This is a genomic window from Aliiglaciecola sp. LCG003, from assembly GCF_030316135.1.
Lineage (GTDB): Bacteria > Pseudomonadota > Gammaproteobacteria > Enterobacterales > Alteromonadaceae > Aliiglaciecola.
This window is the reverse complement of the sequence record NZ_CP128185.1, coordinates 980,418-1,038,088: the sequence shown is the minus strand read 5'-3', so window position 1 is coordinate 1,038,088 and position 57,671 is coordinate 980,418. Positions and strand designations below refer to the sequence as shown.

General features: G+C 40.9%; 44 protein-coding genes (2 of these 44 cut by a window edge). 9 read left to right on the top strand and 35 right to left on the bottom strand.

Translation table 11 applies throughout. From position 1 onward, the window contains the following. Nucleotides 1-639 carry the 3' portion of a PEP-CTERM sorting domain-containing protein gene (locus QR722_RS04335; protein WP_286285609.1) on the top strand. It extends 39 nt beyond the left edge of the window, so only the last 639 of its 678 coding nucleotides appear in the window; the start codon falls outside the window, past its left edge; the stop codon is at nucleotides 637-639. 267 nt (nucleotides 640-906) lie between these two features. Continuing rightward, nucleotides 907-1,173 carry a DksA/TraR family C4-type zinc finger protein gene (locus tag QR722_RS04330; RefSeq protein WP_286285607.1) on the top strand — a complete coding sequence of 89 codons (267 nt, stop codon included), beginning with the start codon at nucleotides 907-909 and terminating at the stop codon, nucleotides 1,171-1,173. A 167-nt stretch (nucleotides 1,174-1,340) separates the two neighbouring features. Here QR722_RS04330 and QR722_RS04325 read toward each other — a convergent pair whose 3' ends face one another. The 4 genes from QR722_RS04325 to QR722_RS04310 form a co-directional block, all read right to left on the bottom strand. Continuing rightward, nucleotides 1,341-1,727 carry a hypothetical protein gene (locus QR722_RS04325; protein ID WP_286285605.1) on the bottom strand — a complete coding sequence of 129 codons (387 nt, stop codon included), beginning with the start codon at nucleotides 1,725-1,727 and terminating at the stop codon, nucleotides 1,341-1,343. A gap of 79 nt (nucleotides 1,728-1,806) precedes the next feature. Beyond that, complete coding sequence (locus QR722_RS04320; RefSeq protein WP_286285603.1) at nucleotides 1,807-3,075, bottom strand: DEAD/DEAH box helicase; 1,269 nt, start codon at nucleotides 3,073-3,075, stop codon at nucleotides 1,807-1,809. A 287-nt stretch (nucleotides 3,076-3,362) separates the two neighbouring features. After that, nucleotides 3,363-4,181, bottom strand: a complete 819-nt coding sequence (locus QR722_RS04315) for a substrate-binding periplasmic protein (RefSeq protein WP_286285600.1) — start codon at nucleotides 4,179-4,181, stop codon at nucleotides 3,363-3,365. Between the two features lie 390 nt (nucleotides 4,182-4,571). After that, nucleotides 4,572-5,096: a DUF421 domain-containing protein gene (locus QR722_RS04310; protein WP_286285598.1), complete on the bottom strand. Its 525-nt coding sequence runs from the start codon at nucleotides 5,094-5,096 to the stop codon at nucleotides 4,572-4,574. Between the two features lie 258 nt (nucleotides 5,097-5,354). Between QR722_RS04310 and QR722_RS04305 the strand changes: the two genes are divergently transcribed. Further along, the gene (locus tag QR722_RS04305; RefSeq protein ID WP_286285596.1) at nucleotides 5,355-7,007 is read left to right on the top strand and encodes an FAD/NAD(P)-binding protein; all 1,653 of its coding nucleotides are present in this window, start codon (nucleotides 5,355-5,357) and stop codon (nucleotides 7,005-7,007) included. A gap of 186 nt (nucleotides 7,008-7,193) precedes the next feature. Here QR722_RS04305 and QR722_RS04300 read toward each other — a convergent pair whose 3' ends face one another. From QR722_RS04300 to QR722_RS04260, 9 genes are all read right to left on the bottom strand, one after another. Next, entirely contained in the window at nucleotides 7,194-7,316 is a 123-nt protein-coding gene (locus QR722_RS04300; RefSeq protein ID WP_286285594.1) for a hypothetical protein, read from the bottom strand. 9 nt (nucleotides 7,317-7,325) lie between these two features. After that, on the bottom strand, nucleotides 7,326-7,679 hold the full coding sequence (locus QR722_RS04295; RefSeq protein WP_286285592.1) for a cupredoxin domain-containing protein: 354 nt from the start codon (nucleotides 7,677-7,679) through the stop codon (nucleotides 7,326-7,328). 11 nt (nucleotides 7,680-7,690) lie between these two features. After that, on the bottom strand, nucleotides 7,691-9,934 hold the full coding sequence (locus tag QR722_RS04290; protein ID WP_286285591.1) for a heavy metal translocating P-type ATPase: 2,244 nt from the start codon (nucleotides 9,932-9,934) through the stop codon (nucleotides 7,691-7,693). Between the two features lie 407 nt (nucleotides 9,935-10,341). Further along, nucleotides 10,342-11,781 carry a TnsD family Tn7-like transposition protein gene (locus tag QR722_RS04285; protein ID WP_286285589.1) on the bottom strand — a complete coding sequence of 480 codons (1,440 nt, stop codon included), beginning with the start codon at nucleotides 11,779-11,781 and terminating at the stop codon, nucleotides 10,342-10,344. Nucleotides 11,782-11,796: 15 nt separating this feature from the next. Further along, nucleotides 11,797-12,246 carry a hypothetical protein gene (locus QR722_RS04280; protein WP_286285587.1) on the bottom strand — a complete coding sequence of 150 codons (450 nt, stop codon included), beginning with the start codon at nucleotides 12,244-12,246 and terminating at the stop codon, nucleotides 11,797-11,799. 108 nt (nucleotides 12,247-12,354) lie between these two features. After that, on the bottom strand, nucleotides 12,355-12,696 hold the full coding sequence (locus QR722_RS04275; RefSeq protein ID WP_286285585.1) for a hypothetical protein: 342 nt from the start codon (nucleotides 12,694-12,696) through the stop codon (nucleotides 12,355-12,357). Next, nucleotides 12,693-14,099: an ATP-binding protein gene (locus QR722_RS04270; RefSeq protein WP_286285583.1), complete on the bottom strand. Its 1,407-nt coding sequence runs from the start codon at nucleotides 14,097-14,099 to the stop codon at nucleotides 12,693-12,695. Before QR722_RS04270 ends, QR722_RS04275 begins: the two co-directional genes overlap by 4 nt. Before the next feature lie 4 nt (nucleotides 14,100-14,103). Next, nucleotides 14,104-16,341 (bottom strand): TnsB C-terminal domain-containing protein, encoded by a 2,238-nt coding sequence (locus tag QR722_RS04265; protein WP_286285581.1) that lies wholly within the window; start codon nucleotides 16,339-16,341, stop codon nucleotides 14,104-14,106. Then, nucleotides 16,334-17,227: a TnsA endonuclease N-terminal domain-containing protein gene (locus QR722_RS04260; RefSeq protein WP_286285578.1), complete on the bottom strand. Its 894-nt coding sequence runs from the start codon at nucleotides 17,225-17,227 to the stop codon at nucleotides 16,334-16,336. Before QR722_RS04260 ends, QR722_RS04265 begins: the two co-directional genes overlap by 8 nt. Nucleotides 17,228-17,352: 125 nt before the next feature. On the opposite strand from QR722_RS04260, the gene QR722_RS04255 reads away from it, so the two are divergent. Further along, nucleotides 17,353-17,940: a restriction endonuclease subunit S gene (locus QR722_RS04255; protein WP_286285576.1), complete on the top strand. Its 588-nt coding sequence runs from the start codon at nucleotides 17,353-17,355 to the stop codon at nucleotides 17,938-17,940. Next, on the top strand, nucleotides 17,937-19,310 hold the full coding sequence (locus QR722_RS04250) for an N-6 DNA methylase (RefSeq protein ID WP_286285574.1): 1,374 nt from the start codon (nucleotides 17,937-17,939) through the stop codon (nucleotides 19,308-19,310). The genes QR722_RS04255 and QR722_RS04250 overlap by 4 nt, the downstream gene beginning before the upstream one ends. Here the strand turns inward: QR722_RS04250 and QR722_RS04245 are convergent. The 13 genes from QR722_RS04245 to QR722_RS04185 form a co-directional block, all read right to left on the bottom strand. After that, nucleotides 19,299-20,201, bottom strand: coding sequence for a hypothetical protein (locus QR722_RS04245; protein ID WP_286285572.1), 903 nt, complete (start codon nucleotides 20,199-20,201; stop codon nucleotides 19,299-19,301). The two genes, QR722_RS04250 and QR722_RS04245, sit on opposite strands and share 12 nt — an antisense overlap. Nucleotides 20,202-20,228: 27 nt before the next feature. Next, the gene (locus tag QR722_RS04240; protein WP_286285570.1) at nucleotides 20,229-23,504 is read right to left on the bottom strand and encodes a DEAD/DEAH box helicase; all 3,276 of its coding nucleotides are present in this window, start codon (nucleotides 23,502-23,504) and stop codon (nucleotides 20,229-20,231) included. A 171-nt stretch (nucleotides 23,505-23,675) separates the two neighbouring features. Continuing rightward, the gene (locus QR722_RS04235) at nucleotides 23,676-24,563 is read right to left on the bottom strand and encodes a hypothetical protein (RefSeq protein WP_199525142.1); all 888 of its coding nucleotides are present in this window, start codon (nucleotides 24,561-24,563) and stop codon (nucleotides 23,676-23,678) included. Next, a complete protein-coding gene (locus QR722_RS04230) occupies nucleotides 24,563-26,029 on the bottom strand; it encodes an AAA family ATPase (protein ID WP_286285567.1) in 1,467 nt (488 codons plus the stop codon). Before QR722_RS04230 ends, QR722_RS04235 begins: the two co-directional genes overlap by 1 nt. 37 nt (nucleotides 26,030-26,066) lie before the next feature. Beyond that, complete coding sequence (locus QR722_RS04225; RefSeq protein ID WP_286285565.1) at nucleotides 26,067-27,413, bottom strand: McrC family protein; 1,347 nt, start codon at nucleotides 27,411-27,413, stop codon at nucleotides 26,067-26,069. A gap of 10 nt (nucleotides 27,414-27,423) precedes the next feature. Further along, complete coding sequence (locus QR722_RS04220; protein WP_286285564.1) at nucleotides 27,424-29,664, bottom strand: McrB family protein; 2,241 nt, start codon at nucleotides 29,662-29,664, stop codon at nucleotides 27,424-27,426. A 10-nt stretch (nucleotides 29,665-29,674) separates the two neighbouring features. After that, nucleotides 29,675-30,907, bottom strand: a complete 1,233-nt coding sequence (locus tag QR722_RS04215; protein ID WP_286285562.1) for a DUF6161 domain-containing protein — start codon at nucleotides 30,905-30,907, stop codon at nucleotides 29,675-29,677. 36 nt (nucleotides 30,908-30,943) lie between these two features. After that, entirely contained in the window at nucleotides 30,944-32,113 is a 1,170-nt protein-coding gene (locus QR722_RS04210) for a restriction endonuclease subunit S (protein WP_286285558.1), read from the bottom strand. Beyond that, complete coding sequence (locus QR722_RS04205) at nucleotides 32,110-33,690, bottom strand: type I restriction-modification system subunit M (protein ID WP_199525148.1); 1,581 nt, start codon at nucleotides 33,688-33,690, stop codon at nucleotides 32,110-32,112. Before QR722_RS04205 ends, QR722_RS04210 begins: the two co-directional genes overlap by 4 nt. Nucleotides 33,691-33,733: 43 nt before the next feature. Then, complete coding sequence (locus tag QR722_RS04200) at nucleotides 33,734-37,189, bottom strand: DEAD/DEAH box helicase family protein (protein ID WP_286285551.1); 3,456 nt, start codon at nucleotides 37,187-37,189, stop codon at nucleotides 33,734-33,736. A 51-nt stretch (nucleotides 37,190-37,240) separates the two neighbouring features. Then, nucleotides 37,241-38,749, bottom strand: coding sequence for a sigma-54 interaction domain-containing protein (locus QR722_RS04195; RefSeq protein ID WP_286285549.1), 1,509 nt, complete (start codon nucleotides 38,747-38,749; stop codon nucleotides 37,241-37,243). Nucleotides 38,750-38,839: 90 nt separating this feature from the next. After that, on the bottom strand, nucleotides 38,840-39,142 hold the full coding sequence (locus QR722_RS04190) for a hypothetical protein (protein WP_286285547.1): 303 nt from the start codon (nucleotides 39,140-39,142) through the stop codon (nucleotides 38,840-38,842). A 66-nt stretch (nucleotides 39,143-39,208) separates the two neighbouring features. Beyond that, a complete protein-coding gene (locus tag QR722_RS04185) occupies nucleotides 39,209-39,547 on the bottom strand; it encodes a hypothetical protein (RefSeq protein ID WP_237114934.1) in 339 nt (112 codons plus the stop codon). A 648-nt stretch (nucleotides 39,548-40,195) separates the two neighbouring features. Here QR722_RS04185 and QR722_RS04180 point away from each other — a divergent pair. After that, entirely contained in the window at nucleotides 40,196-40,504 is a 309-nt protein-coding gene (locus tag QR722_RS04180; protein WP_211868103.1) for a hypothetical protein, read from the top strand. A 133-nt stretch (nucleotides 40,505-40,637) separates the two neighbouring features. On the opposite strand, the gene gcvP is transcribed toward QR722_RS04180, so the two are convergent. The 3 genes from gcvP to gcvT form a co-directional block, all read right to left on the bottom strand. After that, nucleotides 40,638-43,535, bottom strand: coding sequence for an aminomethyl-transferring glycine dehydrogenase (gcvP, locus tag QR722_RS04175; protein WP_286285537.1), 2,898 nt, complete (start codon nucleotides 43,533-43,535; stop codon nucleotides 40,638-40,640). Between the two features lie 137 nt (nucleotides 43,536-43,672). Then, on the bottom strand, nucleotides 43,673-44,062 hold the full coding sequence (gene gcvH / locus QR722_RS04170) for a glycine cleavage system protein GcvH (RefSeq protein WP_286285535.1): 390 nt from the start codon (nucleotides 44,060-44,062) through the stop codon (nucleotides 43,673-43,675). Between the two features lie 39 nt (nucleotides 44,063-44,101). Beyond that, nucleotides 44,102-45,181, bottom strand: a complete 1,080-nt coding sequence (gene gcvT, locus QR722_RS04165) for a glycine cleavage system aminomethyltransferase GcvT (RefSeq protein WP_286285533.1) — start codon at nucleotides 45,179-45,181, stop codon at nucleotides 44,102-44,104. 148 nt (nucleotides 45,182-45,329) lie between these two features. On the opposite strand from gcvT, the gene QR722_RS04160 reads away from it, so the two are divergent. The 3 genes from QR722_RS04160 to QR722_RS04150 all read left to right on the top strand — a co-directional run bounded on the left by QR722_RS04160 (nucleotide 45,330) and on the right by QR722_RS04150 (nucleotide 49,056). Further along, complete coding sequence (locus tag QR722_RS04160; protein WP_286285531.1) at nucleotides 45,330-46,178, top strand: LysR family transcriptional regulator; 849 nt, start codon at nucleotides 45,330-45,332, stop codon at nucleotides 46,176-46,178. Nucleotides 46,179-46,273: 95 nt separating this feature from the next. Next, complete coding sequence (locus tag QR722_RS04155; protein ID WP_286285528.1) at nucleotides 46,274-47,839, top strand: amidohydrolase family protein; 1,566 nt, start codon at nucleotides 46,274-46,276, stop codon at nucleotides 47,837-47,839. An 11-nt stretch (nucleotides 47,840-47,850) separates the two neighbouring features. Then, nucleotides 47,851-49,056 (top strand): tetratricopeptide repeat protein, encoded by a 1,206-nt coding sequence (locus QR722_RS04150; RefSeq protein ID WP_286285526.1) that lies wholly within the window; start codon nucleotides 47,851-47,853, stop codon nucleotides 49,054-49,056. Between the two features lie 522 nt (nucleotides 49,057-49,578). Here QR722_RS04150 and QR722_RS04145 read toward each other — a convergent pair. The 6 genes from QR722_RS04145 to pepP all read right to left on the bottom strand — a co-directional run. Next, the gene (locus QR722_RS04145) at nucleotides 49,579-50,604 is read right to left on the bottom strand and encodes an IS110 family RNA-guided transposase (protein WP_286283064.1); all 1,026 of its coding nucleotides are present in this window, start codon (nucleotides 50,602-50,604) and stop codon (nucleotides 49,579-49,581) included. A gap of 666 nt (nucleotides 50,605-51,270) precedes the next feature. After that, a complete protein-coding gene (locus tag QR722_RS04140) occupies nucleotides 51,271-52,296 on the bottom strand; it encodes an IS110 family RNA-guided transposase (protein ID WP_286283064.1) in 1,026 nt (341 codons plus the stop codon). Between the two features lie 666 nt (nucleotides 52,297-52,962). Then, nucleotides 52,963-53,988: an IS110 family RNA-guided transposase gene (locus QR722_RS04135; protein WP_286283064.1), complete on the bottom strand. Its 1,026-nt coding sequence runs from the start codon at nucleotides 53,986-53,988 to the stop codon at nucleotides 52,963-52,965. Between the two features lie 829 nt (nucleotides 53,989-54,817). Then, entirely contained in the window at nucleotides 54,818-56,020 is a 1,203-nt protein-coding gene (locus tag QR722_RS04130; protein ID WP_286285524.1) for an FAD-dependent oxidoreductase, read from the bottom strand. Then, nucleotides 56,007-57,263, bottom strand: coding sequence for a 2-octaprenyl-6-methoxyphenyl hydroxylase (gene ubiH / locus QR722_RS04125; protein WP_286285522.1), 1,257 nt, complete (start codon nucleotides 57,261-57,263; stop codon nucleotides 56,007-56,009). Before ubiH ends, QR722_RS04130 begins: the two co-directional genes overlap by 14 nt. Nucleotides 57,264-57,266: 3 nt before the next feature. After that, on the bottom strand, nucleotides 57,267-57,671 hold the final stretch of the coding sequence (gene pepP / locus QR722_RS04120; RefSeq protein WP_286285518.1) for a Xaa-Pro aminopeptidase. 915 nt of this gene lie beyond the right edge of the window; 405 of the gene's 1,320 nt are visible here — the last part of the coding sequence; its start codon lies off the right edge, out of view; it ends in the stop codon at nucleotides 57,267-57,269.

Here is a 57,671-nt window from a genome sequence, read left to right as displayed (position 1 = left end):
AATGCAATATCGATGTTTGATATAGATGCCGATGGTGAATTTTATTGGGGGAATGATGGTACCTCACAACTATATTACACCATAGGTGGCAATTGGAATTCTATAAGCACACCCGAGGTAATATCTTCAGGATCTGACATTGATATGGTCAACAACCAACTGCTCATACGTACATATGGACAAGCTGGATTTTTTACCTATGATATAGATGCGCAGTCTTTTGGGACTGTATGTAGCTCTGCAACAAGTGTCGGCGAAAATGGCCGTGTTGGCGGGTATTATGATGGCAATTTTTATGCGAGTGTGTTTACAGGCGGTAATCTGCTTGCCACCAATACAAGCACATGCCAACAAGTAGACACAGGCGCAGCCATGTCCGTTACCCATGCATCTATGGACGTTAGCAGTGACGGCCTAATTTATGTAAATGGTTATAGCGGTACTCAAACTATATTTGAGGTTTATGATATTGCTTCAAATACCTTCACAAGACTTGCTGATTCTCCACTATGTGCACCAGGCGATCACTGTTCGTTGGCTATCGTTGAAGGCAATAGTATTGATGTACCTGAGCCTGCCACATTAATGGTATTTTTAGCCGGTTTGCTTGGTTTAAGATCACGCAAAACCCGAGCTTAATTATCCTGCAATACACTTTTAGTCAAACAGGACTCTAAGTAAGAGTCCAAGTTAATTTGATTTGGGTCCTTTTAAGGGCCCATATCTTGATTTTTATAGCTCTCACCTCCTCAGTATCCTGTTTAATGCTATTTCACTTCACCTTTTCCAATAATTTCTTTTTACCTTTAGCCCTGTCAAATTTGTCCGCGTCTGGTCGTATAGAAATGATCTAAAGTGCGCTACCAAGCGTTTAAACAACTTACTATTAAATTGCTGGAGGCAAATATGGCTGGAGGATGGGCAAAAGATGGAGCCGTACAAGACCAAATTGACGCGAGTGTAGAAGATGCGGTTGCCATGGCAAAAAGTAACTTACCACAAGGCGAAAGTGCCGAGTTTTGCGAACTATGCGACAAACCTATACCACAGGCTCGCAGAGACGCGGTGCCGGGTGTACAGCTATGTATTCAATGTCAGAGCATGAAAGAGAAAAAAGCCGTGTTCACCTCTTCTATCAATCGACGAGGCAGTAAAGACAGCCAGCTTCGCTAAGCAAGGACGCTGATAGTGTTTCAGATACTTGAGTCAAGCTCTGGCTTGTCGTTATCGCCGTTCATATCAAGTTATCCCTGCAAGTCGGTATTTGCAATGCGCCACTAGATTAACCTAAGTATATAAACAAATTACCACCCTTTTATTGGACGGCGAAGCAAATGAATTCATTTTGAATTTAAATAGGCAATTGCCTGACGAATGACCATGCGGGCGCATTGAACGCTAGCAACCATATTAAAATCAAACATCTGTCGATAATAACGCCATGTTGAAGCACTCATAATATAACGCAGATTAGCCGCTGTCTGGGTGATCAATGTCTCGTCACAGTGGGGATAATGTTTTTTTAATAAAACTATTAGTGCTTCATAGCGCATTTTCGACGCCGTATTCACTATCCGTGGTAACAACTGAGCATCCAACAGTAAGTGGACTAACCTAGGCTGCGCCTCAAAACTTTGATAAAGCTGTTCAACAAAATCTTCGAGTTTCTCGATAACTAACGGCATAGCGGGTAGCTGTAGTTCACTATGCAATTGAGCAGAATTCAAGAGGGTCAGAGTACTTGAAAAGATATTCATCAATATATAACTAGGCTCAGGTTAAGTTTACAGCCCCAATCAGCAGATTCTACCTTTTACGCTTTTTATTGGTCGACTTTCTGCCATGGCCTGCCCACCCCTGAGGTTGGTCTCGACGTCTAGGTTTAGGATCTGGCTCAAAATTACCATATAGGTCATCATCTGATGAGTCTACTGGCGCTTTTTGGCTAGGCGCAAAACCTGGGATGATTTGACGCTCTAACTTACGGCCAATCACTCGTTCAATTGTCTGTAACTGTTTGGATTCATCCTCACTGAATAAGGATATCGCTAAGCCTGTGCTGCCAACACGACCGGTACGACCTATGCGATGTACATAATCTTCAGGTACATAGGGCAGATCAAAGTTAATCACACAAGGCAGTTGGTCTACATCAATGCCCCGAGAGGCAATATCAGTGGCGACCAAAACCTTAATACTACCGTTTCTAAACCCATCTAAAGCAAGTGTGCGCGCATGCTGGGTTCTGTTTGCATGGATTGAGTCGGCGCTGATAGCGGCGTTTTTCAGCTGGGTTACCAAATTATCTGCGCCACGCTTGGTGCGACTAAACACCAGAATTTGATGCCAATCATTGTTCTTAATCAGCTGGATCAGCGCCTCACTTTTGCGAGCTTTGTCTACAGAATATATAAGCTGTTTAACCGTATCGACCGTACTGTTGGCGGCGGTCACTTCAAGCAAAAGTGGATTATCTAACATGCCTGTGGCAAGAGATTTTATCTGTTTAGAAAATGTCGCTGAAAACATTAAAGTTTGACGGTTGCTAGGCAACAGACTTTGGATATGACGGATGTCGTCGACAAAGCCCATATCCAACATGCGATCAGCCTCATCCAAGACCAATATCTCAAGCTGATCAAAGTTAAAAGCCTGCTGATTATACAGATCAATCAAACGACCGGGCGTAGCGACCAGCATATCTAAACCCTCTTGCAGTAAGGATATCTGCGGCTCAATCCTCACACCACCAAACACGACCGCTGAGCGAATATTCATATGACGGCTGTAGCGTTCAAGGCTTGCGGATACCTGAGCAGCAAGCTCTCGGGTCGGCGTAATGATTAACCCACGGACTTTTTTCGCTTGTGGACTTGAGCCTTCAGACAGTAGCTGCATCACCGGCAAACAAAAAGCGGCCGTTTTACCTGTGCCGGTGTGAGCCACCGCCATAAGATCACGACCACTAAGCACCGCCGGAATAGCTTCAACCTGTATCGGTGATGGCGTTGCATAACCTTGTTCTGCAACCGCTTTCAATAGCGCATTACACAAGCCTAACGATCGAAAAGACATAGATAAGCATTCCTTGGATTGATTAATATTCATTCTTTGGGCTTGTTGCGGCCAAAGTTAGAGCTATTCATTGCTGAGGAGCAGCCCCTAGATCTAACAACACGTTAAATATGAGGGCTATAAGCACGTAACATAAAGCTTACGGGCTTAGATTGCCTAAAGAATGACAGCTACAGGGATTATAAATTAAAGGGAATACAAACAGGAAAATTTAACAGTTGTGTATGCCATACGTTTTCAACCTGTTCTGATGCTCTTGATTGAAGCTATTATCTAAAGCATTTCCATTACGGCTTATTATAGCTTTTAATAATTTGTCGGTACTGGGGGGATTTTTTAACCTGTAAAATAGCTTTATTTAGTCGCTCAATAATTTCATCAGGGACAGCGTTACTGCACATGTAATATCGAAAATTTCCTATAGGAGTCGGTTTCAATTTTATTTTAGTTATATTTAATGTTTCTCCACTGTTATGCATATTCCAATCGTATTCGGTTTCATTGATCAAATAATAGTCAACTCGTCCTTTATCAATCAGTGAAAAAATATTACGGGTTTCAAAATTATCTTCCTGCATATTGGTAAGGTAATGCAAATTAATTTTGGGGTTACTCGATGTACGCATCTTTGAATCAATAGCCTCACCGTAGGAAAAATTTTCATAGAAACCCATGAGGAAGTTTGAATCAAATAAATCCTCAATCAACACTTCTTCATTGAATCTATCTTTGAGTGCTGAATTGGCGGCAACTATGTATGGCTGCTCTTGATAAATTGGTTGAGAAAATTTATACAGTTTGGCTCTTTCTGCCGTTTTATAACTTCCTAAAAAACACCCATTGACCTCCGCTTTTAGATACCTGGTGGCATCCACCCATGTAGTAATCGCTTTGTAGTTTGACGTGAGCTTAGCGCTGGACATGATTTCTTCACTTAAATCGAGCAAAATTCCGCTTTTTTGATGACTAATATCACCACTAAAAGGTAAGCGCTGCAGGTAAATAATCTCTAAACTGTTTTCAGCTTGAACTTGATTACTAAACATAAAAACGAAGGCAAGCCCGACAATGTTTAACTTTACTAAGAGTGACAATTTGTAGGACATATACACACTCATTCTAGACTTATAATTATTATTAGTATTTCTATGATAGTCAGAATGCTATACAAATCAAAAAATATAATACTCCCTGCTTGGTGACCACTATCAAAAATCTTTTGGAACTTTAGCCAATATATAAATTATGCTGCGGAAAGTTAATAATTTTAAAGCGCCAGCTTTAGCGTAATAGAAACCGAGAACCCCATCTGGTAACACAACAGTTACGGCGAAAGGAATAGTAAAAATTCACTCTACTTATGCTCATTGTAACAAGCATGCAGTCGACCATTATATGGGCCCATGTCACGTTCCCAATAGTCTAAGCAAGGATTAAAATTCAATTCCGGCACACTATTTTTAATTTACACCACAGAGCTTGCCACTATAGCTGACTCAGCTACCCTGCAACTTCCGCGTCCCTTCTAACAATTCCTCGGCGCACTTATCACCATGCAATACTGAGATATCTCCTGTGGTTTCTAAAACCACCGCCCGAACTTGCGAGAAGTCTAAAGCATTCGCTTCGCGAAGCTTGGCGATTAAGTCATCTTTCGCCACACGCGTAGACTTTAAGGCGTCATATAATATGATGCCGTTGTGCATTAGCAACACGGGTTTGTTTTGTATCAAGGTATCGATACTATCTGAGGCTCTACGAAGGCGAGCCGCAGTGTATTGCACTATAAATAACGCTGCCATTGCCATTAGAATCTGTACAAAAGCAGGCCACGTAGATGATTGGCTTGCACCGGCCAGTGACGAACCAATTGCTACTGTCATCACAAAATCGAAATTGGTCATTTTTGAGAATGACCGCAAGCCATTTATACGCACCAGCACAATTACCCAAAGCATTGCGATAACAGTTAAAATTGAACCTCTTAGTAGGGCGTCGAGCATAGCATCTGATACAAACATTGTTGGTTATCCTGTATTAACACGGGGCTAAATTCAATTTATTAAAATGGTTAAAGCTATAGGAATGATATTGTTTTAATTGATAAATACGCAATATGGGTATAATAATTCACTTCATGAATACCTCAAGCTTAAACTGCACCGTTGGAAATAAGGAAATCTTTAGATATGAATAAATGCCTAGCTATTATTGGTAGTGGTGCAACTGGTCTTTACTTACTTAAACACATGTAAAATAACCAAGATAGCATCAAACGATTGCTGAAACGTATTAGTATCTTCGACAAAAGTAAGGTGCTTGGTTGCGGAATGCCTTACGATGTTTACGCCACTGATATATACAGTATGGCTAATATTGCTTCAGAGGAAATTCCAGCCCTACAAATATCCTTTGCGGACTGGTTGCGTGAACAAGATCAAGCAACATTACAGGATCTTAATCTTGATGATAAAGAAATCTCAGATTCAGAAGTTTATAATAGGCGTGCTCTTGGGCAATACCTTTGTGCTCAATATAAATTACTTACCAACAATTTGCGCGCTGCGGGCTTTATTATCAATGAGTATAGTGCGACGGAAATAGTTGATATAGCGCAGCAAGGCGATAGCGTTAAACTAAAAGATGTTGAGGGTAATGATTACAGCACGGATTATTTATTCATTGCCACTGGTCACGCTTTTCCCAACGATGATAAACCCGAGTTTGGCTATTACGGTTCCCCCTGGCCTATTCGTAAAATTTTGCCGAGCAGTGGAAAGTACTTCGACTTTAACATGGGGACATTGGGCGCGTCGCTAAGTGCTTTTGACGTGATATCTTCTTTGTTTCATCGCCATGGAACCTTTACCGAACAAGGGGATAAGCTAGTTTACACCGCCCACAATGGCGCCGAAAACTTCAAAATTACACTACATGATGCTAATGGCTGGCTGCCCCATTTACAGTACGAACAAAAGGAGCCGATGCGCGCGCTGTATCGACATGTAGATAGGCAAACCTTATTGTCATTATTAGATAAGCAGGGGCATTTAAGATTAGCCGTGTATTTTGACAAGGTATGTCGCCCTGCTTTAGGCCAGGCATTTCGAGAAGACTTTAAACCCGACATGATAGCGAAACTGCAAGATCCTACGTTCACGCTGATGGATTTTGTTGAAGCGATGTCTGTTCGCCATAGTTATGATGATCCTTTTTCAGGCATGCAGCAAGAACTTCCGGCGGCAAAAAATAGTGTTGAAAACGACCGACCTATTCACTGGAAAGAGGTCACCGATGACTTAATGTATACCCTGAACTACCACGCAGAACTAATGCCAGCCGAGGACCATATTACCTTCAACGACATAGTGATGCCTTTTTTAATGAACGTTATTGCGGCCCTGCCCTTATCCTCAGCTAAAATAATGCTAGCCCTGCACGCGGCAGGCAAGCTTGACTTAAAGGCCGGGAATATTGACGATATTTCCTTTGAAAACAACAAGACGATTGTTCGCTTCACAGATCCTAGTGGCAATAAAAAAGAGTGCCACTACCCTGTATTTGTAAGTTGTGGAGGACAAAGCGCCTTAGAAATTGACGACTATCCCTTTACTAGCTTAGTTAAAGACGGCTCCGTGCAGGCCGCTCGTGTCAAGTTCTCAAAACCTGTAGATGAAAAGCAACCATTCTATTTTCTGAAGGGAATTGATGTGGACCCTGGATACCGTGTTTATGCTAAAGACGGTCAAGCAAACAACCACATTCGCGATGTCTCGTCGCTGGGAAAATCAGAAAGCAAACCAGAAGCCGCAAACAACCACATTCGCGATGTCTCGTTTACTCACACCTTAGGACTGCGCCCTTATTCATACGGGTTACAGGCATGTAACCAAACAGCGAAATTAGGCGTAGAAAGTTTGGTTATGTCATAACCTTGATGGGTAGGCGGACAAGTTGAGATATATCAGATTTCCTCTGTGTTAAATTGCATCTTGTTTTAATCCACCATTTGCATAAATAGTTGATCCAGTAATTACTGTGCAAGGCTTTGAAATACAATTTAAAGCTATCTTTCAATATGGGTTAATTGTCTGTGCAAATATGCAATCCTAAATGGATTACTTTTGGAGGAAAATTAACACCCCATGCTCAAAAACTAAGAAGTCAGTTGCTGAGGCAATGAGAGCAAGTGCTGCCCAACCTGTCGGTGTAGACCAAAATTTAGGGTGCCCATTTTTCATAACACTCTCCTAAACAACCTTTAAGACACCACGATACATTTGCATTTGACAATGGAATTCATGTTCTCCCGGTGATAAATTCGCTAAGGTAATTTGTGTGATTTCATTTAATTTAAGCTGTTCACTAATGTCTAACGACGGAATAAGCATTGTTTCCGCACATGGCGTTTGATCCGAGCGTTTAAACTTAAGAATGACGGGATGGCTTGCTGACACTTGAATAAATGATGGAGAATACACACCATCTTTCACTTCAATCAGCACTTCATCACTTTCAATGATAGTTTTTTGAGGTTTATATAGCCAAAACCACCAAACAATCAGTGCTATCAGCCCAACACCAAGTAAGTTGATAGTCATCATAGTGATTCTCCTTAATGCTCTTTTGCTTTAAATAAGCGAAGTCGGTTTGCATTTGACACCACTGTCAATGACGAAAACGCCATTGCCGCACCCGCTATTACAGGACTAAGTAAGATTCCAAAGAAGGGATAAAGAATCCCTGCTGCAAATGGGATTCCTGCCACGTTATAGACGAACGCACCAAACAAGTTTTGTTTAATATTTCGTAACGTTGCTTTGCTCACAGCGATGGCATCAGCAAGGCCATGAAGAGAACCACGCATGAGCGTTATGTCAGCACTTTCAATGGCTACGTCTGTTCCTGTACCGATAGCAAAACCGACATCGGCTAGCGCGAGCGCTGGAGCATCGTTAATACCATCGCCTGTCATACCAACAATTTCGCCACTGCCTTGTAGCTCTTTAACTTTGTTAGCTTTGTCTTCAGGAAGAACTTCAGCAAGAAATTCGCTAATACCTGCTTTTTTAGCTACGGCGGCAGCAGTTTCCTTGTTGTCGCCAGTTAACATGATGACACGTATACCATTAGCTTGAAGCCTTTTAATAGCAGAGATTGAATCGGATTTAATCGGATCAGCTACTGCAATAATTGCTGCTAAATCACCATCTACAGCAAAGTACATAGGTGTTTTGGCTTCTTTTGCTAAAGACTGGGCTTGTTCAACAAAGCCTGAAAGGTTGATACCTTTTGTTTTCATTAACTTATCGTTACCGAAAAGCAAAGCTTTATTGTTGCAGTTTGCTTCCACACCAAAGCCAGTAATAGCGTTAAAGGATTCTATTTTTAGTAACTCAATATCTTGCGCTAACGCACTTTCTACAATCGCTTGCGCCAAAGGATGCTCGGAGCCACTTTCTAAACTTGCAGCAAGCTGTAACACTTCTTTTTCGTCAGTCGCTTTTGCTAAAACAATATCTGTTACCTTAGGCGAACCTTCTGTAATTGTGCCCGTTTTATCTAAAATCATGGCAGTGATTTTAGAGGCGGTTTGTAGTGCTTCACCGTTACGAATCAGCACTCCAGCTTCTGCTGCTTTTCCTACTCCGACCATGACAGACATTGGTGTTGCTAAGCCCAGCGCGCATGGACACGCTATGATCAGTACTGTCGTTGCAGATACAATGGCAAATGCAACAGTAGGCTCAGGACCCAAATTAAGCCATACAAGGGCGCTCAATACCGAGATGATCATGACAACTGGAACAAAATAAGCTGAAATCACATCCGCTAAACGGCCAATAGGTGGTTTAGAGTTTTGTGCTCGTTTTACCATATTGATGATTTGCGCAAGTGCGGTGTCTTTACCGACACGTGTCGCTTTAAATAAAATCATGCCGGATTTATTTAACGTACCTGCGACAACCTCATCTTCCTCAGCTTTTTCAACAGGCATGGGTTCGCCTGTTAGCATTGATTCGTCAATAGAAGTGTGTCCTTCAATAACAACGCCATCGACAGGGATTTTTTCGCCCGGTTTTACTTTCACTACATCATTAAGTAAAACCTGTTCAATACCTATTTGAACCTCTTTGTTGTCTCGAACGACTGTTGCAGTCTTGGCTTGCAGTCCGATAAGTCGCTTGATAGCTTCAGAAGTTTTACCTCTGGCTTTAAGCTCCAAAGCCAAGCCTAGATCGATTAAGCCTATGATCATTGCAGTGGCTTCAAAGTAAACATGCCGCGCCATTAAAGGAACGGCATCGGGTACAAAAACCACCACCATCGAATAAAGCCACGCTGTGCCTGTTCCTAACGCAATCAGAGTGTCCATATTGGCAGAGTGATTTTTAAAACTTTTCCAAGCCCCCACATAAAAATGCTTACCTGAAAAGTACATAACGCCTAAGGTTAAAATACCCACAATCAGCCAAGATATTCGCTTAAGGTTTGTTTCAACCGTCATTTCTCCAACAACAATACTGTAGATCATCAGAGGAACACCTAACGAAAGAGCGATCAATGTGTCGCGCATTAGCTTTTTGTAATAGGCCCAATCAGCCGCCTCTTTCTCGTCAAGTGCATCTATTGTCGCGTTATCTTTAACTGGTTTAGCATTGTATCCGACCGATTCCACGGCTTTAATTAACTCATCTGTTTTAGCTATTCCTGTTACTAACACCGTCCTATCGGCAAAATTCATTTCTGCATTGTCTACGCCAAGCGTTGATTTTAAAGCGCCTTCAATTTTGCCAACACAACTGGCACATCCAGCACCTTCAATGATGAGTTGTTGGCTTTGTGATGTTTTTTCCAACGTGTTCTCCTTACTTTTGCACGAAGAGGATTGGCTTTTTGACTGACAGCAACAGCCTGATTCAGTCTCTATATTTGAGTTAGTAGTCACCCTTTGTCCTCCTATGCTGTTAATGTAAATAATCTTACATGTTCTATTATTTATTTACATAAAAAAAGGTGAGCAAATTTGCTCACCTTTTTATACACCTTCGACAACCTAGTTAGTTTCCATATACATTTACGGTTTCCAAGTACATTGGGTTAGTTTCCATTCAGATCTGTCGTGATCAAAAACTGTGATTAAGTATTTTAAAAATAGACATTTAAAAAATTAACCAACTGATTTTTATATATTTTTTAAAAACCTATTCTAAGCGAGATAGTATTTAAAATTTAGACATTTTAACTAATTGAAAAATAAGAAAATTATTTCTTGGATTTTCTAGGCCAATAAATGGCTTTTACTCGTTCAGGAAGTAGCTGGTACAACAACTCTTTTTCATGCTTATACAGCCAATAATAGCTCGATTTGACTTTTTTTCTAATATCATTACGAGTAGCGTCTGGGTGTTCATCTATAAAATCCGAGATTCGTTTCGCATGAAACTTTTGCTTTTCAAAATACCAGATGCGCTTTCTTAGCTCTGGAAGCCAAACATGTTTAGTTAAAACTTTCTCAACTGCTCCTACTGACACATTGAACTCATCGGCTATATCCTGTGTTTTTACACCAACAACTAACTTGCGCCAAATGGCTCTCTCAATGAGTTCAGTGATTTTTGATGGCCTTAAATCAATGGCTAAGTTATTCTGCTGAGCTTTTATCTTTATGGTGCTTACTGTTGTTCCTAGAAAAAGGGCAGTAGTTCTTAAACTTTTTCCTTCTGAAATCATTTTTAGCCCTTCGTACCAATTAACACTTTGTAGATGGTGTTGTTGTTCGGTAACTGGAGAGTCTTCTTTAATTTCTTCAATATTTGCACTTTGCTTAAAGTCATCCCATGAATCAAAAAGTGCAGAGATAAAAACAAAGTGTTTTATTGGTTGATGGTTGCAAGCTGCTCTGTAGAACATACTTTCAGACAGTTTTCCATCCAATGCAGCATCGAAAACCTGAGGGTATGGATAGTCAAATTCAGACATACCATCCAAGTGTTGTATTAAATATTCCTTCAGTTGCTTTTGCTTTATTCTCCCTGATTGAGTTAATAATTCCATCTCACCGAGTCTATTAAAATAAGCTTGGTAAGTATCAACTTTGGACCACTGTGCATCATTATCAAATATCTCGCTTTTTATTAACTTGCATAGCCTTATTTCAAGCAAGGAGGATGGATGAATGCATCCAGATAAAGGCGGCAATTGTGGTGTTTTAGTATTACGTTTAACACTTAGTAAATGTATACCGTGTGTTTCACATGCGGTAACACCCACAAGCTGATGACTTCTGTGCCAGTATGAAGTCCCAAACTGTTGAGCATCCTTTTCGGCACAAAGTGGACAATATTTTAGTAATTGACCGGGAGTTATTCTGTTGGCAACAGCGCCAATGCGGCTCTGTAAACTTGAAGTATCGCCTCTCTTAAGCTTTTCACAAATCTCACCGTACATGATTTGATCCATGAATGGTTGAAAGTAATGAGCGTTAGTGAAACAAAAAATAAGTTGATCCAAATTCACCCCAGATAGCTCGGATAACTTTTTTAAGTAAGGGGGAAATTCGTTAGCGGGGCGATTGTCCCTGATACCTAATTTTCTTAATGTATCTCTTTTAAAGTCAGCATGGGCTGCAAAAAAATGGAAGCGACAAACCCAGCTATAAACAGTCTCATCTGGAAATGGAGCAGGAAATAGCTGGTTCGTCATTTGAGGTTACGCCTGTTAAGTTGTTAGTTCATCAGGAAAAAGCCAATAACCAAGCAATATCCAGTGTATCGGAGATCTAATTTTGTATGGATTGTTGATCCCTCTATACAAGTTTCCTATTACCTTGGGAGTGCCTTTGTTTGAAGCTCTCGTATAATCGGTGTACAAATAGGCCAGCAATTCCATATTTAACTCACGTTCAAACTTAAGAGTTAATTCATCAGTGTGTTTACTACATTGATGATTCGAAATGCTATCCATGCCCAAAGCAGTCGTAATTCGATTTTTAATTTCAATAAAAGGTAACGAGTTTTCCATCAATTTTTCTTGAACGGAATATAAAAAGTTTTGCCATTTACCTAGCTCTGGTGTTTCCGCCTCTAGCAACTTACACCACTTTTTCACTTGGTGCGGCAGAACCCCTGTTTTCAAATCTACAACTGGATACTTTGCCTTTTCTAACATTGTGTTGTGCTTGTAACACGAATACACGCTTGGGATTTGATGCTGTGTATGCCAATAGCTAGTACCAAAACTATCTATATCCTCCTTTCTACATGTCGGACAACTATGTCAACTTCGGTCAAACTGAAATAACGTTTTTTCTCCATTACTGTTGTGTAAATCAAGAAAACTATTTTTTAGTAGCACTTTATGATCAAGCTCATGAGCTACAGATATTTGCCATAAAGGAAATAAAGTATGCTCTCTTAACAGGCTATCGCTTTGACCAAAACACTGTAAAAAATGCTTAACCGAAGGATGGATAACTTCATATGCTTTAAATGTTTCAGAGTTTATCTGATTGCTAGTTAAGTAATGCTTAAATTCAGGGTAAGCACGAAATTGTGAATTCCTTACAAACCATGACATATAGTGTTCATTTGGTAAGATATTTAACGAGGCCAAACTCACATTGGCACCCTCAAGTATCCATCCTCTTCGATTAAATCAGTTGCTTCTAACTCAGCTTTCTTGAATAGCTTATCCAGAATTTTTTCTTCTGCCTTGGTAGGTTTATATTCTGGCAAGTACTTTTCTACGTGTTCATAAAGAGACTTTGCTTCAGCCTTACTTAAATTTATGTTGTCGCCAATTTTAATAAGCTTTTTAACCAGTTTTTCTACTTCTTTATCAATATATTGACCTGCACTCATCAAATCATCGAATGCGGCAACATTCCCATGCCTCAACGCTATTATTCCTGTTTTCATAATTGAAAAGCGCTTTTCAAACACGATATCTAAAAGGTCCAAAGAAAATTTAGCTTCACCACTTCTCAACCCTAAAACATTAGCCTGTTCTATGAGGAAAAATAAGCAATGCGGTATTCCTCTCGTCAATTCATAAATTTTCTTTTTATATCGAACTGTTAAAGGTTCGAACTCTGGCAAAAGTTGATAACTCCATGCATATTCCACCAATGTAGTCCAATCAGTATCATTTATTGTATAATTCTTCCAATCGTAAGGAATGCCTAAACGTCTAGCGTTTGAAAACTCGCTGTCAGTAAGTTTATTTGCTTTTGAAGTACCAATTTTTAACGTAGGAACTTTGGCTTCGTTAGTCAGTTTGTCGAAAAACTTAAAAATTAGGTTTTTCTCATTTGCAACGGCGGTACATATATTTTGCATTTCATCAAAAATGATCATCCCAACCAAAAGAGTTGTGCAAATTTTAACCAACCCTTTGATGCAATCAGAGCGGCTTTTGTCACAATACATGGAGTGGTAGCTGTCTTTCCCTTTCAACCCTAAAATCCCATCAATTTGCTCAAACAAATCCAAACAAATATCTTTGGTATTAGAATCACCGGGAATATTGACCTTAAGATATACAATTTGAACTCTTTCTTCATTCAGCGGACCATCAGATGGATGGATTAGAACTGGCTCGATTAAACCTAGAACCGAGTCTACAAGGGTCGTTTTTCCTAAGCCTGAATAACCTGTAAATTTTAGCGATGGTGCGGTAGTGCGAGTTCTTTTATATGTTGTCGTAGCTATCTTTTGTTGCCACTTTTTAACATCTTCATTTAAAGGGTTTCTGTTTTTGTAACCGACCTTAATGGTCCCCAATAAATCACAGTACACGTCATAATAAATGGACGTAGTACAAACGGACTCCATGATATTTGACGCCATACCCTCTAGTGTCTCTGTACTAAATTTAGATAAATCTTCAGGTGCATAAGCTTCGTCTTGGACTCTTTCCCAAAAATCATCAGGGTTAAGCCTTAACGGCAAACTCTCAATATATGGGTTACCTTTATAGTCTGGATTGTCCGATGGTGTATATTTTGCGATTTTGTATGTCATATCTTTATCCTCTTCTCCGTTTACTCATTTTTGTTTTATCAGCAAATAAACTTGCCGTTTCATTCGTTAAACTTTCATTGTTCTGAACTTGCTTCGAAGAAGAGTTGTCTTCTATATCTTTATCCTCTTGATAGTTCTGGTTAGTGAATTTATTTAACTGTTCTTTCGACCCTACAATCTCTCTGTCAATTGCCTGTAAACGATTAGATGACACGTCTTGGCTATTTGCCGCATTAACAGTTATTTGGGCTTGTTCTTTTTTTGCATCTTTAACTTTGGCCTTTGCATTTACCACTGTTTTACTCTGCTCTTGATGGTACTGATCCATTTGCACTTCTTTTTCTATCGCTTCTTCGATCTTTTTGTCTTGAATACACTCAGCACTCCACCATTCAAAACTCGCATCATTGGGGTGTAAAACGGCTTCCTGAAAACCAAAGTCAGTAACAATCCATATCCGACTCATTGAATAACGCATAAACTTACAGTCGTATGTCTTACCTACTTCCTTCTCATATAAGAAGTTCTTCAAGGCCCAGTCGCAGGAGTATTGCAACCCCTGAGATGTTCTGCGCTTTTTAAAGGTTCTGATGTATCGCCCCTGTAGGAATAGACCGTCTCGCTTAACCGTTACTTGAGCACTTTCAAGTAATTGCATAAATAGTTCATCTTCATCCACTGATTGTAAGTCACCAGCCCTATGAACTAAGCCCCAAAGCCATTTTTCATTAGGGATATTCTTTACCCCGTCTTCTTTCATCTCTTTACTTAGAGGCAACGTACTTAGCGGGTAAAATTTATTAAAGCGCGTTATAAAATCGATTAGTATTTGATATAGCTCTCTTATGTTGAGAACAGCGTTGCGTCTGACTCTTCTTGCTAGATAATTCTTTACATACTTTTTACTAATCGCCCCCGGAATTCGCCCAAATAAAAACTCTTCCAAGGTTTTGTGTCTGCGCTCTACTAGCCCTTTTTCCTGTGAATTACCTTCTTTGTTAAACAACACTTCGATATTTGCATCTGCGCTAAAAGCATCAGTTAAAGAAGAAGCAAACTCGGCATTATCTACTATGATCCTTGCAGGCTTGCCCTCAGGCAACCAAGGTTCATTTAGCTTTACACCAATTTCTTTGCAGAATACTTCTTTGTTTCTACAAGATATGAAAATTATTTCTCTTGCAGTGTGAGCCGATGGCTTCGCAAATGTCAGTAACAAACCCACCCACGCCCTAGAGAACATATCAATTACAGAGTAACAAGTAGGTCTACCTAACCTTCTATTTCTGTCAAACTCATCAACAAGCTCTATAGCTAAAGGAGTTTCATCAACCTGATAATCCCCCGGCGCATCACCAAATATTTCGTGAATTTCACCACTCAGTCCTTTAATATTTTTGTTATATTCATCAAAAAGACCTTGTGCTTTCATTACTCGGTGACGATTATCACTGGTCAAACTATATGCATATTCAAGGAACTGAAATTTACCTATAAATAGCTCACCTTTTCTTTCCTCATATTTCAAAAACTCCCCCGTAAACTGGTCATATACGGGGTCACATTGATACTTATTGTGATATTCAGTCCAACATTCGGTGATAGGAATGGGTGAATCACATTCGTAAAATTCTCGGATAATAGACTTGATGTGTTTATTGTCTAGTTCCTCTCTCATCCTGCCGTTACAGACATTCCCCTCTTCACGCTTAGGCCCTGTTTTTTTCGAGTACTTTTTATCCTTACCTTTTCCTGTTCCCGGTTTTCTAAGAAAACAGTTTTTATTACTTCTGCACTTTAAATAACGATAGAGCCACTGATATACTTGATATCTAGTCGTTTGTTTTAAACCATTTTCTTTCGCTAACTCCAGACAATTGTTGACCAAACCTTTTCCATAACTCCCCTTACGTAAAAACAAGTCTAAGTTTTCAACCAACGGTTTGATCACCTCAAATTTTAAATCTCTCTTGGTACGAGCTTTATCATCAAGTGACTCCTCAACTTTTTTCCAATACTCTGTTTTTTCAAAAGATCCCTTTCTAATCGTCCCTTGAATTAGCTCTTCTAACAGCAGTCTATAAGGCATTGCTTTTGGTTTAGTATTGTCACTTAGGCCAATGACAAATACTTTATCTTCCTTGGAATCAATCAAGATAACGATAGAAGCATCTCTTAATTCAGAACCTTGCTCAGGCACAAGCAAATCTTTAACCATTATATTTTGAGTAAGTTCAGTCATGAGCAACCACCTGAATGTCAAAGTCAGACACCAAGTTCTCAAATCTAAGCGGGATATTTAAATTTGCTTTTATCAATTTATGCCAAAGACAATGATTGAATAACGAAACACTTTGATGGTACTCAATCCCCATAGATTCTGAGGTTGCGTTGAGCAAAAAGCTTAGTCGTCTTTCACGAGTATTTCTTAGGTTAATTGAAAATGATTTCAGCCAGCGTTTTCGAATTAGCTCTAGCTCAAATGAAATTTTTAAACTCTTGGCAAGCTTTACCAAATTTCTTGCAAAGATAGACTTTTTGTAAGTTGAGCTGTGAATTAAGTGATATTTAATCCCTAGCGATTCCCAGAAAGCTCTCTGGATCTTTTCTTTATTTTCTAGATTCTTTTTTTGACGGTCAGTTAATGATTTAATTTTCTCATCATCTTTAATCGAGTAAACAACTTCATAGCCATCAAATTTTCCACAGTAAAAATCAGATGTCATAACGGCATCTACATTTGTACCGGGATATTTGGGATGTCTGATCTTCAACCGCTTAGCAATCGCAATGGACCTTTCAATAGGTAGAAGCGGATATTGCTCTTTTGACCATAAGATTCGGTCATCAAACATTAAAATATAAGCATATAACCTCTCATTGGTTGAGAGAACACGTTTGTCTTGACCTTTATTTTCATAGTCAGGGACTCGACCTTTACTCCCGTCCGACCTGATATCTCTGGGATCAATAAAGGGAATATACTTTGAGCCTTTTGCGTTGGCTGCTTCCCATTCCTTAATTCTTTTATTGCGCTTTGCAACAGTAATGTTTTTGGTGGATTTTCCTCGTGCCATATTAATAAACCATATAAATGAAAACTGCGTACAGTTTTCGCCATTTGACACTTCTCACCCCCACAGTGAGTTAATGCAAGATCAATTGTTGATCAATTTCGATGCCCTGTCAAATTCTCACTGCAAAAGTGAGTTTAAGGTGGTAGCATATAGATATTAATCAAAGGTGCGTGTCGATGACTGAAGAAAAATCAATAATAAAAGTTAGAACGGGTTGGACTTTTAGCAAGGCAATAGAGAGTAGTGACAAGGGTGAATATCAAGTCATACAGCTTAGAGATGTTCAAGATCTTACGCTTGCGGGATTAGACTGGGCAAATATTACTAGAACCAATATCGATTCAAGTCGCACAATAAAAACATTGCAAGAGAATGAGATTTTACTTGTTGCCAAAGGCCACACCAAAACTGCACTTCTGTTGAAAAACTTACCCGACAATGTTGTAGCAAATCAGCACTTTTTGATTATTACAGTTAATGACTCTTCAAAACTGTCGCCTGAGTATTTAGAAGTATTTTTAAACAGTGCGTCTGTTCAAAACTGGTTTACGGTCAATAGCAGCGGGAGTTATCAGAGTACGCTTTCCAAAAAAAGGCTTCTCGAACTAAAATTGCCAACTGAACTGCCAATTGAGCACCAGCAGATGCTAGTTGATTTAGACACCAGTATTAAGAAAGAAAAGCATTTACAACAGTTACTGATAAAACAAAGAGAACAAGAGCTGGAGAAATTTTCAGAAGCTATCTGGAGTTCACTAAAATGAATAATGATGTAATCGAAAGCCTTGTATCTACCGTCATTCAGTCCTACAAGTATGTTGGGTTTACCAACGATACAATCCATGAACGAGATCTTTATCTTACTCTTCTTACTTGTGTATTAGTAAAATCTCCAAACTTGGATAACTTAATAACCGAATGCAAGCAGAAAAAGTCGAACCATGAGTTTTTGGCAACAGTTAGAAAGTATTCAACCAATGAGTTACTAACTCCTGCTCTAAGAGCTTTTTTAAATGAACTTGTAGAGTTAACCAATAACAGCGATGGAGCACTTGTATTTCACGAAGTTTTTCAATTAAGTGATAATTCAGACATCCAAAAGTTATCTCGGCAGGATCGTGTCACGCTTTACGATAGGGTTTTACAGCGCCTTCAGGCAATGAACTTACCAGATCAATTTGCAGCGGAATTTTCATATCAAGCACTGCCTTTTAATTTCGCCAAGATATATACAAAACTATTGCAACCAAAACCCAAAAGCCGTGTTTATGATCCATACGCAATAGCAGGAGAATCCATAGTTGATTTTGCTCTACAAAACCAGAATTTATCTATAACCACTGAAAGCGTTAATCAATCCTCACGCTATATCAGGCATCAACTGCTTATAGCGGGAGTTCAAAAACTAAACACCATAAACTCGTTTGCACTTACTCCTGTAGCCAACGTCAAAAAGGGTGAATTTGATTATGCGATAACTTTGCTTCAACCAAGCATATATTCTGAAATAGAGGACATTACTGGTGATAGCAGCAAAAAACTAAAAGGAGACTATGAAGAAAACCGAATTCCTAAAGCTGTTTTGAAGTCTCGCTTTTGGGAGCACGCGTTAATTCATCACATGCTTTATTCGCTAAATGACTCTGGTAAGGCCGTTATTATTACTGCCAAAGGACCGCTTAGCAGGCACTCTGACTTTCATTCCAGAAAACAATTAGTCGATAACAATCAAATTGATGCTGTTATTCAACTTCCACCTAAACTGCTTGATGCTCGAACAGTTCCTTTATTCGCTATTGTCCTTAATAAAAAAAGGTCTAACAAGGACAAAATTACCTTCATTGACGCTAGAAATTGCTATACCCCAGATGCAGGGATAAACATTCTAACGTCCATTGACGACATCGCCGAAGCCTATCGAAACCAGAACAGTCAATCAATAAAACTTGAATTAGTGACACCAAATAAAGTTATCAAACATGGTTATTCTCTAAACGTTGATACCTATATAGCTCATGACAGACGTGATTATGAAGATATTGATGTTGACGCTGTGCAGGAAGCGCTGTTGAAACAACAGCGACATACCGATCTGATCATCCGAAAACTAAACTCTACTTTTTCATTTAAGTAAAATTTCAGCTAGTTTTCTTTTCCATTTAGGGTGTTTTCCAAGAGATGCATATCTCATGTCAAACTCCCTCTCCTGCCTAATATGAAATGGCGTGCGTTCTTCAAGGATTTCCTGAGCCTTACGTTTGTTCGACTCTAGCTCAAGCCCATCTGACCATTTAGTTTTATCATATGTCACCGAGTCAGTTGGCAAACTAACGATCCCATTTGCTGACCGATTGATTACCACCCACTCACCACTTTCCATGAATATACGGTCTTTTTCACCACTGTGGAGGAGGCTACTACAATACAGAACGTCTGAGGCATCAAATTCATGATAGATTTGAACATCCGATAAATGACCATATGCTCCATCCTCACAGGAAAAGGAGTTTAATATATCCATTTCAAATTCTATGTCGTTTTTACCTAGTAATTCTGCGCAACTTCTGATTCCCATAATTGTTTGAGCATAGCTGTTGTCTTTAGCTGCAATATGGCGAACAAGTTTTACTTTACTCAAACCCACTTTACTTAATTCAGCTTGAGTATGTTCATAAATCGTTTTTACCTCGCTCACCAACTGTTCAATTGTGTTCGGATCGAGTTGCTTTAAAATCTCATAGATATATTTTTCTTCATTGTATACTCCTCTACGGTAATTCCTATCTTGGCACCACGGTAATCTCCTAAAACCTAGAGCCAATTCCGTTAAGTACGTTAAGAGTTGATATCCGTTATCTTTTCCATAGTTAAAGCCTACTATCGGTCTTTCTTTAGATCGAGAACTACCAGCTCCAATACCAATACAATCCGCTAATATTTGATTTTGAATTACATAACTTTGCTCTTTATGCTTAAACCGATCATAGTGATAACCCCAAATTTTAGATTGTCTTGTCAGTTCCATAAATAATCCTTATTTTGTGTTATCAAGCTATCCAGAGCACCAAACTTGCAGTTCTGCCATAGTTGTCTTTTTAATAAATAGTTCCGTAGTGCCCAGTAACTTCAACATTTCTTCAGTTACTGATGATTTAAGTACGCCGGGCTGCACAATAGTCACCTGAAACTCAACGGGTGTTGTTCTTGATCTATTTTTCAGGTTTTCTAATGCTGCAATGTTACCTTTTAAAAACCTACTGTTTCCTTTCCCTCTCCAAGCAGATTCCCGCTTTTTAATATGCTTATAAACGTAAGGTAATCCAACATGCTTCCAACGGACTGAGCGCTGAGCCTGTCCACATACTTCATATAAATCACTCAAACGCCTTCCGGGGGTTGCTCCGTGCGAATATTTACAGTGATACAAACTTAAAATGATTTTGTCTGGTAGAGATCTAAGCGCAACTAAATCAGCAGCCTCACCACTATCATCGTCATTGATGATGATATCGAATTCATCCTCAATTGTTTTCCAAGTTTGATACTGCACACTGTCTGCTTTTTGACTTGCCCCCATCGATTCATTTGTAATATCTACTGTCCACTTAACGGGAGTTAGATGTTCTCTATCAAACTCACCAATGTTATTTTTTACCTCTACCCAATAGCAATTATATGAAAACGATCCATCTGCGTAATAAATAAATATTGGGTCTTTCAACATTTCTTCCATCAGAGGCATTTCTTCTGAATTGCCAATTTGGATCTTTATTTCATCGCCTTCAATTAACTTATATTCGTAGCCTTTCGGTAAATCTCCATCAATTATCAATTCGTAAACAGAGCAATATAGTTCAGATTGGAAAACTAGTTTTGGATTATTGTTTGATTCGTCCCAATCTACCTTTAAATCAATCTCATACAAATATTGGAATACAGTACCAAAATAGATCCTAACTCCATCCTCAAACCTCTGCTGAAGTTGTTCACCCCACTGAATAGAAATAGGTTTAGAGTTATGAGGCTTTTCTATCTTAGTCGGACGCAAGAAGTCTCGTGTAATGTTCGCTTCATCGGTACTTCCATTAGCTACTTTATCCCAAGCATCTTTTACCCAATCTAACCAATCAGCAATCGTTCCTGCTTGCGGAGACCATACTTTTCCTTTTCTCTCCGAGCATCCCCACAAAACTTTGTCTCCATTCTCATATCCCAAAGCCGCTATATTACTTAAAGTAGAAGCAGACTTTTCAACTGCACTCAGCCCCTCTGTTACGTTTGGACCGAAAAACTGTGTGAAGCTAATAGCTCCATTCTGTGCAGAGCCAAGATTGGTAACCAAAGGGTATTCAATATTATTGAGAACATTAAATATCTGCTTTCCAGACATAACGAATGATGATTCGCCACAAAGCTTTTCAACTAATTTTTCAACCTTAAAGCTCTTGTAGTCATTAGAATAAACGAACAGCGCATCTCTACCACTATCCCAATGAGCGATTAATATTTTGTAGTTAATGTCATTGATGTCTTTGAAATGCCCCCACTTTACTGCCGTACTTTTGACAGCGAGGAGCACCAATATATTTTCTTCTACTGAGATTGAATGCCAATGTTCATTACAAGCAAAATCTATCTCTTTAAATTTCTCTGGCTGCCAGTTGTTGCAATCGGTTTTAAATAACATAGCGGAATGAGATGGTCGTAAATTCCAAAGTGATAACTGATCATGTAAATCACCTTCACCTTTTAACGAATCAACTACTTCCTGTAAGCGGACTTCCCTCTCTATTTGATTCTCCGATAATCGCCTAAGCACTACATCCCAGTCAGCACCTAAAGCATAAAGTTTTTGAAGTGCGCCCTCTACACCGGGATCAGCGATGTTAACGACAACCTTTGCAACGTCTAATTTTTCCTTGCTCGACACTCGCGTAAAGCGACCTATAAACTGTAATGTGATAGCAAGACTTTTATGGTGATCATGAATTGCAGCTACTTTTAAATTAGGAAGGTCATAACCTTCCCCAAGCATATCAACACATACTACAAGCTTTGAAGTTTTAGCCTTTAACAAGTCTAAACGTTTGTTTTGTTCTGTTTTTGTCAAGTCAGAGTGAACAAGTATGGGGTTCAATTCGGGAGCAAGGCGTTTATAAAGTTTATATACTTCCTCCGCTCGTGATTTAGTGCGAACCCTAGCCATCATCAAATGATCAAAACCGTCACCAATATCCTTCTTAAGCAAAGCTAAAGCTTTATCAGCAATAGATTCATCCATCTGCTCCTGAAAGTACTCTTCTACAGGTTCTAATTGGACACTTGTGAAATAGCCAGCTCTCTGCGCTTCACCCATTGTGTAGTTATAAATAATCTTGGCACCAAGACTCTCAGTATCATTTCGAAATGGCGTTGCAGTAAATTGCAAAACACGTTTCCCAGCAAACTTTTCTTTAATTTCATTCCATTTTTTAGCTGAGATGTGATGAGCCTCATCGACAAACAAATAATCACAGCCCTCACATAAAACATCTAAAACACCAGCTTTAGAGAACTTGGAATTAAGAATTTGAGGTGTGGCGATAATGACATTCGAATTTTCTACAATCTGTTTAGCGTCATCGCTAGACTTGATACCATGTTTAATCTTTGTCACTGCTGGATAAAGAGTATCCTTCTCAATAACTCCCAGCTCTTTTAGGCATCCTAGCGTTTTGAATTTTTCACCTATTTGATCTCTAAGTGAATTTGACGGAACCAATACCAGTACCTTTCTACACCGATGATAAATAGCAGTAGATAGCATAGTTTCGGTTTTACCCGTACCTGTTGGTAAAACTACGGTGCTAGGTCCAATGTTACTCTTAGAAAACTCAGCAGAAATGGCATGCAACGCTCCCACTTGGGGCGTTCTGAGGCCATGTACACCTAACTCCAGATCTTCTTCCTTAAAACTGAATTTATTAATCCATGATTTAGCGATATCAATTGGAGTTACTCCTTGGATAAAGCAAGCTGGTGACCTTAACCAGATCACTTCCGTCTCAGAAGAAATAGCGTTAAAAGCGGCTGAATTTTTAACTTTCAAAACAGGTAAATCAGGATATGCGTCAATATCACATTTACTACTTTTAACTACCAGAAAACGCTCAAGGTAAGCACCAGCATTAGAAGTAGCGAGCAATACCCCTGCATTATTTGTATTAGCTAGGTGAATCTCAGTATTTATTTCTGGATAAAGCAACCTTTCAACTTTATTCCCATCGACTTTAACATCACAATTCCAAACAGTAGGAATTTTCAAACTAACTTTTTGTATTTCAGGCATTTACTTCACTTCCTTATAATTTGAATTTACCTATAAATGCACAATAGATGCCAAAATAAAATAACTTAATTTTCAGCAACTTAGCTTAACCAAATGCACACACACGATAATATAAAATACTTAAAAGTAATATTTATTACCTTTTTACACCTAGTAGCAGTACATCGCTTATTAATTTGATGACCAAACGTCTCTGACTAACGTAAATTGCTCATACTGTTGTGCTGTATTGAATGCTCTTGCCTTTTCAGTCAATAATCCGATTGGCATAGGCGTAACATCGGTTAATTCAACTCTTTGTGCTAAGTCACTAGGCTCTTCAAAACCACGGTCATAAACGAGTCCACCTTTAGAAGTAAATAGTCCTCTAGAGTGCAAGAACCCTGAGCCATTATCATCGACACAGTACCAGAATAAACGAATGTTCGCGGGAAGATCTTCCTTTAATGCCAATAAAGAACCTAGCCTAAGTTGCCAATCTGGTTTTCGGTCTTCTTCAGAGAAAATATGAAATTCAACATCAGCTTTTCTACATAGATTCATGCATTCTTTTAAAGTGTTTAGAAAACCTACTTTTGTTGGGCAAAAGTAAGGGTCATATAACGTTACTTTTTCTGCTCCGTTAAGCAAAGCTTGCGCTGCACTTGCGATTGATTGAGCATTTCGCTGGTATTGTGTAGCAAAAACGAAATCACCTTCCTCTAAATCTTCAATGGAAGATATTAAATGAGGAGGTGCATTCAATGACTCTTCGATCACCCTATGAAATGGAGATTGAACATGGCTATTTTGAGCTGCATGCGCCCAGTCATCACCAACATAATCCCGTTGAAAAGCTACTAATTTATTATTTTTAATCTGCCGAAGTTTTTCTGTAGTACGGTCAATTCTATTTGCAGCAACATTTCGGCGCAGGTGTTCAGAAACTTCTCGAAACCATCCATTAGGAAACCTAGATAAAAGGGCACCTTTTTCAAAGCCCATTCTGGCCTCAATTATCGATAAATGATGTAAAGAAGTAACTTCGTGTGGAGCAACAGCAAACTCTAAATGAAGCATTAGAAAAGTTCCTCCCTTCTTTCCTCAAAGAAGCCATTAGGCCACGGCGCGTCAAAGTCTCCCTCATCGGTTGTTTTAATCGGTATTAGCTTTGTTTTGCCGTTCTCTTGTTCACAAAAAATTATTTGAACATCTGCTTTTAAACACTGAAAACTTCGCTCATCAAGTTCACCTTCAGCAGTAAGCCGTCTTCTCTTGAGCAAACGCAGCAGAATATGCTCACTATGCGTTTCAATAAAGAATATTCGGTCCGGGTTTTGATTAATAGCAGATAGCATCATATCAGCCAACGCCAACTGCCACTTGGGATGGATATGTAATTCCGGTTGCTCGCATGCAATAAGTAAGTCCTTATCTAGACTAGTCGCTACAACAAACGGAAATACCTGAGATAAGCCAACTCCAACACTCGAAGGTAATAACGAAACACCCGAAGAAACCTCCTGTACTACGACTCTTTTGTCTAAGTTTGTTGAGTCACCAAATGATTCAGTTGTAAATTTATAGCCTGAATTAAAATAAGAAGGTGCATTAAACTTTTCATTAACGATATCTTGGAAACTGTTGCCGCTATATGCAAAGAGATCCCATCCTGCTTTGCCATCATACCATCTGTTTGTATTGGTTTTTGCCGAGAGGGCAAGTGAACGAGATGGCACAACACGCAGTGGCCCGATATGAAACATATTTTCGAGCTTCTTAACCAACAGTTTCATTGGTGCTAAAGTAGCTTGGGATAATGCTCCTTCTGCAAATAACTTGGCAATTAAAGGGTGTTCTTCATATATGCTTGACCAATCTACAGAAGCTCCTGATAAATCAAGTCGCTTATATATATCTGGCAAAGAGTTCTGACCACTAAGTGAAACATCTTGCCATTCACCTGATTCAAAAACACTCTCAAGTTGAAAGGCATCATCAATTTGCCAGTGCGGCAGGGGTTGATAATGGGTTATTTGGCTATCAGGCTTCCCTTCTTGAGACTGAATTTTAAAATAACAAGTCCCATTACTTTTGCATTCATAGCGACTGATAAATACTCTTTTTTTTAAGTTGTCCCATTTCAAGTCAAGTTCAAAGCTAACTTCAGGCGCGTCAGAGTCAGGATAAAAACCTAGATTTGTTTCCAGCAGCCACCTTTCAGAGTCTGATAAATAGTCATCCCACACATCACTATCACTTTGGCTAAAATCTAACGATACGCCAAGAGTAACTACTTGATTAAGGTCTTTTCCATGAACAAGGTTTTTAAATCCACCAAAATACAACTGTTCACCTGCAATACTACTAACCAAGGGGTCGTAATTTCCTTTTGCAATAACTTCATAAAGATATAAAAACGCGTGTAACACAGCACTCTTCCCTGTGCTATTTGCTCCAAAGAATAAGGTAATAGGAGCTACTGGTAATACAGCCTTTTCCTTTATTCCTTTAAAATTCTGAATACTCAGCGATTTAATTTTCATTGTGTTCCTTTTAGTATCCTGTGGCTCATACTTCGCCTTATTTATTGCTAATGCCTAATAAACTTAAATCAATTCGTTCATTGCCATTACTTCCTCGGTAAGGACTAACGTCAAAAGGTAGTACCCTTAATTTCAGTCTATTTTCATAGTCGTAATTGAAGCTATGCTCAAGAGGTTCATCGAAACTATCTGTTTTAGGGTAAATCAAAACGAGGTCACCTTCACCGTTAAGGTACTTGTAGCCGTAACCCAGCATTTGATAGAAGTCATCTTGAGATAAACCAAACTTATCTTTGCCAGACTTTTTATTTTGATTGATTAACTTCCACTTGGTATCTAATACCGTATCCATACCTATGAAATCTTTAAGATATAAATCAGGTTTGAGTCGGAAATAGCTCTTATCACCATAAGTTACCAGTGATTTACTTTGTACTTGAGAAGATAGCTTTTGAGGGTTTGTCACTCGTTGCTTTAGGTATTTAGCGACAAAGTTTTCAAATACAGCTTCCATTGGAAACAACAACGAGTAAGCATTGTTATCACCTAACATTGACTGAGGTGAGTAGCCCTCCAATATAAGCCTTGTCCAACTTAAAGGCACATCGTAGTGCTGCATGCCTCGTTGCAGTTTTACACTAGAAAAGTCGTTCTTGTAGTTTGAACTGCGAGGCACCTCATCAAAAGCAAACAGCAGCTCCTGAGATAGTTTTTTACTCTTATTCACATTGGTATATGAGGCGACAGATTTTAGTGCTGAATGAATAAGTCGATTTTCCGCTCTATCCATCAAATAAGCATCGTATTCAACATAAAACTTGTGGCGATTAATAAAATTATGTTTAAGTTGTTGGCTGTGTAGAAGCTTGCCTTTTAGATAAACGCTATTAGTTTGCTCTCGAACATAATCACTTCTTACGCCCTTCTTAACGAGAACATTTACCGCATTTAAAAACTGCGCGATAAAAATTTCCATCAATGGCATTTTTTGCTTGTTAATGCTCGCAACCTCAGTCTCAATGTGGCGAAACTGCTTTAATGATTTAAGCATCATTAACAAGGACTTTTGCGCTTCTGTAGCTGCACGTTCTTGATTATTTGCTTTAGCGATTTTGGGGAGTATTTCTATTTGTGTTCCATCAGGGCAAAGAACTACACCAGCGTAATTCTGCACTTGCAGCACTTCCATGCCATGCGCAATTTTCAGCTTTAAAAAACGTGATTCCGACTCATCACATAAACAGCACTTTTTAAGATATTCAAAAGCATCTTCCGATATTGCTTCAACATTATCTTTTTCAGCCGCTTTAGAACTAGCACTTAAGAGTCCATACTCAAATACGGTAATGTTTGTCGTTTTTTGTCGCTTTAATCCCTTAATCATGCTGAGTTAGTTAACCTTCACCCTTTGGTAAACTGCCAACGCTATATATGCCTATATAGGTCAAAGGAGCAGTCCAAAGCTCAGAGTCAGCTTTAATCAACTTATAATCTTGAACGCCATCGGTGATGTCACCAACATCCTCAGTATCACCAAAGAGCACCTCGTAATCGACATCTAACTGATTAATAAGTTGATAAGCTTTTGGCTTTTGGTTGTCACCAAGCACTAAACGAATCTTTTGCCAATCTTCAAAAAAGTATTCAGCGAGTAATGGAATTATCTTGTTCTGAAAACAGCTCTTCAATTCATGAAGCGCTTTCTCATCGTCACCAGCAGCAACGGCTTTCACAACAGGCATTAAAAACGCATGCCCTAGCTGATGTTCCCTGTCATAAAGTGCAGATATTCGTTTGTTCAGTGTTTGCAATAGCATTACTAAATCTATTTTAAAACCCTCACTTTCAACTTTGAATGGCAAACCTTCTTCGTCATGTAGAACATTGTAATCTGGCATCATCTCAACAAAGTCAAAACGGCGGCGAAGGGCTGTATCCATCAGTGCCAAAGATCTATCAGCGGTATTCATCGTGCCAATAATGTAAAGATTATCCGGCACTGAAAATTTATCGCCGGAATATGGTAAGGTGACTTCGATAGCTTCCGATTGACCCAAACGCTTTGATGGCTCAATCAATGTAATTAGCTCACCAAAAATCTTTGAAATATTGCCTCTATTGATTTCATCGATAATCAGTACAAAGTTTTGGCGTTCTATAGCAGACATTTGCTCTGGTTCGCTAAGTTCTTTTAAGTACTTAACTAATGGACGATAGTAAACACCTAACCCTGAGGTATACTCACGCCGTTCCTCAAAGATAGCCCTCAACGTAGAAATGCTTAAAGTGTGATCTTGGCTTCCGCTTTTTTTCTCAAAAAAGATCCGACTATCGTTAAAGTCTAAAACCTTAAAGGATGTTTTAGACATTTGAACTTCAACAAACTCTTCTTCTGACAACTGCTCAGTAAATACTTGCCATGCTTTTTCAAAGCTATAATTTGACTCAGCTTCTTTAGGTTTTAAAAATTTTTCAGCTTGAACAGAAATCTTCTTAAAAACGCCATCTTCCACATCGTAAGATATATTTCCATCATCAGAAGATGCTTTAAGCCCCTCTACAAACTCCTCATAGCCATAACTTTGATGGAAAGTAACAAACCTTATGCGCCCTGAATTATAAAGTTCCTTGTAAAGGCGAGTTAACTCGGATCGCTGTTCAGGTGTTGTACCAAAGCTTTCATCAATACCAAGAGCATTAAACATTTCAGGCTCCGCCGCTTTTACAGCAGCATGAATTGAATGATAAGTTTTTCCGGTTCCCGGTGGCCCATACAAAATAGTGTTTAATGAAGAATCGTCAGAAGACGAAGTTATAGATACATCATTAAATTCTTCATCAGTATTTACAAATATTGAGAAATCTTGTTTCGCGCCGTTAAATGTAAAATCAACCAAAGCTCTTCTTTCTTTGTTATTAGGAACAACTTTCCAAATTCGAGGCTGATATGTGTACATGTACCAAGTAAGTTTTTTAAAGTCGGTTTGCCAATCAACTTTTAGGGTCTTGCCATCATTCAAATTTTCTGTGACAACACCTATAGCTTTAATATCCATCACAGATGACATCTTACCTTTGTTATCGAAAGGCAAACCGTGAGTTTGTGTATAGGCAGATTTAATGGCAATTTTATCGCCTTTATTAATTTCCCGAACTTTGTCGGTGTACTTTCCATCGGTTCCGTTCTGCCAAATTCCATCTCTTAGAAATCTTTCCGTTTGATCGTCGTCACCACCATATGACGCGCCTAAAAACCAGTACACATCATCATAACTATTGGCAGGCTCACCAATTTCAAAATCAAGGCTCTTTGCTTTTTTTATAAATCGAGCAATGTTATCAACTCCCCATTGAGTCGTTACTAAAACTTCTCGATCTGCAAGAGTAATAACCTCGTCAACTTTTGTAAAATAGCGATTATTCTTTTTGTCATCTGCCTCTTCAGGTAATGCGTCATACTTAGACTTCTCAATAAAAAGCCCTCGCGAACCTTGTATGTCAGCAGGAAATGTATCCAAAAGCTCCTTATAAGTAGGGTTTTGATCGACAACGTATTGTTTTACAACCTCAAGAACTAACCTATTTTTACCTAATTCTTGTCCATTAAATTGATATTTTGAATAGTCTCTTGCCATTAAGGTTTCCTTACTGCTTTGGTGATAGGCGGTTAATTAAATCAACAAGTTGAGTTGGGCCTTGGTCATTTTTAACCATGTCGGTTGTGCTCGGCCTAAATAGGGTTTGGAGAATAAGTTGTCGATCTTCTTCTTTTGGCCCTTGGCCTTTACGAGTGAGCGCTAAATAAGTATGAATCATGGTTCTGCGCTCTTGAGCGTCTGTCGCTAAATGAAGATGAGACATAAAGATGTTACCGACTATTTTAATAATCCAAATGCCAAACGTTGTTATCGCTGCTGCGGTTACTAAGCGGCTAACAGCTACTTCCTTGAATGGCTTATCCAAGCCAAAAATTGCAAATAATATAATAGTCAGCAGAACAACAACTGTCGTTGCGCCTAAAGCCTTAGCGTATAACTTAGCTTTGTCATTATGGCTATCTTGTTGGATACCCCAATACTTAACCGCTGCGTGCAGTGCTAATTTGTCGTCATAGGTTTTAGTCAGGTTTTCTAAATCAGTTTTGGCATTTGCGAGTTCATCTTTGAACTTTTTCTTAAATTCTTCTTTATGCGTTTCTAAGTCTGCTGTTTGCGTTTCAGTTTGTTCTTGCCAATCACTGATTAACCCATCAACTTTTGAGTTTTGACGTGTCGCTTCATCAATTTTTAATTGATACTCGTTAACCCAGTTATCTCGCTGATTAGTTTGCTCTTCATCCCAGCGCTCTTTTAATTGCTGTAATGAATCTGCCTCGTCTTTAATTCGGTCCTCACTACCTGCAAAATAATTATCAGCTTGCTGCAAGCCTTGATACATTTTGCGATCAACAGGTGAGACATTAGCATCAAAAGCTACCGCTAAGGCAGCGAGACCCAATTCCACACTTTTTTTAGCTTGGCGTTGCACAAACGGTGCAAATGGTGCTTCCTCCGTAAAAAGCTGCTTATTGGTTAAGTAAGATGAAAAGCTATTACTAAATTGCTCAACTCGTTTGTTATAGTTATCTGGGTCATTTTTAAAACGGCGCAAGCCATCAGTTATTTGCTGTTGTAGATTATTCCAACTGTTGTCAAATGTGTTAAATAGTTGAGCCATCTGATAACGCTGACTAACATTACCGTGAAAACCATATAGCTGACGTTGTTGTTGAACCCAAGCCAACAACTTATCCGGGTCATCAAACCACTTACTGCCTGTTTCGGTTTTAATGGTAATACGCTTTAATTTCGTTGCTTCTTGTTCAATTTCTTCTGACATATCAACGTCCTTGTTATTCTTGTTTTAAAGTAAGAGCTATAATTCGCCAGCGAAAGCTTTTTGGCTTAGAGACTCAAATAAAGGCTCATTCAGAGAATCTATTACAGAGCTTTTGGTTTTCAAAAAAGTCTCTTTTATTACTGTAAATTGCTCCAATACTTCATCACTAGGTACAGGTATCTTAATATTGCCAACTATAGTTTTATTTAAGTTGGGCATAGTTGCGCCTTGCGATTCTGACTCCAAATGATTTTTGATTGCTTGACTAGAAAGTAACTTGTTTAAGTACTCTGAAAAAACGCCTGTTTGTTTCGGCCTAATGAACAAACTTCCTGTTCCGCACATCCAACCTTCTTCTTTGCTATTTACTATTGCACAACGCCCCATTTCACCTCTGCGGCCCATAACTATATCACCCGTTTTCAAATGATATTCTGATAGAGAAGCATGTTTCTCATCTGAAATGGTTAAGTTCGCTTTTGGAATAATTTCCCCTTTTACAATGTGGGTAGGGTTAATTAGTGGTATACCATTTTCTATATAGTCTTCTTTATGAAGCTGCGTACCGAATGGCCCTATTTGAATTCTAGCTATGTCCTTCAAGCTTTTTACTTCCCACCCTTTAGGGTTGGTTACAGGGTCGCCGAACATATCTAGGAAGACGCTGCGGAGGAAGTCGTCGGCGAGGTCGATGGCTTGTTGGCGTTTGCGGCGTACACTGTCGGCTTTATCTAAAATCGCAGCGATTCTTTTTTGCTCTTCGAGTGGTGGGAGTGGGATTTTTAATTCTTTTAAAAAATCCAAAGTAATTCCCTTAACAGTAGCTCCCTTTCCTTCACCTTCAATGTACTTAGCTTTGGAAGACAAATACCTAACTAGATAATTTCGCTCAACCTTGGACACATCTTTAATAAACAATGCTTTCAAGTCTTGGTTAATAGCCATATCCACAGAATTGATTACAAACTTACCTAAAGCCATTCGTGTAGCAGTAAGAATAGTCCCAGCAGGTATTAGATTAGTAGCCGAATTTTTAACACCTAGCTCTGTAATAGTATCAGCAGTAATACTAATCTCATTACTCTTTAAGTCTTTAACTGAAGCCCAAGGAATATCACCATTCCAATATTCCTCGACTTTTTTGCTGGGTGTTCCGCCACCTTTGATAACAACTAAATCACCAAGTTTAACTAAAGGCCAACTCACAGCATCCCCTCCAGCTCTTTCAAATCTTTTAGAATATCATTTTCAAGCTTTACGAGTTTTTTAAGAATATCTGCTGGCGGATCGTATTGCTCTTCCTCATAAACCACTTCCTTATAGCGGTTAATTGAAAGGTCATATTTATTTGAGGTGATATCGTCTTTACTCACCCAAAACGCCTTTTGGGTTTTATTGTTTGCTTCGGTTTCTGCTTCAGCTTTATCACGCGCTTTAAACTGGGCAACTAAATCAGGCAGGTCGTTGTCTTTGATTGGTGTGCGTTTGTCGTCTAGCGAGAAGCCATCGGCTTGTACGTCATAAAACCATACATGGTCGGTAGTACCGCCTTTGGTGAAGATTAAAATTGCGGTTGATACACCCGCATAAGGTTTAAATACCCCGCTTGGCAGTGAAATTACCGCCTCAAGCTGGTTATTATCCACCAGCAATTGTCGCAATTGTTGGTGCGCATTAGACGAGCCAAATAATACGCCATCTGGCACGATAGTCGCTGAGCGACCACCCACACGTAACATACGCTCAATTAGCGCAACAAACAGAAGTTCGGTTTTTTTTGTTTTTACTTTACGCAGTAACTCTGGGCAAACGTCTTCTTCATCTAGTGAGCCTTTGAACGGCGGATTGGCGAGAATAATTTCCATGCCGGATTTTGCTTCATTTGGAAACTTCTCTAAGAAAGATTGGCTTAAGGTATCTTGGTAGTGAATATCGGGCTGTTTAATACCATGCATCACTAGGTTCATTGCAGCAACACGTAACATGGTGGCATCAAAATCAAAGCCGTGGAACATATCGGTATCGATGTGCTTGCGAGCGTCTTCACCAATTAAATCGCCTGAATACAAGACGTTTTCAAGCTGTTTACCGTTGATGTCGAGCAGCGGCTTGCCATCGATATCAAATAGCGGCTCGCGTTCTATACCTTCTGGTGAGGTGTATTTTTCAAGTAAATATTCGTAAGACACTGATAAGAAGCCACCTGTGCCCGTTGATGGGTCGCAAATACGGCTGTTTTTATCAGGGTCCATCATTTCCACCATTGCACGAATAATGTGACGTGGCGTTCTAAACTGGCCGTTAATACCTGCCGTGGTTAACTTACTTAATAGATATTCGTATAAGTCACCTTTGGTATCAGAGTTTTCTAATGGTAAGTCGTTAACCATCTCTACCGCTTTCACTAATAGCGATTGTTTTTGGATCATCAACTGTGCGTCTTTCATAAACTCGTTAAAAATAGCGCCTTCGGTTGATTCATCGTCATTGGCTTTAGAGAAATATGGGAATAGCTCGTCCTTAACCACTTTATAAAGCTCTTCAGCGCCTAAATGACGCAAGTTTTGCCAACGCAAATGCTGCTCGTTGTCATTAAAACGTCGGGTAAACGGCTTTTTCGTTCTGGCGAAACGCTTTTCATCGGCTTGCTCATTCATATCAAGCATACGGGCGTACATTAAAAAGGTAATTTGCTCGATTACCGTTAGCGGGTTAGTAATACCGCCCGTCCAAAATTCTTCCCAAAGTTTGTCTATTTTGCTTTTAAGCTGACCTGTGATCATTTTCTCTTTTCCTCTTGTCGAACGGTTTAATTAAACGCTCGACCTACAACTGAATTTCTTTATCTACTGATGTGGATTTTTGTCCAAGCTCCACATCAAACTGTTTAATAAACTGCTCTATCACATCGGCTTGCGCTTCACTAAACACGCCATCTAAGCCCATGTCATGCACTTGGGTAAATGGAGCATCGTAAAGCTGATCAATCTTGATAACGCCATAGCGCACTAGGTGATTTTTTAATAAACCAATAAAACGCTGTTGTTTGGCATTCATATGGGTATGAGTTTGCTGTACAAATTTAGTAAAGCTTTGCTCGATTGCCTCTTTATCCATGCCAACAATGGTACGAAGAATTTTGTCTAAGCCTGCCGTTGAATCTGGGTAAAACTCTTTTAAAGTATTTAAATCGACATTCGGGTTTTGAATGTGAACTAAGGCATTTAAGCGAGCAATGTCATCTTCTGTTACTGGGTTACCAGCACGTATTTTTTGTAACACGCTATCGGTTTCAAATAGTGGTGCTAAGGTTTTTTCCACCTCTTGACGGAAGATCTGATAATCAATCGACACTATCTTGGTAGGACGTTCCGTAACCTGATAGTCAGCTTCATCTTCTCTGATGTCTAAGATGACTTCTTGTGAAGGCGGTTGAATACCTTTCTCTCTTAAGTGAATAACGCTACGCAATGCTTTACGACTGGTTTCCAGTGTTTCAAAACCGTCTATTGATGCTGTTAGGTTCTGCCAGTATTCCTCTTTTTGAATATCTGCAATAAAACTTGCCTTAGCACGCACCTCATTTAAGTGCATTTGTAGTTTTTCTATCTTCACCATTAGTGCTTGCCTAGCTAAGTCGATTTGGCTTGGATCGGTGTATAGCAAAGTTTGGATAATGGCGATTTCATTATCAAATTTATACGCTTCTGACTGGCCCATAATATTGCGCCATTGCATCAGAGGTGCAATATGTTCATAGAGACTTGCTTTAGTTTCTGGGGCAAACTGGTTGAGGTGTTTTTCGTCTTTGCACGCTTCAACTACCTGCCAATTGTCACGCACCGCTATGGTATTCATATCAAGTGAAAATACGTCCTGATGAATGAGTTTTATCACTTCATCAAACGTTGCGACGTCGGCTTTTTTAAGTGAGGTTTCAGCCAATAACAAGCGTGATTCAAATAGCTTTTGAGTTAACGATTTTGACTGTTTAACGTCCTCTTCTTCTGGGTCCATATCGAAGTATTCGAAGTTTTCCCAGTGATCGAAAATCAAGAAGTGAGTTTTATCTTTACCTGCTCCATAAAGATCTTTACACAAACGCGTACCACGTCCAATCATTTGCCAGAACTTCACTTTCGATTTAATTGGCTTGGCAAATACGAGGTTTACACATTCAGGCACATCAATACCTGTATCGAGCATATCAACCGATACGGCAATGCGAATGCTGTTTTCTTCTGTCGATTTAAAATCGTCAATAAGCTCTTCAGCACGTTCATATTTGGAGTGAATTACTCTGCAAAAGTTATTACCCAACTGCGGATACATTTCTGCAAATAGGTTAGCCATAAGCTCGGCGTGAGCGATATTACGCGCAAAGACAATTGTTTTACCCGGCAATTGACCATCAACATCACGTAAACCTTTTTCCATCAGGTTACGCAGTATCACACGGTTGGTATCTTTGTTTTTTACCGCTTCATCGATTTGTTTGGCGTCGAAGTCTAACTCGTTAGGATCAATGCCTTGCTCTTCTAGTTCCGCGATCTGCTCGTCGGTGAGATTATCTTTACTGATCCCTTCGCGCAGGAATTTAGTGGTAAAGCTTACGATTTTATAGGGTACTAAGTTACCGTCTTCTATCGCTTGCTCTAGCGGGTAATTCGCCGTCGGCATTTTAAAGTCACAACCGAATAGCTGACAGGTTGAACGAGATACCATTTCAACAGGAGTTGCGGTTAAACCTACTTCTAGCGCGTCAAAGTACTTAAAAATATCGCCGTAAATATTATAAATGGAGCGATGTGATTCATCTGCAACAATCAGATCAAAATAACCTACATCATACTTTTGGAATATGCGCATCATGCCCGGATAGGTTGCGATAAAAACACGAGCGCTGCTTGCAGCTTCTTTTTTACTTTTGCCAACCACATATAGTGGCTCTTTGGTAAATTCGTTAAAGGCATTACCCGCTTGTTTACGCAACTCTTTACGGTCACAAAGGAATAGCACACGCTTCGCCCAACCAGCATCTAATAGGCGTTTTGCCAGCGCGATAGATACTCGCGTTTTTCCCGTACCCGTAGCTTGTACGATAAGAGATTTACGGTGTTTGTTGGTGAAACGCTCACAGACACGAGATATGGTTTCCATTTGATACATACGACCAGCCACATCGGTATCAATAGGCGTTTGGTTGAGATTTTTTTTCAAAGTTCGTTGCTTAATAAGGTATTGCAACGAGTCTTTTGAGTAATAACCATAAAGCTTGCGGCTGTTATAGCCTTGGGCATCGTCTAAAATACGAATGTCGTAGCCATTTGAATAGAATATTACAGGGCGCTGACCATATTCTTTTTCCAGTGCATCAGCATAGATTTTTGCTTGCTCGCGGCCTTTTTCAACCGATTCACGAGTACGCTTTGCTTCAATAACCGCCAATGGCTTACCATCATCATCCCACAGTACGTAATCAACGTAGCCAATGCCTGTAGGAGTTGGCTGATGAGCGACTTCTATCTCTTTACCGACTTGATCAGTGCTAGATTCGTCTAGTGAAACATTCCAACCTGCTGCACGTAAATCCATATCAATAATACGGGCGCGAGTTTCAGCCTCGTCAAACTTAAAGCTTGATGTGATTTTCTTATTCAGTGATTGCACTTGGCTGACTTTTTCAGAGTCAATTGCTTGTTTAAGCTTGGATGCTTCAATTTGTGCAAGTTTTTGCGCTTTTTCAGAAGCTTCTAACTCTTCGAGTGCTTTCTTTAAACGCGCTTCGTTTTCAGCTAGCTGTTTTTCAAGTTGTTTGTTCTTTTTAACAAACTCTGCCCCAGATTGCTCAATAGGTTTTGTTTGTTCTGGGATCGTAAATTCAGGACAGTCTTCTTGCTGGCCGCCCGCATAAGCCATAAAGAGGTAACTAGCGACAAAGTAACTTTCTTTTAATATCCAGATAGCTTGCTGTTGATCGACTTTGCCTTCATGCGCAGCTTGGTTACCGCTTTTACGGATCGCATGAAGTTTATCTGTTATTAAACTAGGTACGACACTTGTGAAGTCGTCTGAGGTTAACTTGTCATAGATGTTAGAATTGGGGAATACAGGTAGGCGAAGCTCCTTGTACAAATAGCCAACCACTTTTTCAGCAAAACAGCGTAGTTTTACTAAAGCACTTTGTGGGTCACTTATTACATAGTCTTCTGCAAATGCAGCAAGCTGATGTAACTCAGGCCATTTGGTTTGGATGTGTTCAAAATTCATTGATTGCTTCATTCCTGATTATTCCTTGTGTCCTATATCGCAAGCGCAATGCCAAATTCGAAATTATTGTTCTTTTTCATTGTGAATCCCCAATCGCTTCATCCAATTTGTTAGCGTTTGATGGTCTTTTAAGCCCAACATTTGGGTAGCGTGTTTCTTAACATTACCGCTTGCTTTTAATGCTGCTTCAACATACTTTTTTTGATAATTTTCAGTCAGTTGAACTATATCTACTTTGTCGTTAAAAGACAGCCTTACATCATTACTTTGCTCACCAAATCTTCTATTTATGATCGCGTCAGACAGTTCCTTTTCACCTACCAATTTTGCATCTGTCCAGAGAAAAGCCCTGTTCAATGTGCTCCATAATTCACGAATATTGCCTAGCCATGACTGCGATAAAATAAATTTAATTCCATTTTCGGAAACTTTTTTACTTATATAGTCTGGGTGTTTGGCCCCCGACGCATTAATTTGTTCTGTTAGTTGTTCAACTATGACTGGAATATCTTCAAGTCGATCTCTAAGTGGTGGCATATTGATAATGCCCACTGCTAATCGATAAAAAAGATCTTCACGAAAATCCCCTTGTTCAATCAAGGAGGTCAAATCTTGGTGAGTAGCAGCAATAACGCGCACATCGACATTAATGGTTTTCGTATCACCAAGTCTGGTAATTTCACCTTGCTGTAATGCCCTTAGAAGCTTAACTTGTATATCAGGCTTTAATTCACCAACTTCATCTAAAAATAAGGTTCCACCGTTAGCTTGCTCAAATAGACCTGCAAAATCTTTATCTGCGCCAGTAAACGCCCCTTTTTTATGACCAAACAGTGTTGAATCAACTAGATTTTCAGCAAGCGCACCACAGTTTACGACTCTTATAGGCTTATTGCCTCTCAGGCTACCTTTGTGGATAGCATGTGCCATTAGCTCTTTACCAGTACCTGTTTCACCTAAGATAAGTGCTGGAACTTCAGACGCAGCTATTCTTTTGGCTTTTTCAACCACACCAGTCATTATTTTTGACTTGGCAGTTAACTCTGAAAACGCCTTTTGTACCTTAGGTAATGAGGTCGCTATATGAGCAATGTTCTTTGAGGCAGACTTTACGTATTCTTTACCGAAATCCAGTGGTATTTCGACTTCTTCAATAACGTTTTTTGGGGACGATTGCACAAAACGTGTATTGAACTTTCCCTTTCCATGAAGCACAGAAAGCGTTGTCATTGCGGGCGTACCAGAAGTTAGGTTAATTGAGAGAATGTCAGACTCTTCAGATAACTTTGTGATCCACTTTTCTGTTTCGATTGAAATAGATTGGTAGTCAATTGGACTTTGGATTTGCGCTAAGTGGATTTTAATATCTTCAGATGGTCGGCTTATCATCGCCATCCGCTTTTTCAGAAAGCGCTCAAACGAATCCCACTTATCTTCATCTTTGTTGGAAAGAATAACTATCTTGTCGAATGGAATTTCAGATTTTGTCGCAAGTGAAACAATAGCAGCGTTCTGCTCCTGTTCCATGTTTTCAATATCGCGATTACCTAGCCACGTAAAAAGTGTATGCACTGTCCAATTGCTTATTCTTATTCATTTGTAAATCATCTTACATGAAATAAAAATTTTTACCTAGCCGATGATCCCTTAATTTAAACTCGTTTAACTCAAACTTAACAGGTGTTTTGTCCATTCGGATCTTTTTGAGCGATGACAGTTGTAAAGATCTTCTAAATTTTTGAAGTACTCACTGAATACTTTCTTGTTTTTATACCAAATATCAATCATATAGCTTCTAGATCCCGGTAACGACTCCGCCCCAGAAAAAGGCGTCGTATAAACAATCAAAAAATCTCCTTTTTCCATTGTTTGAGCAACCCCCGGCATGTTTTCGACAACTAAATTCTCACCGTACAACTCAATTAGCTCGATAGCTTTTAACCCTAAATCTCGCACCTTTATCATATAAAGCTCTCTTTATTTTTTTCAAAAAATCTTAAGGTAAGAAGTATGTCATCCCTGAACTCATATCTAGTTTTCTATACGGCGTAATATAGACAATGGAATTTTACTAGCTTCGGCCTTGTTTAGTTGCTTTTCAAACGTGATTTTGACTTTCAACTCAGTAAGCAAAGTCATAATTTCATGAATATATCTGCTAGAAATCGCTTCATTAGGGATAATTACCGTATCAACCTGATTTACCGTCAGCACTTTACTCAACTTATCGACTAATTTCCCAAGAGGTAAAAAGTCAGGGTCAACACACTGAGCGGACAAGTTAACTTGTAATTGCTTGTTGGTAAGAACGTCTTTACTAAATTGTTTGATACTTGAGAATGATTGAGTCTTGAATTTCAGTGTTTTCATTTTATTCACCTATTAGTTTTATCACTTTAAAAGTGATAGAAGTTAAAATCACAAAAATCAAGTAAAAATTTTAACTAACCAGTTGTTTTTATTAGAATTTAATAAACATTAAAATAAATATATATTTTGATATTTATTAAATCTCAATATTACTAACCCATTAATTTTAATGATTAACCTCATAGTAACGAAACAGTTAAACTTGGCAGCTGTTTACGAAAAAACAGCGGTTTTAAGCCATTTTTTAGTAATAACAAAGTCAATGGGAATTACTTACCCCAGAGTTTTCAGGGAAAAAAATTAAAGTAGCTAATACAAATAGAGAGCGTTCAAGACGTCCTTGCTTCCTTCTATATGGCTACGTTTAATTAGCGCCTACCACAACCATAATCAGACATATGATTTGAGTTGCTTGAATCTGCTATTAATGAAATTGGATGGACTCAATTTTGACTCACAGCTCGGATGTTAGCGGCAATCCATGTGACAGGAAAAATTTCATTTCAACAACTTAAACTAAAACAATTAGTTATGAACATTTAGGGTTAACTACTATAAAAACTCAGGATTACCTCCACGGTTTTGCCAAAGTTTTAAATTTTGTTCGGCTATCATTACCTCATCAATTCAAAGTCATGTGAGCTTTCAATGAATACAATAGTAAAAGACTGGCACATCGTTTCTATTTTTGACGGTGAAAAACCGATTGGAAAAATTTTATGGGGTATCTGTGTTGATGACATGACTTACCGATTCGCTACCAACGATTACATTAGTACATCAAAAATTGTAGAAATCTCTGCTCACAATCAATTAATCAAAACAGCGAGTGGTAGTATTTATCAAGTCATAGGTACAGGCCAAAAAGCTCAAGTGCAAATGAAAGACTTCGAACTACTTCGCCACGGCTTCAGTCCAGAGCAGATCAGCCACTTAAACTCCGCTGTTTGTAATTAAGCGCCATTAGGACTTATCAGATTAGTTCCTAAAAGATTATCTGCACTTTATTTTAGGCAAAAAAATAGACAAACCGAAGTTTGTCTATTTTTAAATACAAATGTCTAATTTTTAAATACTAGACTACAAAACCCTAATCCTCTCTATACGAATCTAAGCTTGGGCAGGAGCAGATCAGGTTGCGGTCGCCGTATACGTCGTCGATGCGGTTTACGCTTGGCCAAAATTTGTTTCTGGCTACGGCTGCTACTGGATAAGCGGCGGTTTGTCTGTCGTAGCTGCGATTCCAGTCGTTGTCACAAATATCGTCAAGGGTGTGTGGTGCGTTGTGTAGCGGGTTGTCTGTTGCATCCCACTCACCGCTTTCCACTTTAGCCATTTCTTGACGGATACTGATCATGGCTTCGATGAAGCGATCAAGCTCAGCTTTTGCTTCTGATTCAGTTGGTTCAATCATCAGCGTACCTGCTACTGGGAAGCTCATGGTTGGCGCGTGGAATCCGTAGTCATTTAAGCGTTTCGCGACATCCATCTCAGTTACCCCTGAGGATTCTTTCAATGGACGCAAGTCGATAATGCATTCGTGAGCAACACGGTTGTTGCGACCGCGATACAATACTTCGAAATGGCCGTCTAGTTTATTGGCGATATAGTTGGCGTTTAACATGGCCATTTCGGTGGCTTTTTTCAGGCCTGCACTGCCCATCATTTTGATGTACATATAGCTGATTGGCAAAATCGACGCACTGCCCCATGGAGCAGCTGAAACCGCTCCGTTACCTGCTGTGGTATTAGCTGTATCCACTACCTGATGGTTGGGTAAAAAGGCTTCGAGGTGTTTTTTTACACCGATTGGTCCCATACCTGGGCCGCCACCACCGTGTGGAATACAAAAAGTTTTATGCAAGTTCAAGTGAGACACGTCACCGCCAATCAAACCTGGCGATGTAACGCCTACCTGCGCGTTCATGTTGGCGCCATCCATATAAACCTGGCCACCAAATTCATGGACTATTTCGCACATCTCTTGAATGGTTTCTTCATATACGCCGTGGGTAGACGGGTAAGTGATCATGGCGCATGACAAGTTGTCTGCCACTTCTGCAGCTTTCTTGCGTAAATCGGCTAAATCAACGTTGCCGTTTTTATCGCAATTTACCACCACTACTTTTAGGCTAACCATTTGTGCTGACGCGGGGTTAGTCCCGTGGGCAGAGCTAGGGATAAGACATACATCACGATGCCCTTCGCCACGACTTTCATGGTAACGTTTGATGGCGATCAAGCCTGCGTATTCGCCTTGGGCACCAGAGTTAGGCTGCATAGAAAGCGCATCGTAACCGGTGATGTTGATTAACCAATCACTTAGCTCGTCGATCATTTCTTTATAGCCTTGGGCCTGTTCGATGGGCGCAAAGGGATGCAATTTACCAAATTCAGGCCAAGTAACCGGGATCATCTCTGCCGTTGCGTTTAGTTTCATGGTGCAAGAGCCAAGGCTTATCATAGAGTGATTGAGGGCCAAATCTTTGTCTTCTAGGGATTTGATATAACGCAACATTTCAGTTTCGGAATGATACGAATTAAACACTTCATGGGTCAGAATATCTTGGGTTCTTAATAAATCACTCGGCAGTGAGTTAGAGCCTTGAGTGGTCACTTCTGCGTCAAGCATCTCTAAGCTTAGGCCATGATCATCACCACAGAATACTGCGATCAATGCCATCACATCGGCACGAGTGGTGGTTTCATCAAAGGTAATGCCTACCGCACCGTCCAAATCGGCACGCAGGTTTAAACCTGCAGCTTTTGCCGCTTCGATGATGGCAGCTTTGTTATCAACTAATAAGGTAATGGTGTCAAACCAGCTATTGTGCTTAAGCACGAAGCCTTTTTTGCTCAGGGCTGTGGCCGTGATATCGGCAAAACGATTGATTCGTCTGGCAATGGTTTTTAACCCTTCAGGACCATGATAAACCGCATAGAATGAAGCCATATTGGCCAGTAATACTTGCGCAGTACAAATGTTAGAATTGGCTTTTTCACGACGAATATGTTGCTCACGAGTTTGCAGCGCCATGCGCAAAGCAGGACGCCCACGGGTATCTTTAGACACACCGATAATGCGGCCAGGCAATGAGCGTTTGTAGGCTTCACGAGTAGCAAAAAACGCTGCGTGAGGACCACCATAGCCCATAGGAACACCAAAGCGTTGAGCCGAACCAAGCACTACATCAGCGCCCATTTCGCCGGGTGATTTCAATAACACCAAGCTCATAATATCGGCGCATACTGCCACTATAGCTTTATTGCTGTGCAAGTCTGCGATGATATCGGTCAAGTCTTTCACTTCACCTGTGGTGCCAGGGTATTGCAACAAAGCACCAAAGATATCGTGCTTGTCGGCATCAACATCTTTACCCACTATAATTTCAAAACCAAACATTTCAGCTCGGGTTCTTACTACGTCTAGAGTTTGCGGATGCACGTCGTCAGCAACAAAATAGGCATTGGCCTTTTTGTTTTTCGATACACGCTTGGCCAAGCCCATGGCTTCTGCCGCAGCGGTGGCTTCATCGAGTAAAGAAGCGGACGCCAACTCCATACCCGTTAAATCAAGAGTGGCTTGCTGGAAGTTTAACAACGCCTGCAGACGGCCTTGGGCAATCTCTGGCTGATAAGGAGTATAAGCGGTATACCAACCTGGGTTTTCCAATACGTTACGCAAAATCACATTAGGTGTAATGGTATCTGTGTAACCCATACCGATAAACGAGCGGTTAATCTGATTCTTCGCCGCGATAGTTTTTAGCTCTGCCAGCGCTTGGGCTTCGGTAACGCTTTCGCCCACGGTTAACGCTTCTGGCAGACGAATGCCTGCTGGCACGGTTTGCTTCATCAAATCATCCAATGATTCTGCTCCGACAAACTCAAGCATTTCGCTCATTTCAGCGTCACTTGGACCAATGTGACGGCGGATGAAATCTTCGCTTTGTTCAAGCTGTGCAAGAGAAAATGGTACGTTGGACATGATTAACTGCCTTAATTTAATGATTCACTTATCGTCGCTAAAAATAGCTACTTGGAAATATGCGTCGAGAAAATTGATATATTGATTTGTAAAACAGGGGCAAACGATAATCGCTGGCCCCTTTAAAACCTGCTGTATTAGTCTTCGTCGATACTGTTTTCGTAACCTTCAGCATCCATCAAACCTTCAACTTCAGTCACGTCGTCAGCTTTGATGCGGAACATCCATCCTTCACCAAAAGCATCGGAGTTAACCAATTCTGGCGAGTTTTCTAAATCTTCGTTGATCGCAACTATAGTCCCGGTAATTGGAGCGTACACGTCTGATGCCGCTTTGACTGACTCAGCTACCGCCACGTCGTCACCCGCAACTACTGCGTCGTCAATTTCAGGTAGTTCAATAAATACCATATCCCCTAGCAATTCTTGCGCGTGCTCAGTAATACCAACGGTAAAGGTACCGTCACCTTCATTACGGACCCATTCGTGGGTGGATGCATAGCGTAGTTCAGATGGAATAGTGCTCATAATTTTTCCTAATAATTATTAATGAATTTGGGTAGTGAATTAAAGTACGCTTTTGCCATTTCTAACAAAGCTAGGTTTTACAATATTGACTGTAACCCACTTCTTGCGCATTTCAACTTCAGCTGTTGTGTCTTGAGTGGCTGGAATTCTGGCCATCGCGATGCTGTGTCCTAACGTCGGTGAAAAGGTGCCTGATGTGATCACGCCTTCCCCTTCAGACACTTTGACTTTTTGCCCTGCCCTGAGCACGCCTTTGTCGGTCATCACTAAACCTACTAGCTTGTCGGTACCGGCTGCTTTTTGGGCTTCGAGTGCGCTGCGTCCCATGAAAACTCTGTCTTGCGGCTCCCAGGTGATTGTCCAGCCCATGTTGGCTGCCAATGGAGAAACGGTTTCATCCATATCTTGCCCGTATAAATTCATCCCAGCTTCTAAACGCAAAGTATCACGAGCACCTAGGCCGCAAGGCACTACGCCAGCGTTCAGTAATCTTTGCCAGAAATCAGCAGCTACTTCGTTAGGCACCATGATTTCGTAGCCCGCTTCACCGGTATAACCCGTAGTGGCGATAAACAAGTCTTCAGCTTGCACACCGAAAAACGGTTTCATTCCCGCTACCGCTTCTTTTTGCGCGTCAGAAAATAATTGAGCCGCTTTGGCTTTAGCATTGGGGCCTTGCACGGCGATCATGGCGAACTCTGGACGTTCTGTGATGCTTACATCAAATCCGGAGGCAACCCCATTTAACCAGTTCATGTCTTTTTCACGGGTGGCTGAGTTAACCACCAAGCGGTAGTCAGTATCGTCAAAATGGTAAACAATTAAATCGTCCACCACGCCGCCGTCGTCATTCAACATGCCGCTATAAAGTGCCTTACCTTTTTCAGTTAATTTAGCCACGTCATTGGCCAGTAAGGTGCGCAAGTAACCTTTCGCTTGAGGGCCTTTGACATCCACAATGGTCATATGCGACACATCAAACATACCCGCATCTTGGCGTACTGCGTGATGCTCTTCGATTTGAGAACCATAGTTGATTGGCATTTCCCAGCCATGAAAATCAACCATTTTTGCGCCGGCTTCGATATGCTTAGGGTGAAGAACTGTTGTATTGGTCATTGCAAAGACACCTTAATTTTTGATGCTAAGAGTATAGAAAGCCACTGGGTTTGGAACAAATTGATAATTCAAATGCTTACATTAACTTTTCAAATGTATTAAATTAGTTAGATTAACTATATTAATGCGAATTAGCGGAAGTAAGCGTATGAAACAGCTGTCGATGGACAATCTACGCACCTTTGTTACTGTGGTGGAGCAAGGTGGGTTTGCTAAAGCGGGCGATCTATTGGGCCGTTCCCAACCAGCTATTAGTTTGCAAATTAAGAAGCTAGAAGAACAACTAGGTCGGCGTCTGTTTGAAAAAGTTGGACAACGGCAGGTGGTTAATCAAGACGGTAGGATTTTGTTAGCACAAGCTAAATCCATGTTAGATATCAATGATGATGTTTTTCGCCAGTTTGAGCAGTCCTCGTTACGAGGCCGCTTACGCTTAGGTATTCCCAGCGAATTTGCCACAACTTTGTTGCCCAGTATTATCGGTGAATTTAGTAAGCAATACCCCGATGTGGCGTTAGAAGTTACCTCGGCGCTGAGTCGTAACCTGCTAGATGACAACAAACGTCAGGATTTTGATTTGGTCTTGGCACTTGTAGATCCCAATCAACAAACCCAAGGAGATTTAGTTCTCGAAGATGAATTGGTTTGGGTGGGAGATAATTTACGGCCGCTATCCGCTAGTAGTGTGTCATTGGTTTTGGCCCCCGATGGTTGCGTGTATCGAAGCCGAGTCATTGAAAAGCTCAAGCAACAAACTACTGCGTGGCGCATTAGTTATACCAACGCTGATTTATACGGACTGATCGCGGCAATCCAGCAAGGGCTAGGGATCACCGCCCTAGCCCGTTCTAGTGTGCCTGACAGTTTGCATATCATTCGACATAAAACCTTACCGGTTTTAGGCAAAATTAAAATTTGTCTATTTAACCAAGACACCCAACATCCACAAATAAGTGCTGCCCTCTCACAGTTCATTATGGCTCGATTGAAAGCCTAAGTTTGCAAGTTATCCACTGTAAATATCTTTGCATCTTTAGCTGAGTGTAATAGTCTAAAAACAATTCTCTATTTCACCAAAATTGAAGGTTTGTGATGAAACGTGTTATTCGCATAATACTGTGTAGTTTATTGGCTGTCGGCCTCGCGGTCGATGCTAAACCCGGTGTTCCTGCACCTGAGCGTACTGCTGAGGAAGGCCAAGGCCCCTACAAACGCTTGATCCTCCGCGGGGTGAATATGGTCAGTGGGCTAGGTGCTCCTACCCGTGGTCCGGTGGATATAATTATTGAAAACGACCGTATCACCAATATTGTCAATGTGGGTCATCCCGGTGTGCCTATTTTATCGCAGGGCCGCCCTGAAGCCCGTTCCGGTGATCAAGAAATGGACCTACAAGGCATGTACGTATTGCCTGGTTTCATTGACATGCACGGTCATATTGGCGGCAGCGCCGATGATATTCCAGCGGAATATGTATTCAAACTATGGCTGGCTCACGGGATCACTACAGTACGTGAACCAGGCAGTTTCAATGGCTTAGATTGGGTCACGGACCATGTTGAGCGCAGTCAATCGAATCAGATTGTTGCCCCGCGGATTATTCCTTACCTTGGATTTGGCATGGGTAGCGAACAGCCCATTGCCACAGCTGAGCAAGCGCGAAAATGGGTAAAACAAGCAGCCAAAGATGGCGCTAAAGGGATTAAGTTTTTCGGCGCGACGCCGGAGATCATGGAAGCGGCCTTAGATGAGGCGAAAAAACGGGGGCTTGGCACCATGATGCACCACGCTCAATTGAATGTTATGAGTATGAATGCTCTGGATTCTGCCCGTTTAGGCTTAACCACTATGGAGCATTGGTACGGCTTGCCCGAAGCGCTGTTTGAAAACCAAACCGTGCAAAATTATCCCGCTGACTACAATTACAATGATGAACAGCATCGATTTGCCGAGGCAGGAAAATTATGGGAGCAGGCAGCTAAGCCTGGAAGTGAAAAGTGGCAACAAGTCCGTGATGAGTTAATTGATTTAGATTTCACCATTAATCCCACCTTAACCATATACGAGGCCAGCCGCGATTTAATGCGCGAGCGCAACGCCGACTGGCACCAAGAATACACTCTACCCACACTATGGGATTTCTTCACGCCAAGCCGTTATGCCCATGGTTCTTATTGGTTTGACTGGACTACCGATGATGAAATAAATTGGAAACATAACTTTAGTCAGTGGATGGCGTTTTTAAATGATTTCAAAAATCACGGCGGTCGAGTGACTACCGGATCTGATGCGGGCTACATTTACAAAATTTATGGATTTGCCTATATTCGCGAGCTAGAGTTGTTGCGCGAGGCAGGGTTCAATGCTTGGGAAGTGATCCAAGCGGCAACCTTAAACGGGGCCCAAGCGCTGGGGATGGACGACCAAATAGGTTCAATTACCATTGGCAAAAAGGCTGATTTGGTGATTGTTGAAGAAAATCCGCTACGCAACTTTAAAGTGCTATACGGCACAGGTCATTATCAATTAGACCAGAACAATCAACCCACCCGCACCGGTGGGGTTAAATATACGGTTAAAGACGGTATCGTCTACGATGCCAAGAAACTATTAGATGATGTGAAGAAAATGGTGGATAGCGCCAAAGCCTCCAATTAAGGAAGATTAGTATGAAGTACCCAAAAATATTGTTTCCAGTAAGCCTGTTATTAGCGAGTTTTTGTTTATCTACAGCACCATTGAGTGCGCAACAAATGGGCGGTAGTGAAGCTCAACAACAGAAGGTGAGTTTTCAGCAACAATCAATGCAAACCGCAGTAGATTTTGTCGATGCTCTAAATCGTCAGGATCTCACTAAATTGAGTCAGTATATTGATTTAAATACTATCGGTACTGGCATAGCAACACGTGTTCTGAGCAAGCAGCAAGATATCAATGATTTTGTCAGCGGTTTTACCCAGCCGCAAAATCAAACGAAGATGGTACAAAACATGTTCTCTTCGGTGTTCCAAGATAATTTTCATGCTCAATTCATGCGCATGCTGAATGAGGGTGGAGTTGAGCGCCCGTTAATCAGGATAAGTTACCAAGACGGCGGACTTGAATATCTGATCTTGTACTTGTCTGAGCAACAAAAAATTGTTGATACCTATATGGCAACTTCCGGCAAATTAATGACAGATGCTTTAACGCAAGCCACCAGCCTGATGATTAATACTGACGATTCATTCTTGGGCCGTGTCCTTGGCTCAAAGAAGATTGATAAAGACATCCTAGAAAGTTTCAATCAAATAGGCAGTCTTCGACGCTCAGGAAATTTTGAACAAGCCTTCCAAGTACTCAAATCTTTACCTGAAAGTCTGCAGAAAGAGCGCGTGATCATCGATTTAGGTGTGGTTCTGGCACAAAGTATCAGTGATGAAGAATATATGAAACAGCTAACCCTGCTGGCTGATAACTTTGCTAATGACCCCTCTACCCAATTTTTACTGATTGATTATTATGTTGTCAAAGAAGACTTTCAAAAGGTCATCAGCTCTATCTATAACGTGATTGAACGCTTCGGGCCTGATGGTCATTTGTATGAGTTGGCTGCGAATGTACATCACACTATGGGCAAAATAGACCTATCGATTAACGCTTCGAAGAAAGGTATTAATGCAGAGCCTGATTACGAAGGTAATTATTGGATGCTAAATTATCTTTATTTAGAGAGCAGAGATTTTGCTGCAGTTGCGGCGAATTTAAGCCAAATAGAACAAAAGCTAGGATATGAGTTCAGCCGCGAAAGTCTAGCCCAAGAAGAGATGTTTAAAGAGTTTATCCAATCAGACGAGTTCGACCAGTGGTTAAAAAACAAGTCTGACGGTGCATAACAAAAAATATTACAACTGCTGATAGTAAGCCCTTATTAACCATAAGGGCTTTTTTTGCGCCACAATTACGTGGACACCCACCTTTAGATCAATTACGTGCAATTACGTGGACATATATGGACGCTCCCCTGATGTCAACGTACTAATTGCCCCTTCGTGCTGATTTTCTGCACGAATTACGTTTTTACTATTCTATTACCGCTAGTCTGTTGTCTTGAAGGCAGTCTAAAATGGCTTAGTTCTGACATATATTCAGGCTCTTTATTAGCGTTGGTTTAATCAACGCTGGCCTCTGATGAACTCCGAACCTTATCGCCTAAAAACACCCAGTCGGATTGTTATCCGTGTCTAAGTCTGGCTTTGATGAGGTAGGTAGACCGTTTTCTTCATCATTTTATGACTAAGCGGGGTAGGTAAAGTAAGTGTTATCCCGTGTCTTGCCTTCCACAACACCCACACAGGCTTGGTGCCTTTGTCCTACACGGAATTGAGCTCGACAGGGATAACGTAAAGTGATTCATGTTATGCGCTCACTTGTGAGGACGTAACGCGATAGTGCTCCTGACGTGTGAGCAATATCCAGATTAAACGTGCTAAACGATGGGCGACGGCGACTGCCACTTTATTAAACGGCTTGGTAACGCGAAGTTTAGTGGCCCACAGTGATAACGGATCAGTTCTTTGCGCGGCACGACTCACGACAGACCGCGCACCATGTACCAGTTGTTTACGTAAATAACGGTCTCCGCGTTTGGTAATGCCGCCCATCTTACTGATATTGCCTGAGGCGTGTTGTTTAGGCGTCAGCCCTAACCACACGGCAAATTCTTTGGGATTATTAAACGCCTGGCCTTTATCAATGGCGGCTAAAAACGCTGAGGCATTAATGAAACCAATCCCTGGGATGCTGAGCAATATTTTGCCACTTTCACTGTTATTAACAAAGTGATGCAATTGCTGCTCAATGGCCTTGATGCGAGAGCGTGTGTCTTCATATTCTGCCTTTAACGCGCGCATCATGGTTCTCAACTGGTTACTGCGTTGTTCGCTATCAATTACTTGGGCTAATCCTGCACACAAGGCCACGTGGCCACAAGGAAATATTACCCCAAATTCACTTAACAACCCGCGTATCTGGTTACTCAGGGCCGTTTTGTTTCTAATTAAGCGCTCTCGAATTCGATGCAAGCAATTAATTTCTTGCTGTTGCTCAGATTTTACGGGGACAAAGCGGATATGTGAGCGCTGGCTGGCTTCTGCTATGGCAAAAGCATCGTTATGGTCATTCTTGTTGCCTCGCACAAAAGGCGTGACATGTTGGGCTGGTATAAGCTTGGTATCATGACCTAATTTAGCAATTTCACGCCCCCAGTAATGCGATGAATAACAGGCTTCCATCACCACCAACGTAGGTGGTTGTTGGCGCATAAAATCAAGTAGCTCAGTCCGTTTTAATTTCTTATTAAATTGCGGTTTAATATGTTCATTTACTCCGCACACTTGAAATACAGTCTTTGCCAAATCGATGGTAATTGTTTTAAGCTTCATATTGGACGTTCCCTATGTAAATAGTCTTGTTTAAGAACTACTATTTTGGCGCATTGACGCCGTATTGGGGAGCGTCCATCTCATCACCCACCTTTAGATTATCTCCATTTGATCCGCCAAGTTAAAATAATAAGAGTGGCTGTCCACGCTAAAATTGCAGTGCGAATCTGAGTGGGAGTGGCAAAAACAAGCGTTGCTTAAGTTGAGGTTATTTGGGCCTTTACAACGATGTTAACCGAGGTTTAATTACGTGGACATATATGGACGCTCCCCTGATGTCAACGTACTAATTGCCCCTTCGTGCTGATTTTCTGCACGAATTACGTTTTTACTATTCTATTACCGCTAGTCTGTTGTCTTGAAGGCAGTCTAAAATGGCTTAGTTCTGACATATATTCAGGCTCTTTATTAGCGTTGGTTTAATCAACGCTGGCCTCTGATGAACTCCGAACCTTATCGCCTAAAAACACCCAGTCGGATTGTTATCCGTGTCTAAGTCTGGCTTTGATGAGGTAGGTAGACCGTTTTCTTCATCATTTTATGACTAAGCGGGGTAGGTAAAGTAAGTGTTATCCCGTGTCTTGCCTTCCACAACACCCACACAGGCTTGGTGCCTTTGTCCTACACGGAATTGAGCTCGACAGGGATAACGTAAAGTGATTCATGTTATGCGCTCACTTGTGAGGACGTAACGCGATAGTGCTCCTGACGTGTGAGCAATATCCAGATTAAACGTGCTAAACGATGGGCGACGGCGACTGCCACTTTATTAAACGGCTTGGTAACGCGAAGTTTAGTGGCCCACAGTGATAACGGATCAGTTCTTTGCGCGGCACGACTCACGACAGACCGCGCACCATGTACCAGTTGTTTACGTAAATAACGGTCTCCGCGTTTGGTAATGCCGCCCATCTTACTGATATTGCCTGAGGCGTGTTGTTTAGGCGTCAGCCCTAACCACACGGCAAATTCTTTGGGATTATTAAACGCCTGGCCTTTATCAATGGCGGCTAAAAACGCTGAGGCATTAATGAAACCAATCCCTGGGATGCTGAGCAATATTTTGCCACTTTCACTGTTATTAACAAAGTGATGCAATTGCTGCTCAATGGCCTTGATGCGAGAGCGTGTGTCTTCATATTCTGCCTTTAACGCGCGCATCATGGTTCTCAACTGGTTACTGCGTTGTTCGCTATCAATTACTTGGGCTAATCCTGCACACAAGGCCACGTGGCCACAAGGAAATATTACCCCAAATTCACTTAACAACCCGCGTATCTGGTTACTCAGGGCCGTTTTGTTTCTAATTAAGCGCTCTCGAATTCGATGCAAGCAATTAATTTCTTGCTGTTGCTCAGATTTTACGGGGACAAAGCGGATATGTGAGCGCTGGCTGGCTTCTGCTATGGCAAAAGCATCGTTATGGTCATTCTTGTTGCCTCGCACAAAAGGCGTGACATGTTGGGCTGGTATAAGCTTGGTATCATGACCTAATTTAGCAATTTCACGCCCCCAGTAATGCGATGAATAACAGGCTTCCATCACCACCAACGTAGGTGGTTGTTGGCGCATAAAATCAAGTAGCTCAGTCCGTTTTAATTTCTTATTAAATTGCGGTTTAATATGTTCATTTACTCCGCACACTTGAAATACAGTCTTTGCCAAATCGATGGTAATTGTTTTAAGCTTCATATTGGACGTTCCCTATGTAAATAGTCTTGTTTAAGAACTACTATTTTGGCGCATTGACGCCGTATTGGGGAGCGTCCATCTCATCACCCACCTTTAGATTATCTCCATTTGATCCGCCAAGTTAAAATAATAAGAGTGGCTGTCCACGCTAAAATTGCAGTGCGAATCTGAGTGGGAGTGGCAAAAACAAGCGTTGCTTAAGTTGAGGTTATTTGGGCCTTTACAACGATGTTAACCGAGGTTTAATTACGTGGACATATATGGACGCTCCCCTGATGTCAACGTACTAATTGCCCCTTCGTGCTGATTTTCTGCACGAATTACGTTTTTACTATTCTATTACCGCTAGTCTGTTGTCTTGAAGGCAGTCTAAAATGGCTTAGTTCTGACATATATTCAGGCTCTTTATTAGCGTTGGTTTAATCAACGCTGGCCTCTGATGAACTCCGAACCTTATCGCCTAAAAACACCCAGTCGGATTGTTATCCGTGTCTAAGTCTGGCTTTGATGAGGTAGGTAGACCGTTTTCTTCATCATTTTATGACTAAGCGGGGTAGGTAAAGTAAGTGTTATCCCGTGTCTTGCCTTCCACAACACCCACACAGGCTTGGTGCCTTTGTCCTACACGGAATTGAGCTCGACAGGGATAACGTAAAGTGATTCATGTTATGCGCTCACTTGTGAGGACGTAACGCGATAGTGCTCCTGACGTGTGAGCAATATCCAGATTAAACGTGCTAAACGATGGGCGACGGCGACTGCCACTTTATTAAACGGCTTGGTAACGCGAAGTTTAGTGGCCCACAGTGATAACGGATCAGTTCTTTGCGCGGCACGACTCACGACAGACCGCGCACCATGTACCAGTTGTTTACGTAAATAACGGTCTCCGCGTTTGGTAATGCCGCCCATCTTACTGATATTGCCTGAGGCGTGTTGTTTAGGCGTCAGCCCTAACCACACGGCAAATTCTTTGGGATTATTAAACGCCTGGCCTTTATCAATGGCGGCTAAAAACGCTGAGGCATTAATGAAACCAATCCCTGGGATGCTGAGCAATATTTTGCCACTTTCACTGTTATTAACAAAGTGATGCAATTGCTGCTCAATGGCCTTGATGCGAGAGCGTGTGTCTTCATATTCTGCCTTTAACGCGCGCATCATGGTTCTCAACTGGTTACTGCGTTGTTCGCTATCAATTACTTGGGCTAATCCTGCACACAAGGCCACGTGGCCACAAGGAAATATTACCCCAAATTCACTTAACAACCCGCGTATCTGGTTACTCAGGGCCGTTTTGTTTCTAATTAAGCGCTCTCGAATTCGATGCAAGCAATTAATTTCTTGCTGTTGCTCAGATTTTACGGGGACAAAGCGGATATGTGAGCGCTGGCTGGCTTCTGCTATGGCAAAAGCATCGTTATGGTCATTCTTGTTGCCTCGCACAAAAGGCGTGACATGTTGGGCTGGTATAAGCTTGGTATCATGACCTAATTTAGCAATTTCACGCCCCCAGTAATGCGATGAATAACAGGCTTCCATCACCACCAACGTAGGTGGTTGTTGGCGCATAAAATCAAGTAGCTCAGTCCGTTTTAATTTCTTATTAAATTGCGGTTTAATATGTTCATTTACTCCGCACACTTGAAATACAGTCTTTGCCAAATCGATGGTAATTGTTTTAAGCTTCATATTGGACGTTCCCTATGTAAATAGTCTTGTTTAAGAACTACTATTTTGGCGCATTGACGCCGTATTGGGGAGCGTCCATCTCATCACCCACCTTTAGATTATCTCCATTTGATCCGCCAAGTTAAAATAATAAGAGTGGCTGTCCACGCTAAAATTGGTCCACGCTAAAATTGTCCACGCTAAAATTGCAGTGCGAATCTGAGTGGGAGTGGCAAAAACAAGCGTTGCTTAAGTTGAGGTTATTTGGGCCTTTACAACGATGTTAACCGAGGTTTAGTTTGTCAATTACGTGGACACCCACCTTTAGATTATCTCCATTTGATCCGCCAAGTTAAAATAATAAGAGTGGCTGTCCACGCTAAAATTGGCTGTCCACGCTAAAATTGGTCCACGCTAAAATTGTCCACGCTAAAATTGCAGTGCGAATCTGAGTGGGAGTGGCAAAAACAAGCGTTGCTTAAGTTGAGGTTATTTGGGCCTTTACAACGATGTTAACCGAGGTTTAGTTTGTCAATTACGTGGACACCCACCTTTAGATTATCTCCATTTGATCCGCCAAGTTAAAATAATAAGAGTGGCTGTCCACGCTAAAATTGAAAATAATAAGAGTGGCTGTCCACGCTAAAATTGTCCACGCTAAAATTGCAGTGCGAATCTGAGTGGGAGTGGCAAAAACAAGCGTTGCTTAAGTTGAGGTTATTTGGGCCTTTACAACGATGTTAACCGAGGTTTAGTTTGTAACTTTTTGGATTAATCAAGCCAGATGATTAACCGAGTGAGATCAATGATCTGTTTCACAAACGCTATTGATGCGAAAATCTCTCTGCAATCACTTCGCTAGATCAGGTAATTCTCCACCTAAGCCTACCGCATGTTTAATAATGTCTCGCTTGACGGGGCCCATCTGGTCAGTAGCGGATAAGCCGATGCCGCGAACTAGTTTCTTGATTGGATGGTTACCACTAAACAAACGTTTGAATCCTTCCATAGTCGCGATCATTTTCATTGCTTCGGTCTTGCGCCAGCGTTCAACGGCACGAAGGTTTTTCGCCAAACCTATATCTTTGCTTTGTGCAAACAATTTGATCAGGGTTTGTGCCAAAGCGGCGGCATCCGCAATACCTAAGTTGGCCCCTTGACCTGCCAATGGGTGAATGGTGTGGGCAGCGTCCCCAATTAACATAACCCGGTCTTTCAGCCAACTACGGCAATAGCGCATTGTCAGTGGATAGTAAGTTCTATCACTGACCAATTCTACTTGACCTAATTTTGTATCAAAGGCGGCACTGAGTGCGTGATTAAAAGCTTTATCTTCAAGTGCAAGCAGGTTTTCAGCGACACTAACTTCTTGGGACCAAACAATTGAGCACAGATTCTCTTCAAACAGGGGTAAAAAAGCCAGTGGGCCAGAAGGTGTAAATACCTGACGCGCGGTGTTGCCGTGAGGTAACTGGGTTTTTACTGTGGCAACGATTGCCAAGTGCTCATAATCCCAAAAAGTCAAAGGTAGATTAGCGACACGCCTGACCATAGAATTAGCACCATCTGCACCCACCACTAATTTGGCTGTTAACGTATTACCATTGGAAAGAGTCATAAAGCTTTCTGATTGGCCAAAGACTAAGTGCTCAACTTTCGCTGGGATCATCATTTCGACGTTTGGCGAATCTTGTAGACTAGTCAACAATCCTTGTCGCACCACTTGGTTTTCGACTATAGACCCTAAATGATCTCGCTGTATGTCCTGATGAGTAAAGTTAATATTGGCAAAGCTGTCTTGCTCCCACACCTGCATATGCTGGTAAGGCTGTAATCGCTCAGATTGAATGCTGGGCCACACCTCAAGGTTTTCAAAAATTCGCTGGCTGGCCAAATTTATCGCACTAACCCGTGCCAGTGGTTGTTTTGTGATGGTTTCATCTTGCTGCTGCGCATCGATTACCACAACTTTCATACCCGACTTATTCAAAGCTACAGCTAAGGTAAGGCCTATCATTCCAGCGCCAATAATGGCGACGTCATAGTTTTGCATTGCGAAGTCCTTGTTGCGAACGAAAGCCCATTGCGGTCATAGCGAACTGCTGCTTCAACCAAGGTGCATTATCTAGTAAAGCAAGTGCCACATTTCGTCCCATCACTAAAGGAATATAACTATTTGAAAACGTCCTGACTAACAGATCGGTAGCGCCTACCAGCGTTTTTTGGTCGCCGCGGCGAGATTGTTGGTAATCATGCAACAGCGAGTAGGAGCCAATATCATTGTTTGGATTTTCGATAATCCGATTGGCCAAATCTTGCACATCTCGTAGAGCTAAATTCAATCCCTGTCCTGCAATAGGGTGCAAGGTTTGAGAGGCATTACCCAACAAGGCCGCTCGATGGTGAATATGGCTTTGAGCATGACTTAACTGCAATGGAAAGGCACTGCGTGGCCCTACCCCAATAATCTCGCCTAGGCGATAGCCGAATGCCTCTTGCAGTGCGGCAATGAACTCAGAGTCAGGCAGATCTAATATACCAGGCATTTCATCCTGCGTGAGAGTCCACACCAATGAGCAAAAATGACGATGAGGCTGCTGTTCTATCTGTAAAGGTAACAATGCTAAGGGCCCTGATGGAGTGAATCGTTCGAATGCCCGGTACTGATGGTGGCATTTGAGTTCCACGTTAGCAACTATTGCCGACTGTTGGTAACATTTTGCGCTAATATCAAAGCCAATAATTTCTCGACTAACAGAGTTCCCGCCTTCTGCAATGGCAAGTAACTTAGCTACAACAGTCTGAGTACTCTTTAGTGTTGCAGTCACCCGTTTCTGAGAGCGTTCAATGGCAACAATTTCATCATTGTAGTACCAACTGACTTGCTGCTTAAAAGCACTTAGAGCATGGCGTAATTTGTCCACCAGCGCGGTTAATTCAACCACCTGACCCAGCGCATTGATTTGATAATCCTGCGCATTTATTCTGCACTGCCCAAAATGTCCCTGATCAGAAACATGGATTTCTTCAATCGGACAACCTAACTTGCCTGTATCCAAGCCTAACTTACCCAGCAAAGCAATTGACTGGGCGGACAAGGCCACACTGCGAAGCTCCAAAGGAGGATTACCAAGCGGTTCAGGCCCCTTGCTCGAGGATACCGTCGGCGGACCACCCGCTTCGACGATAGCTACATGAAGATCAGTATGCCGACATATAGCCAACGCTAGGGTTAATCCTGTGGCACCGCCACCGGCAATTAGAATATCAACAGATTTTGCGGTTGTTTGAGACAAGTCTTATCCTGCCATGAGGGCTTCAATTTCACTGATGGATTTTGGCACCTCAGCGGTGAGCACTTCGTAGCCCTGGGGGGTTATCAGAATATTGTCCTCTATCCGAATACCGATTCCTCGCCACTTTTCATCTACATCGGCATCAGCGGCAATATATAAACCCGGTTCTATGGTCATCACCATTCCTGGCTCGAAGGGTCTGTCTTGGTTAGCCACTTTGTAGTTACCCACATCATGAACATCTAGTCCTAACCAATGTCCTATGCCATGCATAAAAAACTGCCGGTAATGTTGCTCAGCGATATTGTCCTGCAAAGTACCGGTCAATATACCAAGGTCAAGCAGCCCTTGTGTGAGTACCTCTACCGCTTTGTCTGTGGCTGCTTTAAAAGTGCTGCCTGGAACAAA

What these genes read in the sequence shown, in the direction of transcription:
- QR722_RS04330 (WP_286285607.1), top strand. Translation starts at nt 907, where the DNA reads ATGGCTGGAGGATGGGCAAAAGATGGAGCCGTACAAGACCAAATTGAC.
- QR722_RS04320 (WP_286285603.1), bottom strand. Translation starts at nt 3,075, where the DNA reads ATGTCTTTTCGATCGTTAGGCTTGTGTAATGCGCTATTGAAAGCGGTT.
- QR722_RS04315 (WP_286285600.1), bottom strand. Translation starts at nt 4,181, where the DNA reads ATGTCCTACAAATTGTCACTCTTAGTAAAGTTAAACATTGTCGGGCTT.
- QR722_RS04310 (WP_286285598.1), bottom strand. Translation starts at nt 5,096, where the DNA reads ATGTTTGTATCAGATGCTATGCTCGACGCCCTACTAAGAGGTTCAATT.
- QR722_RS04300 (WP_286285594.1), bottom strand. Translation starts at nt 7,316, where the DNA reads ATGAAAAATGGGCACCCTAAATTTTGGTCTACACCGACAGGTTGGGCA.
- QR722_RS04295 (WP_286285592.1), bottom strand. Translation starts at nt 7,679, where the DNA reads ATGATGACTATCAACTTACTTGGTGTTGGGCTGATAGCACTGATTGTT.
- QR722_RS04285 (WP_286285589.1), bottom strand. Translation starts at nt 11,781, where the DNA reads ATGACGAACCAGCTATTTCCTGCTCCATTTCCAGATGAGACTGTTTAT.
- QR722_RS04280 (WP_286285587.1), bottom strand. Translation starts at nt 12,246, where the DNA reads ATGTTAGAAAAGGCAAAGTATCCAGTTGTAGATTTGAAAACAGGGGTT.
- QR722_RS04270 (WP_286285583.1), bottom strand. Translation starts at nt 14,099, where the DNA reads ATGACATACAAAATCGCAAAATATACACCATCGGACAATCCAGACTAT.
- QR722_RS04265 (WP_286285581.1), bottom strand. Translation starts at nt 16,341, where the DNA reads ATGACTGAACTTACTCAAAATATAATGGTTAAAGATTTGCTTGTGCCT.
- QR722_RS04255 (WP_286285576.1), top strand. Translation starts at nt 17,353, where the DNA reads ATGACTGAAGAAAAATCAATAATAAAAGTTAGAACGGGTTGGACTTTT.
- QR722_RS04250 (WP_286285574.1), top strand. Translation starts at nt 17,937, where the DNA reads ATGAATAATGATGTAATCGAAAGCCTTGTATCTACCGTCATTCAGTCC.
- QR722_RS04245 (WP_286285572.1), bottom strand. Translation starts at nt 20,201, where the DNA reads ATGGAACTGACAAGACAATCTAAAATTTGGGGTTATCACTATGATCGG.
- QR722_RS04240 (WP_286285570.1), bottom strand. Translation starts at nt 23,504, where the DNA reads ATGCCTGAAATACAAAAAGTTAGTTTGAAAATTCCTACTGTTTGGAAT.
- QR722_RS04235 (WP_199525142.1), bottom strand. Translation starts at nt 24,563, where the DNA reads ATGCTTCATTTAGAGTTTGCTGTTGCTCCACACGAAGTTACTTCTTTA.
- QR722_RS04230 (WP_286285567.1), bottom strand. Translation starts at nt 26,029, where the DNA reads ATGAAAATTAAATCGCTGAGTATTCAGAATTTTAAAGGAATAAAGGAA.
- QR722_RS04225 (WP_286285565.1), bottom strand. Translation starts at nt 27,413, where the DNA reads ATGATTAAGGGATTAAAGCGACAAAAAACGACAAACATTACCGTATTT.
- QR722_RS04220 (WP_286285564.1), bottom strand. Translation starts at nt 29,664, where the DNA reads ATGGCAAGAGACTATTCAAAATATCAATTTAATGGACAAGAATTAGGT.
- QR722_RS04215 (WP_286285562.1), bottom strand. Translation starts at nt 30,907, where the DNA reads ATGTCAGAAGAAATTGAACAAGAAGCAACGAAATTAAAGCGTATTACC.
- QR722_RS04205 (WP_199525148.1), bottom strand. Translation starts at nt 33,690, where the DNA reads ATGATCACAGGTCAGCTTAAAAGCAAAATAGACAAACTTTGGGAAGAA.
- QR722_RS04200 (WP_286285551.1), bottom strand. Translation starts at nt 37,189, where the DNA reads ATGAAGCAATCAATGAATTTTGAACACATCCAAACCAAATGGCCTGAG.
- QR722_RS04190 (WP_286285547.1), bottom strand. Translation starts at nt 39,142, where the DNA reads ATGATAAAGGTGCGAGATTTAGGGTTAAAAGCTATCGAGCTAATTGAG.
- QR722_RS04185 (WP_237114934.1), bottom strand. Translation starts at nt 39,547, where the DNA reads ATGAAAACACTGAAATTCAAGACTCAATCATTCTCAAGTATCAAACAA.
- QR722_RS04180 (WP_211868103.1), top strand. Translation starts at nt 40,196, where the DNA reads ATGAATACAATAGTAAAAGACTGGCACATCGTTTCTATTTTTGACGGT.
- gcvP (WP_286285537.1), bottom strand. Translation starts at nt 43,535, where the DNA reads ATGTCCAACGTACCATTTTCTCTTGCACAGCTTGAACAAAGCGAAGAT.
- gcvH (WP_286285535.1), bottom strand. Translation starts at nt 44,062, where the DNA reads ATGAGCACTATTCCATCTGAACTACGCTATGCATCCACCCACGAATGG.
- gcvT (WP_286285533.1), bottom strand. Translation starts at nt 45,181, where the DNA reads ATGACCAATACAACAGTTCTTCACCCTAAGCATATCGAAGCCGGCGCA.
- QR722_RS04160 (WP_286285531.1), top strand. Translation starts at nt 45,330, where the DNA reads ATGAAACAGCTGTCGATGGACAATCTACGCACCTTTGTTACTGTGGTG.
- QR722_RS04155 (WP_286285528.1), top strand. Translation starts at nt 46,274, where the DNA reads ATGAAACGTGTTATTCGCATAATACTGTGTAGTTTATTGGCTGTCGGC.
- QR722_RS04150 (WP_286285526.1), top strand. Translation starts at nt 47,851, where the DNA reads ATGAAGTACCCAAAAATATTGTTTCCAGTAAGCCTGTTATTAGCGAGT.
- QR722_RS04145 (WP_286283064.1), bottom strand. Translation starts at nt 50,604, where the DNA reads ATGAAGCTTAAAACAATTACCATCGATTTGGCAAAGACTGTATTTCAA.
- QR722_RS04140 (WP_286283064.1), bottom strand. Translation starts at nt 52,296, where the DNA reads ATGAAGCTTAAAACAATTACCATCGATTTGGCAAAGACTGTATTTCAA.
- QR722_RS04135 (WP_286283064.1), bottom strand. Translation starts at nt 53,988, where the DNA reads ATGAAGCTTAAAACAATTACCATCGATTTGGCAAAGACTGTATTTCAA.
- QR722_RS04130 (WP_286285524.1), bottom strand. Translation starts at nt 56,020, where the DNA reads ATGCAAAACTATGACGTCGCCATTATTGGCGCTGGAATGATAGGCCTT.